The sequence below is a fragment of the Cytobacillus sp. ABV4_503 genome, assembly GCF_056158445.1.
In genome coordinates, this window is record NZ_JBSWTH010000001.1 from 2,127,393 (window position 1) to 2,184,506 (window position 57,114).

A 57,114-nucleotide genomic window follows, 5' to 3' on the forward strand; every position below is an offset into this window, starting at 1 on the left:
ATTTTTGCGGATATTGAGCCAAATTATCCTGTTGATTCTTCCTTTATTGAGGGCTGGTTTCAAGCAATGGAGGAGTCACCCTATCATCCCGGCATATACGGGATTTTTGATAAGGAACAGGCCCTGACTAAATCTTTCAGTCAAGCTCGGAGCTGAAAATTCTTCCCTTCTTGAAAACACATTCATATGGACTGCTGCGCCAAATATTGGAATCACTGCGCAGGAACAGGCACCTGGATATAAACCTGAAGCTCCTGCAAACTCCTTGATTGCAGGCTGGCAGTATGGAATTGATGCGGAGGCGTGCAATATAGATACAAATTTATTCAACAAGGACATTCTGGATGTTCTGTGGTAAATATAAAAAAATAAAGAGCCCACAATGGCTCTTTTATAATTTGAAGCTGTTTTTAGGCATTCCGGTATTCCAGAACTGGCTCATGACAAACGGAGTGCCAATAAACACAGGAACTACATAATAGCTGAGACGATAAAACATGAGAATCAACAGCCCCAATTCGGTGGGAACACCCTGTGATTCCAGTCCGATCAAAAATACAAAATCAAAGGAACCAATGCCTCCAGGGATCATACTCGCTATGCCAGCGCATGCTGAAATGATGACAATGGGAAACAGCACAAAAAATGAAATCGATACTTCCAGGGCCCGGGCAATTCCCCAGATGCATATAATAATAAATAGCCACTCCGATAAAGAAACAGCCAGCAATTCTCCTGCAAATCCTTTTTTGATGTGTTTCATATTCCAAAAAGACGCCTTAAAAATGTAAACGCCAAGCAGCAGAGGTGTATATGCCGCAACGGCCCAAACGGCAATCTTTATAAGTTTAACATCATCGTATAAATGTAAATCTGTAAAAAGGACCATCCATGACAATATGGACAAGCCCGTGAGGTAAAAAAGCGACAGCTTGGCAATAATTTTGATATACGGAGTATTGCCAGTCAAGTAATCCTTATAAAAATAGGACCTGAGTGTTGCTCCGGCCACACCTCCAAATCCGATAAAGTTAGAGAATGCGTTGGCAGATAAAGAATAAAATAATAGCTTTTTTTTAGGCACTTTAATCCTGAAAAGCCTTTGGAGTATTTCATCATAAAAATACATTGGAAAAAGTGCAGCCAGTCCCAATAAAAGGATAAAAAATAGTCTGCGGAAGGTTAGCCGGTCAACATAAAGCTCAAGGAGAGCCCAATTAAAATCATTGAATATCCCTTTTGCTTCCATCATGACAAACAGCAAAATGAATAAGGGTACGAGGAGTTTGGCAAGCGTTATAATTGTTTTTTGTTTTAACAAAGACAAAATACCCCACCATTCATGTAGTGAACTAGAGATAATGATTATTTAATCTCCCTGATAGAGTGTAGCATACTAAAGCGGACAATATATACCTTCTCCTATTATATTCCTGCATAGATACAATAGAATGGGACAAACGATAACTTTTTTGCAATTGGTTCATATCTGCAATTGTTTTCAATGCAGCATTCAATTATACTTAAATCTGTGAATAGAGGTGAAATAATATCTTTGAAATATTAACTGAATCGTCTTTTATTTCATCAGAATATACTCTTTATTTAACATATATTATTGGTTTAGCAGCAAAGCTGTTAATCATTTGGAAAATAGAGCCGACTTTATACAATACCAGATATATTGAGAACGAAAAAAGACAATTTGAAAGCCTTCCGGGTTTTTACATGGTTCGGGGCTTTATTTGCGATTCAATTCAGTCCTGGATAGCAAAACTTATTCTAAAAAAAGGCCAAGAAAGTGATGAGCCTGAAGGTCTCTCCCCTATTTAAAGAAAAAAATAGCGGGAGGTTTGACCTGTATGAGAAAAATTAAACTGTTATTAGCCATTACCATGATTACTGTACTGCCAATATTCTTATCTGCCTGTCAGGCTCAAGGCGGACAAGGAACAGGTTTTTTCCATCATTATTTTGTCGATTCCTTTGCTTTGGCAATACATGGAACAGCCGTTTTCTTTCATGGTAATTTCGGCCTGGCCATTATCTTCATTACCATAATGATTAGGCTGATATTAATGCCCTTAATGCTGAAACAATATAAAAATCAAAGCGAAATGAAAGAAAAAATGGATAAGTTAAAACCTGAACTTGAAAAAATTCAGCAAAAGCTGAAAACAGCGAAAAAACCACAGGAGCAGCAAAAGCTGCAGCAGGAAATGTTCGGTTTGTATCAATCTCACGGAGTAAATCCTTTGAATGCAGCGGGATGTCTGCCAATCTTTATTCAAATGCCCATTCTGATGGGGTTCTATTATGCCATAAGAGGGAATCAGGAAATAGCTGCACATTCATTTCTCTGGTTCGATCTTGGTCATTCTGATATTTGGATCACAATCATTGCAGGAATTGTGTACTATCTTCAGTACCGGTTCACTCTAACGAATATGACTGCGCAAACGCCAAAGCAAATGAAATTGATTGGTCTTTTGTCTCCTGTAATGATTATGCTTGTTTCTTTAAATGCACCTGCCGCTTTGCCGCTATATTGGACTGCGGGCGGATTATTTTTAGTTTTTCAATCATGGCTTGGCAGAAGATTGTATACGAAAAATAAACCTGATACTATGCAGTTCATGTCAGAATCATAATTACATGGGGAGCGCGCTTAATGCCTGCTCCTTTTTTGTTTATTTTATAAAAGAAATCTGAATAACCTCACCTTTTATTGGAAAGATAAGAGGGAAAAACGGAAGGAGGAAAGTTTATGATTAAACGCAAATTAATGATGGCGGGGGCTCTGTCAGCTGCATTACTTGCTGGCTGCGGCATGAATGACGCGGATATGAATGAAACAGCTCAAAGAAACAGAGACTTGACAGAGCCTACAAAAGTGAACGACAGCAATTATGGCGAAAATGGACGCACCACTGAACCCGGGATTGATCTTACCCGCACGGGAACAAACAATGAGAATCGAAATGAATCCCCGCGAATGAAGGTTGCTGATAAAGCTGCCGATAAAATTACCTCTATTCCAGAGGTTGAGTCTGCGAATGTAATTGTGACAGACAATAATGCATATGTTGCCGCACGCTTGAATGATGGAAATGGAGAATTGACTAAGGATGTCGAGAAAAAGATTTCCGATCAGGTTAAAGCAGTCGATCAGGACATTGATAATGTATATGTTTCTGTTAACCCCGACTTTTATGATCGAATGACTGGATATACTGAGGATATTCAAGCCGGTCAGCCAATTGAAGGATTTTTTGATGAATTTACAGAAACAGTCAGGAGAATTTTTCCTACACAAAGGTAAAGGAATATTAAAAACGGCCCATTTTAACAGGCCGTTTTCTTCTTTGGATTAAGCATCCTGGAAATAATCTTTATAAAATCCGCTTACTTTTCCGGAATTGTCTGTAATGAAATAGAATTCTTCAGTTTCATTTTTTACATCATAGGTATTCCCTGCTGTCAAAGCCCGGTTTACAATGTATTTTGCTGCATCTGTATGCACGCATTTTACTTTTTTCAATGTTTCTCGTTCATGCCATTTTAAATGAATCATAATTGCCACTCCTTCATAATCTGCATTACTTACTATGATTAGTTTTTATTATAAAGAATACGAACTGTTGTCTGCAACTGGATTCTCATTAACTGCTGGCATTAATTTCATAAATTTCCGGAATCGGCTGATTTTATCCGCCTCAAATGTATACACTTCTCCGGTTAGCGTGTTTTTCATTGTTATATAATTAATTTCACAGATTTGGTCTATTCGTACAAACTCTAAATGATCATAATGTTCGTTATCATATTCCACTTCATAAAAGCCATTATCTGCTAAAATTTTCATTTTGATGACCTTCTTTCTAAGATGATGGCAAAGGTAATATACCACCCGCTTAGCCTGTTTCAAACCACCAAATAAAAATTTTGCGCTATTTTAGCAAATTTCAATAGATGAAAACGGGTCAGCACAGAGAAAAATCAATATGGGCTAGTACTAAGCATCCAATCTAATTTGAACACCCAGTTTTTCCAGCTGCTGTTCAAGCTTTCTGTAATAATCGTCACTTACTCTGCCTCTTGCTCCCCGGAGAATTTCAAGCGCGTAATGGTCAGGCGGGGGCAGCTCCCCCTTTTTATTGTAGACATGAAAAGTCAGGACATCTCCAAAAAACTTATCTCCAACTTTGACATTCACAAAGGCAGGACGATACCATTGTCCATAAAAACCTTCTCTATGAAACAGGTATTCTACTGCTTCATAAGGAAGTTCATATAGAACTCCTTCCGTGACGCCGCCATTTTCGATAATGTCTGCCCTTCCTCCATCCTCCCTGGAAAATAGGTATTGCATCGAGTAACCTGCCAGCGTTCCCCCGCCGACTATGGTTTTGAAGTGGTGATCTATTTTTGCCACGCAAAACCGCTCATCATCCATGCAGGAACCGTAAGCAAAATAAAACGTCTTTTCGGGCTTTTCCTTCATTAAGCGATAAAGCTTCCAATCTCCATGTAGAATGGGTTCGGCTAAAAGATCATCCCGGCAGGAGACATATACTAGTGCATTTACTTCTCCGGTATCAGTATGTACAGTCTGTTCCACACGGTCATATAAATTATCTTTTCTGCCCGGGATATAATCCTCAAGTTCATCCAGGTCAGTGAAATGATCTAAATGCACTTCATAAAGCTCTCCATACACTTTTTGGTCAAGTGATGATTTCATAGAGGGATAGCCAAGTCCTGTATCAAATAACTCCCCATATACCCATGCCTGCTCGGCAATGCAGGTACTGCCTTTTAAAACGAAGTGATTCGACTCATGTTTTCTTAAGGTTCCATAAACAAACAGCTTTTGTGTTGTCATTAGTGCTTGCTCCCCCTTATTCTTCTCTTTTGTTTATTATACTACCATTTTCTGAAGATTCTTTTCAAAAAAATAAGACGGAGAGTAATCTCCGTCCTAGCTGCATTGGCATACTGTGAACTTCTTTACTAAAGGAAGCTTGCAGAAAAATTTTTCCTTCGTATTTTCCTGGAACGGATTAATTTGGTTAAGTTCAGCAAATTCCTTCCGCTTAGCATTATTCAAAACTTCAATGACATAAATTTCCTCGTACATCTTCTATCTCTCCCTTCAATTTATCTTTAATCTCATTTTAAATACTTTACGCAGTAAAAACATTGGCAATGGGATTGAGATTTATTAAGACTTATGAATGAAGGAATGAGGAGTTCTTTAGGAAAGCGGAAGGCGCCCGCCTATTGGCTTATACCCGAGAGCCGAAGGCGCCTGGAGCTGGACAGTTATCTAGCTTCAGAATCTATACATCTTATTACATAAAAAAACCTGCTGGAATAGTCCCAACAGGTTAAATGTACTTTATTTCAACGTATTTGCTTTTTCAATGACTTCTTTAGCCTTTTCACGCAGTCTGAATTTCTGGATTTTACCAGAAGCTGTCATTGGATACTCCTTTGTAAATTCTATATAGCGAGGGATTTTATGGCGTGAAATTTTCCCTTTGCAGTATTCGCGAAGTTCGTCTGGTGTTAATTCAGAGCCTTCTTTTACGATTATCCAGGCGACCACTTCCTCCCCATAGACGGCATCTGGAACTCCAACCACCTGAACGTCCAGAATCGCTGGATGCGTATAAAGAAATTCTTCAATTTCGCGGGGATATATATTCTCTCCCCCGCGAATGATCATATCCTTTAGTCTTCCAGTGATTTTGCAGTACCCGTTCTCATCCATAACAGCGAGATCACCTGTATGCAGCCAGCCATCTTCATCAATGGCTTCTTTTGTAGCATCAGGATTTTTATAATATCCCTTCATGACATGATAGCCTCTTGTACACAATTCCCCTTGTTCTCCAAATGGTACTTCGTTATTGGTGCCTGGTTCCACAATTTTCACTTCCACATTCGGCAGTGCTCTTCCGACTGATTCCACTCTGAGTTCAATCGGATCATCCGTTCGAGTCTGCGTTATGACGGGAGAGGACTCTGTTTGACCATAGGCAATGGTTATTTCGCTCACGCCCATCCTTTCAATAACGCCTTTCATGACTTCAATAGGACAATTGGAGCCAGCCATTATGCCAGTACGGAGAGCCGATAGATCATACTTTGAGAAGTCAGGATCATTCAGCTCTGCAATAAACATTGTCGGCACCCCATGCAGGCCTGTACATTTTTCATCCTGGACCGTCTGCAGAACAGCTTTAGGACTGAACTCCTGCACAGGCACAATGGTTGCGCCGACGGATATGCATGCCATCGTCCCCAGCACGCACCCGAAGCAATGGAAAAACGGAACAGGAATACATAAACGGTCATCTTTTGTTAAACGCATGCAATTAGCAATATTATAGCCATTGTTAACAATGTTGTTATGGGTTAGCATAACCCCTTTTGGAAACCCTGTCGTCCCTGATGTATATTGCATATTGATGGCATCATCCGGGTCCAGGCTCTCCATACGCTCATTGAGTTCTGCGTCTGTAACTGATTCGCCCATCCTGATAATATCTTCCCAGCTGTAAGTCCCGGGAAAGCGTTTTTCTCCCATCACGATAACATTTTTTAAAAAAGGAAGTCTTTTGCTTTTCAGCTGTCCCGGCTCAGAATTCTTTAGTTCCGGAACAATACTGTATAGCATTTCTATGTAGGAGGTTTCTCTGAACTTTTCCATTAGAACAATAGTTGTACTGTCAGATTGCTTTAATAGGTATTCAAGCTCGGCAGCTTGATAGTTTGTATTAACTGTTACAAGGACAGCACCCATTTTGCCTGTTGAGAACTGGCAGGTAAGCCATTCTGGCGTATTGGTTGACCATGCGGCAATATGCTCTCCTTTTTCAAGACCCAGCTTCATAAACCCTTTGGCAGCAAGCCTGCAGTATCCATTAAACTCCTTATAACTCATTCGGAGCCCGCGATCTGCGTAAACTACAGCTTCATGATTCGGGTGAAGACCGGCTTTCTCCTCCAGGAGCTTCCCTACTGTTAGATTCAATAATTCCGTCATCCAGAAATCCTCCTTGGTATATGATGATCTAATTAATGTGTGAAGAGTTCTCTAAGATGCTGATATAAAAACGCTTTCATTTTATGTTATCATATATTGCTGAATATTCAATATTTTCATATATTAATAACTTATAAATTTTTCCGGCTGCAATTTCATATCTCTTAATTTATCAAATTTGTATTCTTTAATAATAAAAAGCCGCCCCTTGTTATAAGAGCAGCTTCCTTATGTTGAAACTAAAATAGTTCCGTCCCATTTAAAAATAAACAGTTTCAAATAGATTTATTTCTTTTTCAAGACCAGGAGAGAACTGGGCAGCAAATGGCTTCTCCCCCCTTTTTTTCAGGACTTCAATAGCCTTTCCTTCATCCTGCAATGGCTGGCAAAAGGTGATATTAGCTGATCCAATTTCAATGGATGCTCTCTTCTCTTTTCCATCGTTGCTAATGTAAACATCACCCATGGAATTTAGCATAATAGCCTTCCAGGACTCCGCAGACTTTTCACAGTCATGGGAGGCAATAAATACTGCTTCGATTTTTTTATTTTCAAGGTTTTCATCAATAAAGCCAAGATGTCTCAGTTCTTCAAATCTTCTATCGTCTTCCACGCCCCAGTCAATAAAGAAAGGATATTTATAATCGGGGTTTTCTTTAAAGAACAGCATCTTCCATGAAAGCATGCTGCCATCCTGCCTCTTTCTGCTTCCTTTAAAAATCGGAAGGGTCTCAAAGCCCTTTTTCTTTAATTCAATCCTTAGGTCTTCAATATTACTGGTTCGGAAGCAAAGCTGCCCGAGGCCATCCCCTAAAGGGAGTTCATCTGTCAGCTGGTTAATGAGCGGATTTTCAGCATCAGCGGCAATATGATTTTTTTCAATTGATAGAAATTCAATGTATGACTGTCCGATATATAAAAGGCTGTTATATGTCCCCCAGTTTTCATGGCTTCCTCCCAATACTGCTTTATATCCCTCGTTCCTCCACCTCGCCGCTGCTTCAGATGGATCAGCTTTAATAAAGTGGACGAGATGGTCCAGTGCCAGATTCATTATCGGCTTCCTCCTTTATACAATCTATTTATATAAATCTTACCTTCGGTTTGTATTCCAGTCCACTATAAGCTGCTGAAATGGGCCTGCAGAAAATGTCATCATAATGAAATAAATCTTTTCTTTATAAAGGGTTCACAAAAACTTAAAAAACCTTTACAATAATTAAAAATAGAATATTCAATCCATTTAACCAGGAGGTATGCATAATGAAAATTATGAGTAATGAACAGCTGGTCTTCTCGTATCGTGATGCATTGAAGTCGGGGTCTGAAAAGGAATGGATTAGGATATTAAAAACGGAGATTCAAAAACGGGGATTGAAGCCGTTTAAAGAGTAAGTTTCAACTTAATATTAATTTGCCAAATACTTAGTGGGTATGTAGAGCGGGAGCTATTCCCGCTTTTTTTAATATTTTCGCAAGGATTTTGGCAGTTTATTTGCTTTTTTAATATTTTCATATTCTTGTTCACTTAGAACTCCTAGTTTCTTTAACACTGTACTATATTGGAGTATCTTCATCTGCCTTCTTCTCAAGCTGATCACCTGCTTTTTTATTATAATATTCATAACACGTACAATGTTTCCTTAATGCAAATAATTTTCCATAATAAAAAATAAAACCAGAGCGAATATCCGCTCTGGTTTGTCATTTTATTATGCTTCAAAAAGAAGGCTTTCAGGATCTTCGATCAGTTCCTTGACGCGTTTCAGGAATGTGACAGCCTCTTTGCCGTCAACAATTCGGTGGTCATAAGAAAGTGCGATATACATCATAGGACGGTTTTCCATTCTTTCAGCATCAATTGCAACCGGGCGCAATTGAATGGAATGCATTCCAAGAATACCAACCTGTGGTCCGTTAAGGATTGGCGTAGACATCATGGATCCAAATACTCCGCCATTTGTGATAGTGAAGCTTCCACCCTGCAGGTCTGATAAGGCAAGTTTGTTGTCTCTGGCCTTCACCGCAAGGTCCATAATATCCTTTTCGATTTCAGCAAAGTTTTTGCGGTCTGCATCACGTACAACCGGAACTACAAGACCTTCTGGTGCTGACACGGCAATACCAATGTCATAGAATTTTTTTAGGACAATTTCATTGCCTTGAATTTCAGCATTTAAATAAGGATTTTTCTTAAGGGCTGCAACTACCGCTTTTGTGAAAAATGACATGAAACCAAGCTTAACATCATTTTCTTCGAAGAATTTATCTTTGCGCTTCTTGCGAAGGTTCATCACATTTGTCATGTCGACTTCATTGAATGTAGTCAGCATCGCTGCAGTTTGCTGAACTTCTACAAGGCGGTTTGCAATTGTCTGGCGGCGGCGGGACATTTTGATTCGTTCCACTTCTTTTCCGCCGGCCTGCTGTTCTGCAGGTTTTGAAGCTGCTGCCGGTTTTTGCGGCTGTGCTTGCTGTTTTGCTTGATTTGGATTGAAGGACTCAACATCCTGGGTTCTGATTCTGCCCAGTGGATCAGCTGTCGGCACCTGGCTTAGGTCAATCCCTTTTTCTCTTGCCAGCTTGCGTGCTGCCGGAGAAGCGATCGGACGCTGTCCGCCAGCTTTTTCTTCAGCCGCTGGCTGTTCGTGCTGAACCTCTGCTTTTGGCAGTTCAGCTTTAGGAGCCTCAGGCTTTTCTTCCGCTTTTTCTGGAGCAGGTGCAGCTTCTCCGCTTTCATTAACGATAGCAATGGTTTCACCTACATTAACCGTGTCGCCTTCCTGGGCTTTAATTTCCTGTAAAACACCGCTATGTTCAGAGATTATTTCAACGTTTACCTTATCAGTTTCAAGTTCTACAACATAGTCACCCTTATTTACAGTGTCACCAGGCTGTTTTAGCCACTGTGCCACCGTACCTTCTGTAATGGATTCTGCCAATTCCGGAACTATGATTTCTGCCACCTTAATTTCCTCCTTATTGCTTGCGTGTTAAAGTGAAACTTCAATCAGTGGGGGAATTTTCCCACTGATTGTTAGTCGCGTTCTAGTGTCGCTAATATCTCCGCTAACGCTTCGATCTATCGACACTACGAACCCGATTGGTTCAACTAAGCCCCTGCCTGCGCATCGGCAAGTTTCACTGTATCTCACCAAACGGGCCTATACGGGGAGTTTGACTCCTGCTAAATCTATTTCAATCCATCTATCTAGTCTTAATGCGGGAGTTTTACTGCCCGTTAGACTGCGATAGGGTTTCATCTATTATGCGTGCTTGTTCTTTCTTATGAACAGTCGGGTCACCTTCAGCAGGGCTTGAACGTCGTCTTCTTCCGATATATGTGACGTCTATATCACTTCCGGCAATTTCCTTCAGTCTTGGTTCAACGAAATTCCATGCACCCATATTTTTTGGTTCTTCCTGAATCCAGACGATTTCTTCCACATTCGGATAGCGGGTTAATATTTCTTTAATTTGATCCATTGGGAACGGATAGATTTCTTCCACACGTAAAATGTGGAACCAATCCTGATCCTGGTAGTTTTTCAGGTTTTCTGATAAATCGATTGTGATTTTACCTGTTCCAAGAATGATGCGTTTCACTTTTTCGTGATTTTGACCAAGGCCAGGCTGTTCCATAACAGACTTGAATTCTCCTTCGCTCAATTCCAGTCCATTTGAAGCGACATTCGGATTGCGCAGAAGACTCTTAGGAGACATGATCACTAACGGGCGAACTTCCTCTTTTCCGAGAATGGCAGCCTGTCTTCTTAAGATATGGAAGTACTGTGCTGAAGAAGAAAGATTGGCAACTGTCCAGTTGTTTTCTGCTGCAAGAGTCAGGAATCTTTCCAGGCGTGCACTTGAATGTTCAGGTCCCTGTCCTTCATAGCCATGTGGAAGAAGCATGACAAGACCTGATTTTTGGCCCCATTTCGCACGGCCAGCAGCAATAAACTGGTCAAACATTACCTGTGCCGCATTAGCAAAATCGCCATATTGAGCTTCCCATAGAACAAGCGTCTCCGGAGCGAATACATTATAGCCATATTCGAAGCCTACTACAGCAGCTTCAGATAATGGGCTATTATGGACAGCGAAAGATGCCTTGGCAGTTGAAAGCTTGTGTAAAGGTGAATACGCTTTTCCAGTTGTATGATCGTGCAAAACAACGTTTCTTTGGGCAAATGTACCTCTCTCAGAATCCTGGCCAGTCAGTCTGACAGGGGTACCATCAGATAGAATGGTTGCAAAAGCCAGTGTTTCGGCAAGTCCCCAATCAATCTTGCCGTCGCCTTCAAGCGCTTCCAATCTGCGCTGCAGAATTTTGCCGAGTTTATCAAACACTTTGAAATCCTCTGGCCATTTTAATAATTCTTCGTTAATTTGCTTTAATTTATCGACAGACACAGCTGTTTTAATTTTTGGCAGACCCTTTTCGACTGTTTCAGGCGGATTGGTTAACTCTGCCTCCTTTTTTTCTTTTGGAACTTTTTCATAGGCAGCCTTCATTTTTTCCAGTACATCATGATGAATGCCTTCTGCTTCTTCTTTGGAAATGATCTTATCATTTAAAAGCTTATCAGCATACAGCGCTTTCACGGTTGGACGCTTGCGAATAATGTTATACATAAGAGGATTAGTCGTCATAGGCTCGTCCATCTCGTTATGTCCAAAACGGCGGTATCCGATTAAGTCAATAAGGATATCTTTTTGGAATTTAGCACGATATTCACAAGCAATTCTTGCCGCTGCGACTACTGCTTCAGGTTCATCTGCATTAACATGAAGAATTGGCATTTCATACCCTTTGGCAAGGTCACTTGCATATCTGGTAGAACGTGAATCATGTGATTCTGTTGTGAAACCAATTGTGTTATTGGCAATGATATGGATTGAACCGCCCGTATTATAGCCAGTCAGCTGCCCAAGGTTAAGTGTTTCTGCAACAATTCCCTGTCCTGGGAAGGCTGCGTCTCCATGAATGATAATGGCTAAAGCAGCTTTTGGATCTACTTCAGGATAACCTGCTTTTGTTCTATTATCCTGTGAAGCTCTGGTGTAGCCCTCAACCAGTGAACCAACAAATTCAAGGTGGCTCGGATTATTTGCTAATGTCAGTCTGGCTATGGTCGTATTCTCATCTTTGATCTGTTTATCAAGACCAAGGTGATATTTAACATCGCCTGTCCATCCGTAATTGATTCCGATAGATCCTTCGGAAGGAACCAGTTCTTTATTTGGCGCATGCTGGAATTCCGCGAAGATCATTTCATATGGCTTTCCAAGCACATGTGCAAGAACATTTAACCTTCCGCGGTGGGCCATGCCGATATTAATCGTTTTGGCTCCATCAGAAACGGATTCGGAAACAATTTCATCCAGTAATGGAACCATTGTATCCAGACCCTCAATTGAGAATCTTTTCTGACCAACGAATGTTTTATGAAGGAACTTTTCAAATTCCTCAACTTCAGTCAGTCTTCTTAAAACTTTCAGTTTTTCCGCCTTCTGCATTGACAGTTTGTGGCTGTTGGCCCCTATTTTACGGCGAAGCCAGTCTTTTTCGTTTTCATCAAATATATGCTGGAATTCAAACGCAATTGGTCCCATATAAGCACTTTTCAGGAATTCAATTGCTTCAAGTCCGTTGCGTAATGGATAGGTGGCGTCTTTAGTAATGACACCGGCAGGAATCTCTTTTAAATCATTTTCAGTTAAGCCATATTTACTCAGTTCGAATAATGCACTTTCAGATTTATTGTTACCAAGCGGATAAATATCTGCAGCCAGGTGGCCATATGTGCGGATATTATCAGCAAGGCGAATTGCAGCAAGTGTTTTTTCAAGCTGTCCGGCATTCATTGGCTGATTTGCTGATGAAGCCATTTGCGGAGTTCCTTCACTCGCTAAAGGGGAACCGTTTCTTTCAAAGTAGTCTTTCATTTCAGGATCAATAGATGATGGATCCTCTAAGTATCTTTCATATAGTTCAATAACGTAGCCAAGGTTGGGGCCATGAAATCCTTGTTCAAAAGGTCCCTCACCATTCGATGGCTTTTTCATGGAAAATTACCTCCATAACTGTTTTAAGTAAATAATTCAAATACATTTTTCTCCCCTGAAAATACATTACCCATCTATAAGATGCATTAACGTTTTATTTTTACGAATAATAATATTTTTCAGAGGATAAAACGTTTCCACAGTTATTCTAACACGGAAAATCTAGTTGTACAAAGATAAAAACATGAATATAGTGGAAAACTATTAAAAAAATTTTTTTCGTAATTACTTATTCTAATAAAATGTTTTGTTAAATGTTAAACAATTATAAATAAGAAATAACTGGGTGGTTTTAAAAAGAGGCAAAAATAAAAAGCCGAAGTGCTGTTCGGCTTTAAAAAGTCTCAACTAAGTTAATATAAATTTGTTTCGCTGCATTCGCATTTTTTCTGTTTTCTTTTAGGGAAGATTCAATTGCTTCTCTCGTTTCCACAGGAAAATCAAAATGGCCGCAAGTTGTACATTTTTCGAACATGGAACCAGAAACATTTACTTCAATGCCATCCATGGTCTGGAATACTGCTGGTCCTTCGGATTCCGCAAACCGGTGGCGGCAGTGGCTATGTTCTCGCATATTAGCTTCCCTCCAAGAATTATATCATTTGCCTTCATTATAAAACAAATATTCTGAACTTTAAAGCCATTCACTTCTAACATTTTATGCCATGGTTTTTTTAAAAGAATAATTTGAGTGTTTTTAAGACACATTAAAGTTATTCAAATTCAGGAGGTTTTTCCATGAATATTGGCAGAGCAAAAGAGATTGCTGAGTCTGCTGAAATGTATAGTGTTACTTTCAATGGCAATCCGGTCATCATTCAGCATGTAGATGAGCAGACTAAGACAGCACGTATTTACACAAAGGCAGATTCTGAAAAAGAAATTGATGTGCCGGTTAACGATTTGATTGAAGAATAAATACCCTTAAAAACTTTCCAGAATATGATGGAAAGTTTTTTTGTTCAAATTCTTCTTCATTCCCCCTTAAAAACGGATGCTTAGGGCAAACAGACTCAAAACAACTGAGCGGAAATTTTTTATAACATAAAATATTCAAAAAAGTGTTGACGATTAGCGGTTTAGTGTAGTAAAGTTTAGAGAAAATTTAATATTTGATTTCTTATCCAGAGAGGTCGAGGGTAAGGCCCGACGACGCCTCAGCAACCAGCAATCATATATTTGATTGAAAAGGTGCTAATTCCTGCAAGTTTCTTAAAAACTTGAAAGATAAGAAGAATGGCTGATCACATTAAAAAGTCTTCTTCTTATAGAAGGCTTTTTTTATTTTTACTAAGGAGTGGTTACAAGCATGTATAAAATTGACACCAGATTAGCGCAAATCGGCAACAGAAGCGAGTCAGCAACAGGTGCAGTCAATCCGCCTGTATATTTTTCCACGGCATATCGCCATGAAGGCATTGGGCAGTCAACTGGCTTTGACTATAGCAGAACAGGCAATCCCACCCGCCAGCTGCTTGAAAAGGCAATTGCCGATCTGGAAGAAGGCGATCAAGGCTATGCCTGCAGTTCTGGAATGGCCGCAATTCTTACCATACTATCTCTTTTTAAATCCGGAGATGAATGGATTGTATCCAAGGATTTATATGGGGGTACATATCGTCTGCTAGAACAGGGCTTCAAGAAGTGGGGACTTCAGTGCAAATATGTAAATACCAGCAATCCGGAAGATGTGGAAATTTTAATCACAGAAAAGACCAAGGCAATATTTCTGGAAACTCCAACTAATCCGCTGATGGAACAGACTGACATTCAATCGATTGCAGACATTGCCCAGAAGCATAATATCCTCCTTATCGTCGATAACACGTTTTATACCCCTCTCCTTCAGCAGCCGTTAAAGCTTGGAGCTGATATTGTTATCCATAGTGCAACAAAGTATCTTGGCGGGCATAATGATGTCCTTGCCGGCTTAGTTGTCGCAAAAGGCAAAGAGTTATGCGAAGCCCTTGCTATGAATCACAATGCCGCAGGTGCTGTCCTCAGCCCGTTTGATTCATGGCTGCTCATCAGAGGCATGAAGACACTCTCCCTCCGCATGGAACGGCATGGAGAAAATGCGAAGGAATTAGCAGAATTTTTATCGGGCCACGATGCAGTAACGGATGTCCTTTATCCAGGCAAGGGAGGCATGATATCTTTCCGAATTAAGGATGAATCCTGGGTGAATCCATTTCTGCAGAGCCTCTCCCTTATCTCCTTTGCAGAAAGCCTTGGCGGAGTCGAGAGTTTCATAACGTATCCAGCAACCCAGACACATGCGGACATTCCTGAAGAAATCCGCATTGAAACCGGTGTCTGTAATAGGCTTCTGCGTTTCTCGGTTGGAATCGAAAATGCAGAAGATTTGAAGGCGGATCTTGAACATGCTTTTGCAAAGGTTGTTAAGGAGGCAGTACGATGAGTTCGAATTACACATTCCAAACGAAATTACTTCACAATAATCAAAAATTCGACCCGGAAACAGGAGCTGTCAGTGTACCAATCCAGCATGCCTCCACTTTTCATCAAAAAGATATTGATGTGTTCGGAAAATATGATTACAGCCGCAGCCTGAATCCAACAAGGGAAGCACTTGAAGAAGTCATCGCGGAGCTTGAAGAAGGTATTAAAGGGTTTGCCTTTTCTTCTGGTATGGCTGCCATTTCTACAGCATTCCTGCTCTTATCACAGGGAGATCATGTAGTCATTACAGAAGACGTATATGGCGGAACCTATCGCATGACAACAGAAGTCCTGTCCCGTTTTGGCATAGAGCACACATTTGTTGATATGACAAATCTTGAGGAAGTAAAAGAAGCAATCCGTCCAAACACGAAGGTTTTTTATGTAGAGACTCCTTCCAATCCGCTGCTGAAAGTGACAGATATACAGGCCATCAGTTCACTTGCAAGACAGCATGGAGCCCTGACATTTGTGGATAATACATTCCTGACCCCTGCCCTTCAAAAACCGCTCTCTTTAGGTGCAGATATAGTGCTTCATAGCGCAACCAAATTTTTATCCGGACACAGCGACGTCGTTGCTGGCCTGGCGGTTGTGAAGGATCCTGAATTAGGTGCAAAACTTGCTTTTCTTCAGAATTCCTTTGGAGCTGTTCTGGGTGTTCAGGATGCCTGGCTTGTGCTGAGAGGTATTAAAACGCTGCAGGTAAGGCTTGATCAGTCTGTGAAGTCAGCTAAAAAAATTGCTGGTTTCCTTAATGATCACCCTGCAGTTAAAAAGGTGCATTATCCAGGGTTTGCAGATCATCCCGGATATGAAATCCAGAAAAATCAGGCAGTAAACGCAGGTGCCGTCCTATCTTTTGAGCTTGAAGATGAGCTATCGATGAGAACATTTGTTGAGAATGCCAAAATACCCGTTTTTGCAGTAAGTCTGGGAGCTGTTGAATCCATCCTCTCCTACCCTGCAAAAATGTCACATGCAGCCATGCCTGCATCCGAACGGGAGCAGCGTGGAATAACGGACAGTCTTCTTCGTCTATCTGTTGGCCTGGAGAGTGCAGATGATATTATAGAAGATTTCAAGGCAGCTTTATCTGCTGCCGTACAAACAAAGCATTCGATTTTACAGCGGGGGTGATACTTTGAGTTTCCTTAATAAATTAAAGAATGAAATCATCATAGCAGATGGCGCGATGGGAACTCTTCTGTACTCCTATGGTACCGACAGCTGTTTTGAGGAATTAAATCTCTCACAATCTGAACAGATCCAGCACATCCATGAAGCGTACATTGGCGCAGGTGCTGAATTGATCCAAACAAATACGTATGCGGCGAATTATCTGAAGCTGCAGCGATATGGACTGGAGGACTCCGTTAAGGAGATTAACAGTTCTGCAGCAAGGATTGCAAAAAAAGCTGCCAAGGGAAAGGCATATGTCACTGGTACAATCGGCGGGATCAGAGGATTCAAGCCCAACATGATTACCCTTGAAGAAATAAAAAGAAGCTTCAGAGAGCAGCTTTATTGCCTGCTGCTAGAGGATGTAGATGGTATTTTACTGGAAACCTATTACGACCTTGAAGAACTTGAGACAGTTCTTGCCATTGCCAGAAAAGAAACTGATTTGCCGATTATCGCACAGGTATCTCTTCAGGAAGCGGGTGTTCTTCAGAACCAGACTTCTATCGCTGATGCTTTAACAAAGCTTGAGGGCATTGGTGCAGATGTTGTGGGAATCAATTGCAGGCTTGGTCCGCATCATATGCTCAAAACTCTCGAAAGTGTACCTTTGCCAAAGCATGCCTATCTTTCTGCCTATCCAAATGCCAGTATTCCAGCCTATACGGACGGCAAATTTCATTATGAAGGAGATGCAGAATATTTCCGCCAGTCAGCAATTGAATTCCGAAATCAGGGTGTCCGCCTGCTTGGAGGCTGCTGTGGAACAACACCTGACCATATCAAGGCGTTTTCTGATGTTTTAAAAGGACTCCCGCCAATCGAGGAAAAAGAGGCAAAGGCAATTAATAAAATCATTGTTTCTGAAAAGCCATCATCATCAAGAGAGCTCCCCCCTCTCCAGGATATTGTCAGGGAAAGGCCTTCTGTCATTGTTGAGTTGGATCCCCCGAGGAAGCTTGATACTTCACGCTTTTTCGAAGGTGCAGAAGCATTGAAGGAAGCCGGAATAGATTCTATTACACTTGCAGATAACTCCCTTGCTTCCCCCCGGGTTTGCAACTCTGCGCTTGGCTATCTCGTCAAGCAGCAGACAGGATTGCGCCCGCTTGTTCATGTGACCTGCAGGGATAGAAATATAATTGGACTGCAATCCCATTTAATGGGGCTGCATGCACTTGGATTAAATGATATTCTTGCTGTTACGGGTGATCCTGCACGTGTCGGTGATTTTCCAGGAGCATCTTCCGTATATGATGTCTCATCATTTGAATTGATCAGTATGATCAAGCAGTTGAATGAGGGGTTATCTTTTTCAGGGAAAGATCTTGGCCAGAAAGCTGCTTTTTCAGTTGCAGGCGCTTTTAACCCCAATGTCCGCTCATTGGAAAAAGCTGTTGGACGGCTTGAAAAGAAAATTGAACATGGTGCGGATTATTTCATCTCGCAGCCAGTTTTTTCTGAAGAGAAGCTGCTGGAAGTTCATGAGGCTGTGAAAGATTTAAAAGCACCTGTTTATATAGGCCTAATGCCCCTTACCGGCAGCCGGAATGCCGAGTTTCTTCATAATGAAGTACCGGGAATCAAAATTTCCGACAGTATTAGAAACCGAATGGCTTCATTGAAAGATGATCCTGCGCAGGCTGGAGCTGAAGGCATTGCCATTGCGAAGTCACTGATCGATGCCGCGGCAGAGCTGTTTAATGGCATTTACCTTATCACTCCATTTATGCGCTATGAAATGACGGTCGAACTATCAAACTATGCCCGTGAGACAACCGAACGGCTTTCAAGGAGGAAACAACATGCATAAACCATCACTGCAGGAGCAGCTGAAAAAGAAGATCCTGATCATGGATGGAGCAATGGGCACCATGCTGCAGAGAGCCAATCTTACCGCGGATGACTTTGGCGGCGAAGAATATGAAGGCTGCAACGAGTATTTAAATATAACAGCTCCTTCTGTGATTGAACATATTCACCTTGAATATTTAAAAGCCGGCGCAGATATTATTGAAACCAATACCTTTGGCGCAACCAGCATTGTTCTGGCAGATTACGATCTGGAAGAAAAAGCTTATGAACTAAATAAACTTGCTGTTGAAATTGCCAGGGAAGCTGCAGACAGCATTTCAACCCCTGAATGGCCGAGATATGTGGCTGGTGCCATGGGACCTACTACGAAGACGCTGAGTGTAACCGGCGGGTCTACTTTTGAAGAAATGATAACAGCTTATGAAGAACAAGCCAGAGGGTTAATTGACGGCGGAGCCGATCTTCTCCTCCTTGAAACCAGCCAGGACATGCTGAATGTGAAGGCTGGTTTTATCGGCATTGAAAATGCATCAAAAACGACGGGAATAAAACTTCCGCTCATCGTTTCGGGAACGATTGAACCGATGGGCACAACTCTTGCAGGCCAATCGATTGAAGCATTTTATATTTCTCTGGAACATATGAAACCTCTGGCAGTTGGTCTTAACTGTGCGACAGGCCCTGAATTCATGCAGGACCATATCCGTTCCTTATCAGGATTGGCATCCACTGCTGTCAGCTGCTATCCCAATGCAGGACTGCCTGATGAAGAAGGACAGTACCATGAAACTCCCGAATCACTGGCGAGCAAGCTTGAGGGCTTTGCCAAGGAAGGCTGGCTGAATATTGTTGGCGGCTGCTGCGGAACCACACCTGAACATATCCAGGCAATTGCTGAGTCGGTTGAAAATTATAAACCAAGGAATTATGAGGGGAATTCACTGCACAAAGTTTCTGGAATTGAACCTCTGATTTATGACGATCCGACATTAAGGCCCATAATGGTCGGCGAGCGCACAAATGTAATTGGCTCACGCAAGTTTAAAAGACTGATTGCTGAAGGTAAATTTGAGGAAGCTGCTGAGATTGGCCGAGCACAGGTAAAAGGCGGAGCCCATGTAATTGATATATGCCTTGCAGACCCTGACCGTGATGAAATGCAGGATGTTGAAAACTTTATCAGGGAATTAGTGAAAAAAATTAAGGTCCCGCTGGTCATTGATTCAACAGACGAACTGGTTATCGAGAAGGCCCTTACCTATTCTCAGGGGAAAGCCATCATTAATTCCATTAATCTGGAGGATGGTGAAGAAAGATTCGAAGCTATAGCTCCTCTCATCCATCGATATGGTGCAGCTGTGGTAGTAGGTACGATAGATGAAGTCGGAATGGGCGTTACGGCTGAACGAAAACTTGAAATTGCAAAGCGTTCGTATGATTTGCTTGTAAACAAGTATCAAATTCCGCCTGAGGATCTTATTTTTGACCCTCTCGTCTTCCCTGTCGGCACAGGGGATGAGCAATACATCGGGTCTGCAAAGGCAACTGTAGATGGGATAAGACTTATTAAAGAAGCTTTCCCGGAGGTACAAACCATACTGGGAATCAGTAATGTTTCATTCGGCCTTCCTCCTGTCGGCAGGGAGATATTAAATTCAGTATTTCTGTATCACTGCACTCAGGCAGGCCTCGATTATGCGATAGTGAATACGGAGAAACTCGAAAGATTTGCTTCTATTTCAAAAGAAGAGGTCTTAATGGCTGAAAAGCTTCTTTTTGAAACTACTGATGAATCACTTGCCATTTTCACAGATTTTTACCGGGATAAAAAGAAAGAAAGCAAAAGTGTTCTTCCGGATATGACACTTGAGGAACGCCTCGCTTATTATATTCTGGAGGGAACAAAAGAAGGGCTCCTGCCTGATCTTGATCTGGCCCTGCAAGCATACCCTGCTCCCCTTGATATCATTAATGGGCCTTTAATGAATGGAATGAAGGAAGTAGGAAGATTGTTCAATGATAACCAGCTGATTGTTGCAGAAGTCCTTCAAAGTGCAGAGGTAATGAAAGCATCTGTTGCTCATCTTGAACCTTATATGGAAAAAGACGCTGCACAATCTTCTTCCAAGGGGAAAATCATCCTCGCAACCGTTAAAGGCGATGTCCATGATATTGGGAAAAATCTTGTAGATATTATTTTAAGCAATAATGGATATGAAGTAATAGACCTGGGAATCAAGGTCTCCCCTGCTGAACTGATTGAAAAAATCAGGCGTGAGAATCCGGATATGGTCGGCCTGTCAGGTCTGCTTGTTAAATCCGCACAGCAGATGGTCATTACGGCCCATGATATGAAGCAGGCAGGAATCGATATTCCGATATTAGTAGGCGGAGCTGCACTGTCGAGAAAGTTCACAGATACTAAAATCTCCAAGGAATATGATGGACTTGTACTGTATGCCAAGGATGCGATGAATGGACTCTCTATAGCCAATCAGCTTCAGGAGCCCGAAGAAGCGGAGAAACTGCGGATCCAGCAGGCAGAAAAACAGGCAGCCGTGCTGAATGCAGTCCCTTTTGACCGCGGATCGGTTGCGGTTGCAGTAAAGCCTAAACCAACAGTCAGCACAAAAGTGCCAGTTTTTGTTCCAAAAGATTTAAAGAGGCATCTGCTGAAAACATATTCCCTCTCGCATATAGAGCCGTATATAAATAAGCAAATGCTCATTGGCCATCACCTTGGCTTAAAAGGAAACCTGCAAAAGCTTCTTGCGGAAAAAGATGAAAAAGCGATTAAGATTAACGCAATGGTTGATGAACTGATTGCTGAAGCAAAAGAGAAAAACTGGATTGAGCCTAAAGCAGTTTATCAATTCTTCCCTGCCCAAGCAGATGGCGATAAGGTGTATATCTATGATGAAGATGAACAAACGGTCATTGAAACGTTTGAGTTCCCGCGCCAGGAAACAGAGCCATTCCTGTGTCTGGCAGACTTCCTTAAATCAAAAGAAAGCGGTCAAATGGATTATGTTTCCTTCTTTACTGTTACAGCCGGGAAAGGAATACGCAGTATAGCAGACCGTTTAAAAGGGGAAGGCAGATTCCTGGAAAGCCACGCTCTGCAGTCGCTCGCTTTGGAGACAGCTGAAGGGCTTGCCGAGCTGATCCATCGTCAAATACGGGATCGCTGGGGATTCCCTGATCCAGTTGAAATGACTATGAAAGACCGTTTTGCAGCGAAATACCAGGGACAGCGCTTTTCTTATGGATATCCTGCATGCCCAGAGCTTGAGGATCAGAAAAAGCTATTTAAACTAATAAAGCCTGAAGATATCGGAGTTAAGCTTACGGAAGAATGCATGATGGAGCCGGAAGCTTCTGTATCTGCAATGGTTTTTGCCCATCCGGAAGCAAGATATTTTAATGTATTAAGATAGTAAATAACCCGGCAAATAAAAAAATTGCCGGGTATTTGCCTATCCCTTTTTAAAACCTTTACAATGGTTACATAGCAAGGAGGGAAATTTATATGAATGTTCTCTGGGATTTAGATGGCACCATTCTGGATACATGGCCTACTCTGGTCCAGTCTTTTATTCGCATATCTGGCAAAGAGCTGGATCCTCAAGAAGTTCTTACGCCTCTTAAAAACGGGACAGCCTATCAGAAATTTAATGTTTCACCGGAAAAAATTGCTGATTTTCGTCAAATGGAAGCAACTTTTAAGCATGATAAGAAGCCATTATTCCCATATGTAAGGAATATTTTAGAACAAAATAATGTAAATGTGATGGTAACCCATCGGAACCGGCAATCCACAGAGGAGCTGCTTGAATATTGGAAACTTAATTCCTATTTTGCAGAAGTCATCTGCCCTGAATTTGATGGGTTCAGCTTAAAACCACATCCGGAATCCTATGAATATCTTCATCGGCGATATCATATTGATTTGGCGATTGGCGACCAGGATACAGATTTAATGCCTGCCAGACAGATTGGCATCAGCACCTGTGCGTTTCGCAATCCTAACCCCTATGCAGACTTCGCGATTGATTGCTATTCAAAATTTGAATTTGAGAAATAAGGAACCAGGGCTTCACTATGATGAAGTCCTGGTTTGATACCGAGCAGTTTAATTAGCTGATCTTCGCGTATTAATCCTGATTACTCTCTCAGTTTTTGAATCAAACTCAATATCAATATATAAACCGAATTCTTTGCCGCTATCCTCTATCCATAGCTTGAACTTTTCAATGTCTGTCGTTTGTCTCTTTTCTCTGCCGATATGCAAGTAGTCCAGAATTTTAGCTTTAGGGTATTTCTCTTTTGCTGTTTCCATAGCCAGTCTGCCCCATTTTGCATAGGCTGGTTCTGGTCTTTCTGCAAACGCTTCTCCAGTGAATGTCCGAATGGGAATATACTCCGATAAGAACATCAAAACCATAAAGCTGATAATTAATTTCTTCATCTTTTACCTCTTTCCCAAAAGATCCTAATCAGTATTCCCGCTATTCATGGTTTCTTCCTTCATCCGTTCTTCCTCTTCCTCTACACAGATATAAGCAATTTGTTCTTCCATTAGATGATGGAGAATATCTTTATCATCTGTACAGGAAATGTCTTTTCTTTTTTCCATTATCCTCTCTCCCCTCCTCATTCATTCGGGATTTATTAAAATAATTTCTAAATCTAACTACTAACGCCGACAATATTTTTTTATCCACAAATGCCAAATGAAAAACATACATGAATATTGATTTCATCAAGAACAGCATAAATAGCTTCAGCTGTGAAAAACGGAGAAGCTTCCATATCCCGATCTTTTTGAACCACGTATAAAAAGGATAGGCGAAAAAGGCGTCAACAACTGTATTCAAAAGGAAATACAGCAAGGGCCTGCCATAGGTTAATTTTAATATCCATATAGATCCCGCAAAAAACGGCCCTAAAATCATTGGCAATTCACCACTGAGTTTTGGAAGAAGCCTTTCCTTAATAGTCCACCATTTGTTTTTTTCAGCAATAAATCCTTCTAATAAAACATAAAGGCACATAAAAATGGCTGCCGGATAAAAACGTTTAAAGTCCCTTTTGCCTATGAATGGAACAGTCAGCCAGGAAAGGAGAATTATAAGCACCAAATATAGCTTCTTTTTCATCTTACCCCACCTTTTTTTTAAGGTTTTGTATTTAAAGGAAAATTATTCATTCCTTCCGCATGAACGGCAGATATTTTTAAATTTGCTTTAAATTTGAGGTTTGAACATTTAAATATGTGTAATAGATTAACAACCAAAGAAGGAGCTGATCAGCATGTTAACAATGTATAAATGCAAAAATTTTAATAAAACTGGGAAAATTCTGCTCCCCAGCAAGTGGCGCTGCCAATTTGGGCTTTTGCCGGGAAAACTGGCTGATCTTCGCTTCGACCAGGATCAAATTATTATTGAGAAGGCCGATTATAAATCAACCCATAATAAAAGACTTATATCTGAAAATGGCTCTATCCATATTCCAAAAGAACTTCAGCTTCTTCTTGACATTACGGAGGAAGAAGAATATTGCCTTTTTATTGATGAGGAAGATAAGAGTTTTGTCCTTAAGATGATTTCAGAACACTAAAAAAGCTGCAGCTATTTCCTAAGCAGCAGCTTTTTAGCAGATATATTTACCTGTCAGCTTTGAAAGTGCCTTGCAAAACTTTTCCCAGCCCTTAGGGAATGCCTGTATTCCCTGACTCTCAAAAATATTTGCCTTTGTAATCAGCTTTATGGACCATGTCACACTATCCAATATTATTCCAGGGTTTTGGTATTCCTTCTGCCACTTCCAAATTTTCAGCCGATATAATTCCTTCTTAAACTCCTCAATGCTGCCTGAAGCTGCAGGCAGTTCATTTCTAGGTGAGAACGAACTTAAATGCCATTCAAAATATACAAAACGTCCGTTGATAAAGTCCACTTCAATTTTGTACCATGGCCCGGGATAACCGCCAAGGCTGACACTTAAAACGATGGGATCTTTATCAGGATCAATCGTGACAATATTATTTTTTATATGGAAAATTTCTCTTTTTCTGCTGATAACAGATTTTACATGTGATAATTCAAGCGGTTTCCGGTTGGTATTCTGAAAGTTACTTTGTCTATTTATTTCGTCAAGCAAGGAAGGGATTGATATAGCTCCCTTTTTCTCCAGGATATCCAAAATATTCTCGTAAATACTCATTGTTTCTTCCTCCATCAACACAAGGTGGGTTTATGTACCAAAGAATGTTTTCTTCCCTAATATCCTTTTTTCCCCCTGTGCAAACATTAATTAGTTATCAAGGTACATGAGTGAATAAATTCCGCCTGCTTATTGCACGCTATGGATTGGGAGGTGCAGCCATGGATCCAATAAAACCAGGAAGTAAAAAGCTGCCGGATTTCGAAGAACTGGATGATCGGATGATTGCGGGGCATACTTCGGGGCCAACACTTGTAATAAAGACAAATCTTGATCCGGAAAATTCGACTGAAGATAATCCTTACTTTAAGAATAAAGGCGAAACGGATACAGAAGAATTTCGGGATTATTTTGAGGAATAAAAGGAAACCGGCAGGCTTTTTGCCTGCCGGTTTCCTGCATTATTTAGAAATCGAAGTTGTCAGGGTCAGGACCTACTCGTCTATTTTCATTTAAGCCGCTGATTTTGTCCATATCTTCTGAAGTAAGCTCAAAGTCAAATACATCAGCATTTTCAATGATGCGATGTTCTTTTACTGACTTGGGTATTGTTACAATTTCGTTCTGAAGATCCCATCTTAAGATCACTTGTGCAACCGATTTGCTGTACTTTTGGGCAATTTCCTTCAATGCTTCGTTTTCAAGAAGCTCTCCTTGTGCAAGTGGTGACCATGCTTCTATTTGAATATCCTGTTTCCTGGAGAACTCCCTAAGCTCAGTCTGGTTCAGCAAAGGATGAAGCTCTACCTGGTTAACCATAGGGTTTATTTCAGCATCCTGCATCAGATCTTCAAGGTGATGAATCTGGAAGTTGCTCACGCCAATTGCCTTTACTCTTTTTTCTTTATAAAGAGTTTCAAGGGCTTTCCATGTTTCTTTATATTTCCCTTTCACAGGCCAATGGATCAGGTAAAGGTCGATATAATCGAGACCCAGCTTTTTAAGACTGGTTTCAAATGCCTTGATTGTAGAATCATAGCCCTGGTCAGAATTCCAGACTTTTGTGGTAATGAATAGTTCTTCACGAGGTACGCCTGCTTCCTTGATTGCCTGGCCTACACCTTCTTCATTCTGATAGACAGCTGCCGTATCAATGCTTTTATATCCTGCTTTAATGGCTGATTTAACTGACTGGACAACTTCGTCTCCGTCCTTAACCTTGAAAACACCCAGTCCCAGCCACGGCATTTTGACACCGTTATGTAATGTTGCAGCAGATTGTAAATTTTCCATTCTTTCACCTCTTTTTAGGAATTAGGGTACTGGATAATTTTCTCACATTATTTTCAGTTAACAAAATCTTTTGCTTAAAAAGAAAAACATTGCCCCATATTAGGCAATGTATGATCAGATACTTTTATCCCCCGAAGAAAAAATCCAGAACGTTTCCTGCAGTGGAAGAGTTTTTATTATAGAATTCTGAGTATCCGCAGTTTTTACAGTAAACTACCAGAAAGCGGTTATGCTGAATATCAAACATTTTGGAAAGTCCTGTACCAGTCATGGCAACTTCTTTTTGGCCGGCATCACTGCTGCCGCATTTAATACAGCCCTTTTTCTCCATATTCTCACCCTTTCGATTTCTTTCCTTACTTTACGTTCACAGCTGAAAAAAGTTTCGCCAATAATCGTACTGTGATTTTAATCACACTTAAGCTAAAATAACTTCTATATAATGACAAATATAATTAATGTAATTAAAGCAGGTGAAGAATTGTGCATGACTTTAAAACACTTTTTGAAGAAATTGGCGGAGCTGAGACCATTGAAAAGCTTGTGGAGGCGTTTTATCCGCGTGTGTATGCTGATCCCGTATTAAGTCCCCTTTTTGTAGGAGACATAGAGGACATTAAGCGAAAACAGAGGATGTTTCTTACACAATTTCTTGGAGGCTCTCCCCTCTACAGCCAGGAGTTTGGACCGCCGGCCATGAAACAAAGGCATCTGCCATTCGAGATTACACCTTTAAGAGCACAAAGATGGCTTGCCTGCATGAAAGAGGCCTTCAAGGAAACGGGGCTCGATCAAATTCCAGCATCGGTTCTATTCTTTGATCGATTAATGCAGGTGGCGGCCATTATGGTCAATAGCCCGGAACGAGAATAGACCTTCCGATTCGGAAGGTCTATTCTCTGTTAAATGAGTAAGTATATAGTTTTAAACATCCAGTCCAAGCGATTTTCCAGTTATAGCGATTCAAAATATTCTTTTACATGTTCTACCGACTGGAACATCTTAACTTCTGTCACCTCTTTTTCATCATAAGCTACTCCGAGAAATCCATCTGCAAGCTGAAGGATATCAGCAGATGAGGTGTTTTCATCTTCGACGATAACAGTGTCTTCCATTTCAAGCTGCCCTTTTTCCGCCCATGATTGAACTTCGGCCGAGTAAGTATCAATATTCATGCCCTCATCAATACGATCATCCAATTCAGCTACTGACAGCGGCTTTTCTTCACCTTCTGTATTCGTAGCATCATTATATTCCTGGCTATTAGTTGAATCATTCGCTGCTTCTTCCTTATTTTCTTCCTCTGTACTGCATGCTGTCATCAGTATGCAGGCGGTAAATGCAAGAATCCATTTACGCATATGTGTTCATCTCCTTTTATAATTCTTCTATGCTAGTAACCTATTACCCCAAATTTTGGTTTGCATTCATATTAAAAAAATAAAGCACCTATAAAAAGGTGCTCTAGCTATTTATTCCTGAGCTCTTCTCTATCAAGTGATTGAGGCGGATTTTCAAGCCAGCCGTTGTCAATCATAATCTTTGCTCCATCATCTGCAAAATCACCGACTTTGATCATCATTTTAGCATACTGAATAGCCAGGTCTTTTCTGATGCTTGCACCGATAGCTATACCAAAGTCCATTACGCCGACCGCCGTTATGCTGGCGATTAGAAACATCATTAATCTATCCGAAAAAGGTGAAATGGTTGAGTCTGTAATGGAACCATCCCATGTGCTTGGATAGGCTACATCGTCATTTTTTAAGACATTGAGAAAATATTCGACATGCTCCAGGCTCATTTCATAGCCTTTTTTAAAATAATCGCTTATATCTTTTTGTTTAGCTACCTGGCTGAAAGCCAAAAGCATGGTTTTGGCAATATTGGATAACTCGATATTTGTACCCAGATGGGCAATTTCGATGGCCAGCAGCTGCCTCCTTTTGCCTACAATCCCGCCCAGAAAACGATGGTCTGATACATACTTAACTTTCTTGGGATATTCTATGTATGGTGATCGAATGAAAATTCCCTTTTCTTGCATAGCCTCAGCTGCCATATCAAAAAGTTTTTCTGTTTGTTCATAGTATTTTTTAAACATACTGCGAACGTCTTTTCTTGCAGAAACTGATTTAGCAAGTGAATAGGCACTCAATCCGGTTCTTCCCAAATGATGCATGAATCTTAAATAGGTTACGTCCGAAAATAATTTAGGAGTGTCATTGTGCAGGTCTTTTTCATTAAATCCATCAGGTATTGGAAATTCTTCTTTTTTAAAGAGCGAGGCAATGTCGTCTATGTGATCCTTGGCGATGGAAAGCGCGTATTTCAATACTGGCAGGACATCTGGATCTTTATTTGTTTTTATATAGTGCCTTATGCAGCAGACTGCTGCAGTATCTGCTACATAGGTATTCCAGAGCAATGCCATTTCAGACGAAATTAATTTAGGAATACTGCTGCCGTTCATATTCTCACCAGCCGTTAGTAAAATTATATTTATATACTATCAGCTTTATATTTGCCTTCATTCAGCATTTTCATTCAAAGATATGGAAATTAATTTCCATCATACTGTTTTACAGGCACATTAAGAAAAAGAACCAGCCAGAAAAGAGGCCGGTTCCTATAAATTAATTTAACTCGAGCTCTCCTGCTTTTTTGAATCCATCAATATGGTAGGCATCAACTTTTTTAGGAGAAATGCTATAAATGTGATCACCGATATAAATAAGCCTTTCTATTGTCTCTTCCCATTCTTCATAGATTGCATTTTCTGTCTGATGGGTAATTTTACTTTGAAGCTCGATTCCACTTTGGGCAGTAATTTTGTATACTAACGCACCCTGGAAGTCGAATGTGGATTCAAACTGGCTTCCTTCTTTATTCTGGTAAATCGAAATGGGAAATCCATATAGATTCTTCTTTTTATGAATGAGCAGAGCTTTGTGATCGTAATTTAATGGTGAATATGTTCCGCGTCCTCCTATTATTTCGGTATCTTTTTCCACGGGCTTATTTGTATTGCTTACATCGAATAATGATATTTTAACACCGTCCGTAGTAATAACAGGCTGGCTGCCTGTACCTTTGCCTCCTGTTATCTTCGTATCATACCCGAAGCCTATCAGATGGTTTTCATCCAATGGGTGCAGGTAATTGCTAAAGCCGGGAATTTTTAATTCACCCAGTACAGAAGGTTTTTTCGGATCTGATCCATCAATGACAAAGAGCGGGTCAGTTTCCTTAAAAGTAACCATATAAATTCGGTCATTCATAAACCTTGCAGAATAAATCCGTTCCCCTCTAGCCAGGTCTTCAAGCTGTCCAATCTGTTTTAAATTCTTATCCAGTATATAAAGGCTGTTGGATGAAGGGGTTCTTTCGTCCCAGGCTTCACCCCTGGTTGTTACCACTCTGAAGTTTTCATTATACTCATCCATTGAAAATTGATTTAAAACGGTGCCTTCTATTTCAGCTGATGCCTGGAACTCTACTTTTCCATCTTTTATATTGAACTTATAGATGCTCGTATCCGGCTGGGGCATCTGTCTGTCTGCAATGATTTCATTGCTGTAGCTGACGGCTGATAAATATAGATTATTATGGGACATATAGAATTCGTTTCCGCTGCCTAAGTAGCTTGTGATAGATAGTGGCTCTCTGCTTGATCTTACATTCAATACAGCTATATTAATATAGTTTGCGTTTTGGGAACCAGGAAAATATTTTATCTCATTATAATCAACGATCTGCTGCTCACTGCTCTTGGCAGTATCAAAATAACGAGGACGCAGATCTGCATTTTTATTTCTTTCCAGAATCCAATATTCAGGATAATAACTTGTAATAAAATATACCTTTCCATCCATTAGCCTGGAAGCAAGCAAACTTCCTTCGATGTCTGCCTCTCTAATTTGTACCGGTTTTTGTTTATTTTCGATATTGAATACAATCGTTTTTGTGGAATGAAATGCAGGTGCAATCTTTTTTTCTGAAGCCGCTTTTCCAATATGATCAGGAGCATCTATATAGCTGTGGCCCACAACTATTAATTGATTCCCTTCTATAAATAACTGATAGGGAGAGAAGGCTTGATTAAATGTTAATACAGAATCCATCTTCATTTTATCAGCAGGCATGGCCTTAATAATCTGGACTTTATTATCAGTGATTTTGTAAATATGCGTGCCATCCGTTTTTACCACATCAGCTTCATCTATACCCGCTACTTGAATATTTGTCCCGGAATAGTCTGCACCTGCAGAATCTGATGAGCTCTTTTCACTGCTGTTCTCCTCACTCACTGCCATATCCCTTCCAGCAAGGACAGTCCTGTCTTCATTGGACATTTTTGAAAAGTAATTGTTCAATTTTTTTCTTGAGCCGATTGCCGGCAGAGTATTTATAACTTTGAAAGCAGTTTTTACTGATTGATTCAAATTTTGCCCGCCCTTTGTTTTGATATCCTTTGTCAGGACCAAGGTATAATGTGGAGAATTTAAATTATAACCTTTAGAAGGGGGCTGAATTTCAATGGATTTATTAGTATTTTCCAGAGAGATTTTAACCTGCTCTTTTTCCCCCTTCTCATTTAAAATATAAACCGAGCGGCTGTTAACACTATCTGGATTAAGTTTTTTTGAAAACGTAATTTCCCATACTTTATTATTTAGAACTATAACTTCTTCATTATTTTCTGCCAGATTACCGACAATTTTTAATCTGTTAAGGAATGAAAAAGACGCCAAAAAAATAATAATCATTGTGACTCCGCCTAGAAAAAGCCATTTTTTCTTCATGAAAGACACCCCTTTTTAAGTAAGTTGACGGGTTAAATCTTCCAATAGTTACAAATTATTATTTATTAAATTTCTGAAATTAATGAATTTTCCTGGCGGTAAAGGTAAAATGTAATTTATTACAGTGCAGGAAGAAGGTTTTCTCAATTGCTGGGAGAGACAAACAAAAGGTACGGTTTTTTAATGCTGATTTTAGCGAACATGATTTGGGGCGGTAATTTTGTTATTGGGAGAATTGGTGTCGATTATTTTCCTCCAATCCTCTTTTCCCTATTAAGATGGATTATTGCATTCTTGCTTTTAACCCCTTTTATGGTCAAGCAGCTAAAAAAAGATTGGAACATTATTTGGCAACATAAGCGGATCATTTTGCTTTTGGCAATGACTGGTGTTGCCGGTTACAATACAATCATTTATTTTGCCCTGCAATACACCACTTCCATTAATGCATCAGTGGTAAACAGCACAACACCACTTTTTATCGCCATTCTGGCCATATTTATTTTAAGAGAAAAGCTTCTAGCCCACCAGGGAGCTGGAATTCTCCTGTCAGTCTTGGGAATTTTATTCATTATTTCAAAGGGATCGATTGAAGTGTTTCTTACATGGAAAATAAATGCGGGAGATTTATACGTTTTGGCTGCAGTCATTATGTGGGCATTGTATTCGGTCATTGGCAAAAAATATTCAGGCGTATTGCCTGTACTATCTTCTTTTTATGCATCATCATTTCTCGGCATATTACTATTGGCGCCATTAAGCTTGATTGAATATTCTGTAATGGAAGAAGAGCCTGTCTTATCCTTAACTTCCGCAGGAATCTTGCTGTATGTTGGTTTCCTGGCTTCAATTATGGCTTTTCTATCCTGGAATTTTGGAGTTTCCTTAATAGGAGCTGCCAAAGCAGGTGTTTTTCTGAATCTTCTTCCTGTTTTCGCTATCATATTCTCATTGTGTTTTACGGAGGAAAAATTGTATTTGTATCAGATAATCGGCGGAGGAATTGTCGCATTGGGCGTTGTATTATCTTCTAAAAAATCTCTTCGACTTAAGAATCACTTTCAAGAAAATAAGTCTTCAGCATAAAAACTCCCCTCAGTTCCTGACTGCGGGGAGTTTCCATATATATTACCAATCCTGGGTTCGTTCTAATAAATGATCAATTTCTACATGTCTGATCATATAGCCAAGATCTTCTTCGGCAATTTCCGATGTGGATTCCAATAGCTGATCAATATCCATTTGCACCAATCTCATAACCAGACCTCCTGATTTAATAAATGAATCTATATTCTCTTTCCTGCTATACTATTCGCTATGCACTAGACTGGTATGGGGGCAGATGAGAAATTTTATCAGTATTTATTACCCGACTTTTTTTGGACCTAAACATAAATTCAAAAAACAAGATTGAATGGCTGTTCATTATTCGTCACGTCTACTCCGGAAAATAGATAGTATATAATGTTTTAAAAAATCGCAACAGGGAATAGTGTCATAAATACATTGCTGTTTGAAGGTGGCTATTATGAAAACTAACTTTAGTGATTTTGCGAAGCTATTGGAATCTGCCCTTGATAAAGGGCAAACAGATAACGAAGTGACCATTCATGAATTGCTTGATGAAATAAAAAATCAGCTTGAACCTTTAATTAATAAAAAGGAAATCGGCTAATGTGCCGATTTCCTTTTTATTTTGCTATAAACATTTGTGTCCAATAGGAGCCATTTTCCGTATATCCAACACCAATATGTGTGAAAGTGCTGTTTAATATATTTTTCCGATGCCCTTCACTTTCCATCCATGCTTGAACAACTTGTTCAGGAGTCTGCTGTCCCATGGCAATATTTTCGCCAGCGCTGCTGTAATTGACCCCAAAATCCCTCATCATGTCAAATGGCGACCCAAAAGTTGGGCTTGTATGAGAAAAGTAATTTTTCTGCTGCATATCATTTGATTTCGCTTGTGCCACATTACTTAGCGGATTATCTGATTTTAATGCATTTAGGCCATTTTTCTGACGTTCTGCATTTGTTAATTCAATTACTTTCGATTCAAAGTTGTTAATTTCATCATTTTGAGCTGCAGGTGCCTGTCCTCTATCGCTATCTTCTTGAGGCACTGCTGATTTCGGCTGCTGTTGTCCGCCTTCCTGCTGATCTGGCTGCGCAAATTGGCGGCTTTCAGGCTGCTGGGGTGTCATACCCTGTTCTTGCTGCTGGTCTTCTCCGAATTGGAATAAGGGCATTCCGCCATCATCTGTTAATTGGCTGTGTGGAAATTCCTGACTTGGTGTTGCTGTACTATAAGAATTCGGGTCAATAGTTAGATAGCCATTATTTACACGCTGCAATTCCAGAGGAGCTGCTCCCCGTCTTTCTCTATCCACATTCACATTATTTGCATTGCTTATTTCCTGGAGATCTTCATCTGTCAATGCCCCGGAGTGCATTCCCTGCTCTGTGTTATTATTACATGCCGTGAGCATGAGAATCAGGAAGAGACCTGGCAGAACATTTTTCTTTAAGTTCATTTTTCAATTCTCCTTTAGAAAGTGTTTTATAACGTTCTTATCATATGGAGACATTCATAAAGTATGGGTGGAAAAATAGAGAAGTCATCGAGAGAGAACGTAAACATTGTTTGGCCATATCTTATTGATAAAGATAAATAAGGAGGAATATCTTTGAGGCAATATATAATTACAGGCATAAATGGAGCACATTATTATGGATATCCTCAGATGCAGTATGGGCCCTGGTGGCAGCCAATTCATCAAGGCTATCCTTATCACAGCATTTGGCATCAAAGTCATTTTCATTCACAGCATTACAATGCTGTTCCGATGCAAAGAATAATTTGAAACAGAAAAACGCATGTTTAAGGGAAACATGCGTTTTTACATTTTATTATGAAATTTGAACAGAAACTCTCTGTATGGCATTAATTGCATCTTCAAGCTGGTTTTTAGTAACATCATAGTGAGTAACAAAACGCACATAAGAGGGTCCAAAAGTTCCTGAAAGCACGCCTTCAGCTTTTAACCTTTCAACAAACTCCGATGAATTCATTTTAAGTTTTTTTACATCAGCCACAATGATATTTGTATCCACTTGATTTACGATTTCTATCCCTTTGATTTGCCCAAGCTGCTGAGCAAGAAGTTGAGCATTTTCATGATCCTCGGCTAAACGCTCTCTCATATTCGTTAATGCAACAATTCCCGGGGCTGCTATGATCCCAGCCTGGCGGAGTCCCCCGCCTAATCTTTTGCGCCATTTTCTTGCTGCAGCAATAAACTCCCTGCTGCCTGCAAGAATGGAACCAACTGGAGCTCCGAGCCCCTTTGAGAGACATACTTGCACTGTGTCGCAGTGTTCAGCCAAGTCAGAAGCCGGCAGATTTAAGGCTGCGGCTGCATTAAACAGTCTTGCCCCATCAATATGTAAGGGAATATTATTCCTTTTTGCAATGCTGTATATTTCTTTCATATTATCAATAGGTATTACGGCACCGCCAGCTCTATTGTGAGTATTTTCCAGACAAATCAATCCAGTTTCCGGATAATGCTGATCTTCTCCCCTAATGGCATACTCCACTTCTGATGGATTCATTGCACCTCGTGTCCCATTTAGCGTCCTTGTCTGGACTCCGGCAAAAGCTGAAGAAGCACCGCTTTCATAATAAAAAATATGGCTTTCTGCTTCAAGAATGATTTCATTGCCCGGTCGGCAGTGTGTTAAGATGGCAATCTGGTTTCCCTGAGTGCCGCTCGTTACAAACAGAGCTGCCTCCTTACCAAGCACCTCAGCAGCGGTCTCTTCCAACTTATTGATTGATGGATCCTCTCCGTATACGTCATCCCCAACTGCTGCTTCATAAGCAGCTTTCCTCATTTCTTCAGTTGGCTTTGTAACTGTATCACTTCTTAAATCAATCATACCCTCACCCTGTCCTTCTCTATTTTTAGTCCATGTTACTGTACTATTCAGTATTTTTCAACAAAGAGAGTAATTAGGGTGTCGCAATAAAGTTCAAAATTTGTTCAAAAGTTGTTTTGATGGCCAAAACCCTGCAATAATGCTATTTGTGCAAAATTATCAGCCACTCTAACACCTTACATTTATTTCCTTCTCACTTTTGTCACAACTTTTCATATTTGCTTATGTTAATATCATTTACACAGTGATAACTAAGTTAAATAAAGGTTTTAAGGATGTTTATGTTTATCAGCTATATATTTTTTTGGCATCTTTGTGAAAACCCGCACATTATTTGTGAATTATTTAACAATAGTTTTTGTCAAAAAGGAGATGAAACATCAGATGAAGAAAATGCTGCTCTCTTTAACAGCTCTATTGCCCTTAATGGTTCTCAGCGGCTGTAATATGGTTGTATTTGAACCTCAGGGCCCCGTTGCAAGAAGCATAACCGAATTAATTAACTGGTCCCTGATCTGGATGCTTCTTGTCGTTGCAGTTGTATTTGGATTATTCGGCTACATTGTCTGGAAATACAGGGAACGACCTGAAAATAAAGATTATGAACCCCCGGAGGAGCATGGCAGTACACTCCTTGAAATTATCTGGACCGGGATTCCGATATTAATTGTCATTGCCCTGACAATCCCGACAGTAAAAACTCTTTATGCTCTGGAAGAAACACCAAAGGGCTATGAAGAAAAAGAACCTATTACAATACATGTAACATCTGCAGACTGGAAATGGATCTTCAGCTATCCTGAAGAAGGCATTGAGACAGTGAACTATGTAAATATACCGGAAGATACGCCAGTTCTCTTTAAGATGACATCTGCAAGCACCATGCAATCTTTCTGGGTGCCAGCTCTTGGCGGACAAAAGTATACCATGCCAAAAATGGAAACAGAATTGTATCTTGTTGCAGACAACCCTGGATCTTATGAAGGCCAGAACACGAACTTTAACGGCCGTGGATATGCGGATATGAAATTTGAAGTGCTTGCACAAACCCAGGAAGATTTTGACCAATGGGTTGACGACGTTAAGGATACAGCTCCCAAGCTAACGGAAGATGAGTATGAAGGGCTGCTGAAGCCTACTCATTTAGGAAGACTGACATATTCCAATACTCATTTAGAATGGGTCAATCATGCTGATCCAAATTCGAAGGCTTATACAAATCCTGAGCTCTACAGAGGGCATGGATATCAAGGTAAAACCTTCGAAGAAGATGACAATTATAAAAATGAGAATCCAAACGTAATCGAAGGTCATGGCGAAGAAGAAAGCCATGATAGTCAAGAAAACCATGGAGGTGACCATCATGGGCATTAAATGGGATGAGTTTTTTATTACTGGGGACCCCCTTATACTAGGTTCACAGATTGCTATATTGTTAACGATGATTGGTGCAGTCGCTGGCATCACTTACTTAAAAAAGTGGAAATACCTTTGGACAGAATGGCTGACTACAGTTGATCATAAAAAAATCGGTATCATGTATATCATCTCCGCAGTATTGATGTTTTTCCGCGGCGGAATGGACGGCTTGCTGATGAAAGCTCAGACAGCGAGACCTGAAATGGAGTTTTTGAATTCCCAGCACTATAATGAAATCTTTACAACACACGGCGTTATTATGATTCTTTTCATGGCTATGCCGTTCTTAATTGGTTTAATGAACGTTGTCATTCCGCTGCAGATCGGTGCGCGTGACGTTGCTTTTCCACAGCTGAATGCTCTAAGCTTCTGGCTGTTTTTCAGCGGAGCTATGCTATTTAATATTTCCTTCGTCATCGGAGGATCGCCTGATGCAGGCTGGACATCTTACTTCCCTCTTGCAGGCAAGGAATTCAGCCCGGGAATCGGCAACAACTTTTACGCAGTCGCACTGCAAATTGCTGGTATCGGTACTCTAATGACAGGTATAAACTTTATCGTCACGATTTTGAAAATGAGAACAAAAGGCATGACACTGATGAAAATGCCGATGTTCACATGGACTACCTTTGTAACATCCATTCTGATTGTGGCTGCTTTCCCAATTTTCACAGTTGCATTGGCGTTGATGACATTCGACCGTCTGTATGGAACACACTTCTTTACAGTGTCAGGCGGAGGAATGGATATGCTTTGGGCTAACCTGTTTTGGCTATGGGGACATCCTGAGGTTTACATTGTTGCCCTTCCTGCTTTCGGGATTTTCTCAGAAGTTATTGCAACATTCTCAAGAAAATCTTTGTTTGGATATAAATCAATGGTATTTTCCATCCTTGGAATTGCCCTTTTAAGTATGGTTGTATGGGTTCACCATTTCTACACAATGGGATCAGGCCCTGCAGTTAACTCTTTCTTCTCCATCACGACGATGGCGATAGCCATACCGACCGGAGTTAAGATGTTCAACTGGCTGTTTACGATGCGTAAAGGCCGCATAAAAATTACTTCCGCCATGCTTTGGGCACTGGCATTCGTCCCATGCTTTGTTATAGGCGGGGTTACAGGTGTAATGCTTGCAATGGGTGCAGCGGATTATCAGTATCACAATACATTATTCCTTGTTGCCCACTTCCACTATGTATTAATTCCAGGTGTAGTATTTGCCGTATTTGCAGGTCTGTACTACTGGTGGCCAAAAATGTTCGGTTTCATGCTGAATGAAAAAATCGGAAAATGGCATTTCTGGCTCTTTGTTATTGGTTTTAACGTAACATTCATGCCTATGTTCTTCCTTGGATTAAACGGAGCTGTGAGACGTGCATACACATACTCTGCGGAATCAGGATTTGCACCACTCTTCATGCTATCGGCAATTGGTTCGATCATTCTGGCAGCAGGGTTCGCGGTATTCTGCTACAACATTTACTGGAGCATCCGCTATGCTGACAGAAACATCTCAAGCGACCCATGGGATGCAAGAACATTGGAATGGTCTACTGCTTCACCAGTTCAATTCTATAACTTTGCAAAGCTGCCGGAGGTTAAATCCCTTGATCCTTTCTGGCACATGAAGAAAAAGAATGAAGGCTTAACGTTATATGACAGTGAAATTGAAGAGATTCATATGCCAAGCAATTCCTGGCTTCCGATTTATATGGGTGTCATCTTCGGCATCGCAGGCTTCCTCCTTGTATTTGAATGGCACATTGCTGCAGCTGTAGCTGCCATCGGCATTTTTGCTGGTTTGATCATCCGTTCATTCGATTACAATGAAGGCTTCCATGTTAAAAAAGATGAAATTCACAGAATTGAAAATGCCTGGAGAAAAACAGAAGGAGAGGTGCATGATCATGTCAGCTAAAGTGGATACTTCCTTGCCCCTTGAATATCAAACTGAACAGGATCGGATGAATATTCTTGGCTTCTGGGTTTTCCTTGGCGCTGAAATCGTTCTATTTGCCACTCTGTTTGGAGTATATGGTGTATTATATGAACGCTTTGCAGGAGGTCCAACACATAAAGACATTTTTGTGATCAAGGATGTCATGATTCAGACAGTCCTCCTTTTGACAAGCAGCTTTACAATGGGGATCGCCATTTTTGAAATGCGCCGGCATAACCTGAAAGGGCTAATTACCTGGCTGGTGATTACCCTTGCTCTTGGCGCAGGATTCCTATTCATGGAGATTAATGAATTTATCCATTATGCCCATGAAGGCGCAACGATGCAGACAAGTGCGTTCCTTTCCAGCTTATTTGTCTTGCTGGGTACACACGGAGCCCACGTTACATTGGGTATTGGCTGGGCAACTATGGTCATTATCCAGCTTTTAAAAAGAGGCCTTACCCCTACTACAGCAAGAAAAACATTTATTATCGGCCTTTACTGGCACTTCCTTGATGTAGTCTGGATCTTTATTTTCACATTCGTGTATTTGAAAGGACTGGTGGCTTAAATGGAACATCATCAATCAAAAAGCTTCCCGATAAGCCATGTCATTGGATTTGTTGTTTCCCTTGTGCTGACATTTGCAGCAGCAGGTATTGCCTTAAAAACGAACCTCTCTTTTAAAGTTATCATGTGGATCATCGGCTCACTGGCTGTCATTCAGGCAGGCATGCAGCTTTTCATGTTCATGCACTTAAGAGAAGGCGAAGACGGCAAAACGAACTTGGTAAATATGATTTATGCCGTATTTATGGTTATCGTTATTGTAGTGGGTTCAATTTGGGTTCTGACTTCTGGGCACGCTGCTCATTAATTAAAGATAAGCAGAAGCGCCATGTCCAACCGATGAACCAAATAATACAAAAAACCGGTCTCCCTATTGGAGGCCGGTTTTATTTGTATTGTCTGATTCCCTTGCTTCCCTTTGTCATTTCTTCCATTACATTGATAAAAAATCCAAATCCAAAAATTAGCATGGATGATACCATAATGCTTAAGCCGATTGATAAAACATACTCACCCGTGATACCGCTTACAAAAAAGCTGGAAATAAAGACAATTAATCCTAAAAGTATACCTGCTGCTGTAACATTCCTAAAAAAGTGAAGAACCTTTTGCTGTTTTAATGTCATGTTTTTCATCCCCTTTTATTTAATATTCTAACTATGTTCACAAATTTGTCAAACTTTTTGTCACAAATTTGTCAAATTTAATTTGGCAAGAAAAAAAGCCTTGCAAGATGCAAAGCGATTTTCTACTGATATAGTTTTTTAATGTTCTCCAAATCTTTCTTTAAACTGCATATTTCCTGCCTGGTCAGCATTAACGGCATTTGATCGTACAGTGTAATAATTTGTCCTCCCTCATCTTCCTCATGGATGGCTAAATAGTTATACAAATTTTCACATTGATTTTTGTTGAGAATCGACTGGGTAGTGAAACTTTTAACCTTTTGGATCTCAAAGGCACTGGTTTCTGCATCAAAGACACCTGTTATGATGTTACCCTGCAATGTGTTTGACAAACAATCACTCCCCTTTTTGAGTAATATACCCATTTTTCATAAGGAGTTTCCTAAGATATGAAAAAAACCTCTTTGAAATATATTCAAAGAGGCAGATTATAATCAGGAAGCATGTTTTTGCGATTGAATAATTTCATCTGATTTTCTCATGATTAATCCAGGTGCCGAAGAAATAATTAATGCTGCTAAAATGGAACAAAGAATAGCAGCACCAAGCATTGTTGCGCCATTTGCCATGAAGGAGAATAATACAGGCGACATCCCTTCTGGCGCATAGCTTCCAAAGAAAAATACACCTGCTATGAAATGCCAGAAATACCTGGCAAGGCTTCCGGCAAACACAGCTAAAACTATCCAGCCCAATGCTTTGTTCTTGTTTCCCCTGTGCAGCTGATTTTGAATTGGCCGGAAAAACAAACCGGCAAAACCAATACAGGCAAATGCGACAAAGTACTCAATAAATGCCTGAAGCGGAGTGGCGATCCAGGCATCTCCCATGGAAATCTGCAAAATTCCCCATAAGAGGCCTGCGATGAAGCTTACCTTAAAACCCCACCTGAAAGCCAAAATAAAGATCGGAATCATCGCGGCGGAAATGGAAATAGACGGTGACAGCTTGATTGATGGCAGAAAATCCAGAATGATGGCAAATGCTGCAAAAAATGAAGCTTCAATCATCGCAGTTAAGCTTAATTTTTTCATAAAAAAATCCCCCTTTAATCGTTGACGATACCCCAAGGGAGAACAAGCAGGCAGAAAATCTCCTTCCGCCTTTTATTCCACATTCCTGCGCTAGCATTATCTAACAGGTTCAAAGGGTCAGAACAGCGAACTATTCACTCTCAGCAAAATGCTCCCCTTGTGGCACGTTATTGAATTATCCGATTTTAGTATATATGAAATGAAACATTGTGAAAAGGATTCTTTGAAAAAACTTTTTTAATTTATATGCCAGGTTTTCACCCTGCTTGTCACATTTTTTTCACATATTTATGCCATCTGATAGCTGTTGTAGCACACTTTCTTATAAACTATACTATTTTTCCATAATTTACAACGTTTAAAAAAAGTAAAACCCTGTTATTAACAATACTATTTCCTTATAATGTAGGTATGTTCAATGAGGAGGGAAATAGTTGAAATCACGTCTAAAGAAGCCTTCGACGATTGTTTCTATTGCATTGGTGATCACGGTGATTTTGGCGGCGGTTATTTGGACCGTACAAGCAGGAAATAAGGATGTGACAGTTCCGTTTTCTTCTGTGGAAAAAATTATTGCCTCCCAGGATGGAAAGACTGTTGCAGTACAGGAATACAAAAATGGGAAACTGCTGATCACAGCCCCTGATGGCGAGTACATCTCCCATGTGCCTCCCAACAGTGAGATGGTTGATAAATTAGTAGAAACCTATAATATACAATATACGTTCGCAACCACAGGACCTTATACCCCTTGGATTCTGGGCGGTGTAGTCCTTTTGTTTATAGCCATTGGCATTTACCTGTTTAAGTCAGGAAAAGGCGGAATGGGTGCTACAAATACCATGAAACAAAGTGTATCTAAGCCAAAGGCCCTTCCTTCCATTTCACTGGAAGATGTTGGCGGAATTCAGGAAGAAATGAAAGAGGAAATCATGCAGACTCTTTCTATATTAAAAGAACCTGAGCGCTCTCTGAAAATGGGGATTAAGCCGCCGAAGGGAATTCTATTATACGGGCCTCCTGGAACAGGAAAAACATTGCTGGCTCAGGCAATCGCTAAAGAACTTGGAGCCACTTTTTTCTCAACCAGCGGTTCCGGTTTTAATGAGTTGTTCGTTGGTGTGGGAGCTTCCCGAGTAAGAAACCTTTTCCAAAATGCAAGAAAGCATTCTCCTGCCGTCGTCTTCATTGACGAAGTAGATGCATTGGCAGGCAGAAGAAAGCAGCATGGCGGAGAAGAAAGCGAAAAGACGTTAACTGAGCTGCTAGTCCAGCTGGACGGCGGCCATTCCAATGATGGAATACTATTTATTGCAGCGACAAACAGGAAGGATATGCTTGATGAAGCATTCCTCCGTCCGGGACGGATTGACTTCTCCTTCAATGTCCCTCTTCCTGATACAAAGGGCCGAAGAGAGATTATCAATATTCACACAAAAAATAGATTACTGGCTGAGGATGTCATGACAACACTTGGTGATTTAGCAGAAAGCACCTCTGGTTTCTCAGGTGCAGATCTTCATTCCCTTTTTGAAACGGCAAGCCGCAGAGCTGTCCGTAACGGCCAGGAAATTATCTCAAAAGAAGATTTGGATTATGCGCTTGACCGGACCATTCTGGGAACAACCACCCGGGCATTGCAGGATCACGGTACAAAGCAGCGGGTTGCCATACACGAAGCTGGCCATGCATTAGTGGCTGCTTTAACAAAACCCGGATCCGTCCGCAAAGCAACCATCATTCCGCGCGGCGAAGCACTTGGGTATGTAGCACCAATACAAAAAGAACTTCACTTATCGACAACAAGTGAATTGCTTGATCAGGTTGCCATGATTCTCGCAGGCGGTGTATCAGAACGAATGATTCTTGGCGAGCACAGCATTGGAGTAAGCGGTGATGTTAAACAAGCCAAGCACATCATTGAGCAAATGGTTGATACCGGTTTACTTGATAACGGCTTTGAGCTTACCTTTAACAAAGGTCAAAAAGAAGCAAAAATGCAGGATCTTTTCCAGAAAGCACTGGAAAGATGCGAATTGATCATTGCAAATCATCACCCTCAATTTGAAACACTGGTAGAGGCCCTTCTTGAAAAAGAAACTCTGGAAGGCAGTGAAGTCCAGAAGATTGTTGGAGAATTGAAGTCTGAAATGGTAATAGCATGATGAGAAACCGGCCCCCCTGCAGGCCGGTTTTTATATTGGAAATGCAGTTCATTAGTAAATATTCAAAAATTAATCCATAATAATGTTATGTAAACAAATGGTTATCTCCTATAGTTCAGAATAAATAAATGTTCCCATATAAAGGATTCTTCCTCTCTTTTGTTTAATTACTAATATACCTGCATGTTGGAGGGATGGTTCTTTTGTATGATTTTACAGCTGACTTGATTTTTCACTTTCTAATTATGATAATGATTCCTTTTATCCATAAAATCTCTTCACATCGGGGGGATGGCTGGAAGACTTCTGCCCCGCTTTTATCTGTTCTTTTTTTAGCGCTTTTCCTGACTATGACTTTTCCGGTGGAAATTGCAAGCGGTCAGTTTTTTGACTTGAAATTTATTCCTGTTTTTGTCGCCTATTTTTACATTAAGCCTCTTGCAGGCTTCCTGGTTATTTTAGTATTGATTACTTTTAAGGGCTTTTTTTCACCAGGAGATATTTCGATTGCGCTCGTAAATTACGCAATTATGTCTGTGCTCTTTTTCTATGCTTCAAAATTCTATAAAAAATGTACATTTAAACAAAAACTCAGTATAGCTGTTTTATTTTATCTTCCCATTACGGTAACCAGGTATGTTATTTTCCTCCAAAAGGATATTAAAGAAGACGCTGTATACTTGCTATTGTTTTCAGCAGTTTCTATTGTGACTCTTTCTATGATCATCTATTTAATTGAAATGAATCTGCTTCAGGAAATGATGATGCAAAAACTGAGAGATGCGGAAAAAATCAATGCGATCAGTCAGCTGGCTGCGTCCGTCGCCCATGAAATTAGAAACCCAATGACTACTGTAAGAGGTTTTCTGCAAATGCTTAAAAATGAAAAAAACCTGACTGCAGATCAAAAGTCCTTTATTAAAGTTTCTTTGGAGGAACTGGACAGAACCAATCATATTATTAGTGATTTCCTCTCACTTGCACGCCCGGAAACTCCTGTTGTCAGTCAAGTTTCTCTTTCCGGAGTATTATTGGAAGTGGCTGATTTTATGCGGCCATATGGACTGATGACAAAGGTTGAAATAAGGACAAGTATTTTTGAAGGCATTTTTATCATTGGTAACCCAAATGAAATTAAGCAATTATTTATAAACTTAATGAAAAATAGTATAGAAGCAATGCCTGATGGCGGAATTCTAGAGGTTTCAGCATTCAAAAGAAATACTACAGCCGATATACTAATTAAAGATGAAGGTGTCGGAATGTCAAAAGAAAAACTCCAAATGCTCGGTCAGCCCTATTACTCAACAAAAACGAAAGGAACCGGCTTAGGATTAATGATATCTTTTGACATCATCAATCGTTTGAAAGGAAAATATGCAATAGAAAGTACACAAAATATAGGAACCTGCTTTACTATTTCGCTGCCTCTATATTACTCGTCCGAAGTGATCCGGCAGACTTCATTCCAGAACAGGTCTGAAAGTCAGCGTATAAATGAGAGTTAACTCAAAATGACTGAATGGGAATCCTGCCGAAAATTAATGCTCGACAGCACAGGTTGGTGATGAATCAAAACATTAACTTAAAAATAAACCACAGAAAAAAGCCTCCAAAAAACTGAAGGCTTTTTTCATTTATCCCCTGCCGGATGCACGGCCTCTTATAAAGTTTACAACAATGATGATCACTGCTATTACAAGCAGTATATGAATGATGCCTCCCGCTATTTTAAATATTAATCCGAGTATCCATAATACAAGCAGAATACCTGCTATAGTCCAAAGCATGCAATTCACTCCTTCCTGTTGATTTATTATTTACATACCCCTTACAATCGGGACTAATTCATGAGTAATTGAAAAACACAAAAAAACATTGCCCCACTTTTTACAGTTCTGACAATGTTATATTTTGCAAAGAATGGATACTTCTATTCAGAAAGTATTTCATGTTCAAGCACTTTTGCAGCAAGATTATACAAAACCTTCCTGTATTCAAGGAAGTTTTGCTGCATCCTTTTTGCATCACTGCATATACTATATTCACGGTCGCCCACCTCTTCTAACATCGCTTCGTTGCGGGACTAACCAGACCGGAATGTGGGCGGCCACCTTTTAGGATTTAAACCGTATTTCACCATTACACCGTTTTATTACACACCATGAACAAAGCTGCAAACCACACCAGGCTTGCAGCTTTTATTAATAGGATGGAACAGTGTGAATCACTCTGTGGAAAGATTGCATCTATCTCCAGCGCCTAGCCCCTAGGGTCATAAGCCAAATCACTCCAGAAATTAGGACAAGGAACGCTTCGTCAACGGATACATCGCCCGACTAAAGCTTGCTTCGGAAGGTTTCCTGCGTGATTCGTCATATGCCTGTCGGACTTGCACAGGATGTGCTGGCTTCAACGTTCGCCACAGGACGTGGCGGTTTTTAGTGGAAGTTCATCTGATCAGGAGCTTAAGCTTTAGTTCAAGGTCCTTCGTCAATAAGTTCATAGCCTGGAATCAGTTCTGACAGCGGCACTATTTCTGCTTTCTTTTTATAAACAGGTATATACTCTTTAAGCACATTTACCATCTTTGTTCCTGTGATGCCAACATGGCCGATTGCGATGATGCGTTCATTTTTCACCAGTTTTTCAGCGAGTCTGTCTGCCTGTTTTGTGATATGGGCAGTAGTATAGATATCATCAAAGAAAATATTGTTTTCAACATATGGTACACCCAATTCATTCGCCAGTTTCCCGACTACACTTTTGCCGGTTGTTTTGCTGTCGAGATAAAATAATCCGTGTTCTTTGCATACTTCCAGGACAATTCTCATGACCCGCTCATTTTCAGTGGCTCTTGAACCCATATGGTGATTCATCCCGACCGCATGAGGCACCTCTTTAATGGCACTCTCCACCCTGCGGCGGATTTCTTCATCGGTTAAATCTGTTGTGATGGCCCCCGGCCCAAGCCAGCTCCTCTTTCCTCTTTTCGGCTCCATCGGCATATGAACGATCACTTCATGCCCATTTTTGCTTGCCAGTTGTGCATCTTCTTTTGTCGTTGGCATGAAAGGCATGATGGCAACCGTTAAGGTCACCGGAAGCTCCATCATTTCTGCTGTTCCCTTCATGTTGTTTCCAAGATCATCAATGACAATCGCCAATTCAGGTTTTACTGGGGCAGCAGTTGTGTGAGTTCCTATACTTGCGAATGAAAAAATCAATAAATATATGCCGAAGAATATTTTCATTTTCCATCCTCCTTTTGGCTAGTATTCCCTGAATCATTTAATCAGTTCCAATGCAAAAACTGCCAGGAATTAATCCTGGCAGTACATTACTTTGAATGCATTTTAAACTCAAGGAAAAGCTCATTATAATAAGCAAGCATCCTTTTTCCCAGATTCTCATATACCTCCAGCCGGGCTGTCATTTCTTCATCCGGATAGAATCGTTCATCTGAGATTGTTTCTTCGTCCATATATTTCAGTGCTTCTTTATTCGGCGTTGAATATCCAACGTATTCTGTATTTTGTGCCGCATTTTCCGGGTCAAGGATAAAATTCATGAACTGGTGGGCCGCTTCCGGATTTTTGGCAGTCTTAGGGATGACCATATTATCAAACCAAAGATTGGAGCCTTCATTCGGAAGCACATATTCCAGATTATCCTTCTCCCACATAAGCTCCTGTGCCGTACCTGACCATACCACGCCAATGCCGGCTTCATCATTTTCCATCAGCATTCTGATTTCGTCACCCACAATAGCTTTAATGTTAGGTGTAAGACGATCGAGCTTTTCTTTAGCTTCGATCAAATGGTCTGTATTTTTGTCATTCAGGGAATAATGAAGACTGTTGAGACCCATGCCCATTACTTCCCTTGCCCCGTCTATCAGCAGGATCTGATTCTTAAATTCAGGGTCCCATAAATCATTCCAGCTTGTGATTTTTTTATCTCCTAAAATATCCGTGTTATAAAGAATTCCAACTGTGCCCCAGAAATAGGGAATCGAATATTTGTTCCCCGAATCAAAAGGCAGGTCCATAAAACGCTGATCTATATATTTCAGATTCGGAATTTTCGAATGGTCGACCGGCAATAAAAGGTCTTCCTCTTTCATTTTTTCAATAGCATATTCAGATGGAACAGCAATATCATAAGCTGTGCCGCCCTGTTCAATTTTCGTCATCATCGCTTCATTGGAATCGAATGTCTCATAGATGACTTTTATGCCTGTTTCCTGTTCGAACTTTTCCACCAGCTCTGCATCTATATAGTCGCCCCAGTTAAAAATGGTCAAAGTATTGCCGCTTGTGTAGCCCTGGGAGGAATTCAGCCTTAAAACGATGTACAACAAGGCAAATGAAACAATTAAAACGGCAGCGAGCGCCTGAACAAGCTTCTTCATTGCCTTACCCCCATTCCATTCGGCTTCTCATTTCGTTTCGTAATAAAGTAATAGCCAGTAACGAGAATGATTGTAAATAGGAAAAGCAAAGCAGATAAAGCATTGATATTTAAAGAAACTCCCCGTCTTGCCAGTGAATAAATCTCAACAGACAAAGTGGTAAAGCCGTTGCCTGTAACAAAGAAAGTTACGGCAAAATCATCGAGGGAATACGTCAGGGCCATAAAAAAGCCAGCGAAAATTCCAGGAGTAATATAAGGGAGAATGACCTTAGTGAGCACATCAAACCTGCTTGCCCCAAGATCCATGGCTGCATAAATCATGGATGAGCTCATTTCCTCTATTTTAGGCAAAACCATCAGCACGACAATTGGAACACTAAATGCTATGTGTGCAAGCAAAACAGATACAAATCCAAGCTTAAGCCCGATCATTGTAAACAGAATCAAAAACGAGGCTCCAATAATGACATCCGGACTGACAATCAGCACATTATTCAGTGAAAGAAGCGTGTTTTTCACTCTGCGTTTTCTGGCATAGGCAATGGCAAGTGCTCCAGCTACTCCAATAATCGTCGAAATAGCTGCAGATAAAAGGGCAATAATAACGGTATTAAGGACAATGATGAGCAATCGGCTATCAGCAAACAGCTCCCGATACCAATCCAAGGTGAAGCCTTCGAATTGATACATGGTCCCTCCGCTGTTGAATGAATAAAATATCAAGTAAAAAATCGGGGCGTACAGGATGATAAAAATAAAAGCCAAATAAAACGCCGGCCATTTCCTGTTCTTTTTCATTATAAGATCCCCCGCTTTCTTCGGCCTGTCAGCAACATAATGATTACCATTGCGATAATCAGGAATACAGCAATGGTCGAGCCCATTCCCCAGTCCTGTGTCACAAGGAAATGCTGTTCAATGGCTGTTCCAAGAGTGATGACACGGTTTCCTGCAATCAGCCTTGTCAGCATGAATAAAGACAGTGCAGGGATAAAGACGATCTGGCATCCCGCTTTTACCCCATCAAGTGTCAATGGAAAAATGACACGTTTAAATGTTACCCAGGAAGACCCGCCTAAATCATTGGAAGCATCAAGAAGGGTTGGATTCAGTTCATCCAAAGAATTAAATATCGGCAAAATCATAAAAGGAAGGAAGATATATACCGACACAAAGATAAAGCTGAAATCAGTGAACAGAATTTGCCTGCCCCCTATTCCCATCGCATCCAAAAAAGCATTCGCTGCCCCATATGTACCAAAGATGCCCAGAAAAGCATAAGCTTTCAAAAGCAAATTAATCCACGATGGCAGGATAATGAATAAGAGCCACAGCTGCTTATGTTTAGTCTTAGTAAGCAAATAGGCCGTCGGATAAGCGATCAGCAATGAAAATAATGTAATTAAAAAGGCATACCAAAAGGAGCTTAGGGTCATTTTTAAATAAACGGGTGTAAAGAACTTTCTATAATTCTCCAAAGTGAATTGCCCTTCAATATCAAAAAAAGAATAATACAGAACTAGAAGCAATGGAGCTACAACAAAGAGAGCAATCCACAGGACATAAGGAATTAAATAAAAGTTGCGGGAATTAGTTCTCATGGCTTCCCTCTTCATAAGCTTCAAGACGCTTATCAAATTCCTCTTCTGTTTCCCCATGTCTCATGACGTGTATTGCTTCGGGGTCGAAATGAAGGCCAATTTGATCCCCGACTGTCGCCTTTTTGGTTGAATGGACCAGCCACTCATTGTCATCGCTGTCATAGCAGCTGATCTCATAGTGGACTCCCCTAAAGAGCTGTGAGTCAACTTTCACTTTCAGTTTCCCATCTTCCGGTGCGGTAATAGCCAGATCTTCAGGCCGGATGACGATCTCAACATCTTCATTTGGCTCAAAGCCGCCATCAACACACTCAAATAATTTGCCGGCAAACTTTACCTGATAATCCTGGATCATCGTTCCGGCAACAATATTGGATTCCCCAATAAAATCTGCTACAAAACGATTAATCGGCTCGTCATATATATCAGTAGGAGTTCCGCTTTGCTCGATGCTTCCGCTGTTAAGCACGAAAATTTCATCTGACATGGCCAAAGCTTCTTCCTGGTCATGTGTGACAAAAATAAACGTAATGCCCAGATTTCTCTGCAGTTCCCTCAGTTCATATTGCATTTCGGTCCGCAGCTTTAAATCAAGTGCAGACAAAGGTTCATCCAGGAGAATAACCTCTGGTTCATTGACAATCGCACGCGCGATGGCAACACGCTGTCGCTGTCCCCCTGACATTTCTTTAATTTCACGATTTTCGTAGCCTTCAAGGTTCACAAATTTTAACGCTTCTTTAACTTTCTTCTCAATATCCGCTTTCTTCATTTTTTTGATTTTTAAGCCGAATGCAATATTTTCATACACATTCAGATGCGGAAATAGAGCGTAATCCTGAAAAACAGTATTTACTTGCCTTTTGTTGGCTGGAACATTATTTATTATTCTTCCATTAAAATAAATGTCCCCCTCAGAAGGTTCAGTAAAGCCGGCAATCAATCGCAATATGGTCGTTTTCCCGCAGCCCGATGGCCCTAAAAGGGTATAGAACTTCCCGCGTTCAATTTCAAAGCTGACATCCTTTAAAACTGGCGGGTCATTATCATATCTTTTAGTAACGGAATTAAACCGAATAATAGTGTTATCTGTCATCTAACTCTCCCTATCTATCGAAATTTACAGCACTTATGTAATGTTAAGTTCAAACGTATAATATCATATATTTCCCGGAATCTGACATAAATTGTTGTATATACTTAACATAAATAAACCCCGCATCCTTTGATGCGGGGTTTATTTATGTTATACTCCGCGCTTATTGCCCCATACATAGGTATGCAGCTGCGGAAGTACTTTCACATCCTTCAAATCACTGTCATGTATCGTTTTTTCAATTAGCCAATCATATTTGTCAAGCAATCTCTGCAGCAAATTTCGATCATCAGCTGTAACGGTATCATCATTTCCCACCTGCAGATAAAACGGAACACCGGGATAGCGCTTATGAACGTTTTTTGCATACTCATAATCCTTATCATCAAAAACAACAATCTTCAGTGAGAACTGCTGGCCAGCCTTTCTTTTGGTCTGAAGATTATTCACAATATAATCGAGAACATCAAAGTCTGTATCCATGCCTGAGCTTGGCGGTTTTGGGGAAAGGGTCAGTTCATCAATTTCATAAAACCAATCCTGCCATCGGCTTCCCTGAGTTTCCAGGCAAATCTTAATTTTCTCCGCTTTCAGCAAAGAAATGAATTCACTCAAATTTTTTAAAAGAGCAGGATTACCTCCGGATATTGTCACAAAGGAAAATCCATCGCCGCCAAGCTCTTTGAGCTCCTTCCAGATTTCATCCGGCTCCATCTGGCGGATGCTGTCTTTTGCACTTCCATCCCAGGTAAAGGAGGAATCACACCAGCTGCACGAATAATCACATCCTGCTGTACGGACGAACATCGTTTTCTGGCCGATCACCATCCCTTCACCCTGAATGGTCGGCCCAAATATCTCGAGAACAGGAACTTTACTCAACCTCCATCCACTCCCTTCTTGCTTCCGCATAGCTTGTAGGAGTTTCAAAAAGGCGCACAAATTCGACTCTTGCACCGCTATATTGCTCTTTTCTGTTTTGGAGGCTTTCTGCCATTTTTTCATAAATCCAGACAACCATATTCTCTGCGGTCGTATTCATTGGCGGCAGTGTTTCATTCAGATACTTGTGGTCAAGGAATATTTCAATTTCGTTTTTCCAGATTTCTTTAATGTCTCCGAAATCAATCATTAACCCTCTGTTATCCACGAATCCGCTTAGGCCAAAAATCACCTTGTATGTGTGCCCATGCAGGTTTTTGCATTTGCCTTCATAGCAATGCAGATGATGGGCTGAATCAAAAGTGAATTCCTTGCTGACCATTACACGCTTATGATGGTATTTCAGCTGATCGGGTTTAATATCCTCATTAATTTTCTGCAGTTTTTCAACAATCCTGAAACCGTACATGGCTTAAAGCTCCTCCTTTTCTTTGAGGTATTCTTCAAGGCCATTTTTCCTTAAATGGCATGCAGGACACTCACCGCAGCCATCAGCCGGAATTCCGTTATAGCATGTCAGGGTTTTCTCACGCACATATTCAAGGGCATTTAATTCATCTGCCAGCTTCCATGTCTCAGCTTTGTTAAGCCACATTAAAGGTGTATGGATTACAAACTGGGCATCCATTGATAGATTAAGTGTGACATTCAATGATTTTATAAACATATCTCTGCAGTCAGGATAGCCGCTGAAATCTGTTTCACACACCCCGGTTATAATATGCTTTGCATTAGTCTGACTGGCCAGGACACCTGCAAATGACAGAAATAAAAGGTTTCTCCCAGGCACAAATGTGGATGGCAGCCCGCCTTCCGCTCCGTCCTTTACTTCAATTTCATCCCGGGTCAGTGCATTTGGTGCCAGCTGATTCAATAGGGACATATCCAGAATATGGTGCCTGATCCCCAGCTCTTTTGCTATTTGCTGTGCACATTCTATCTCCAGCTTATGACGCTGATTATAATTAAAAGTGACTGCTTCCACTTCTGCAAAACGTTCCTTTGCCCAGAATAAGCAAGTTGTACTATCCTGGCCGCCGCTGAACACAACGATCGCTTTATCATTTTTCATATTAATATTCTCCTTTAAAATAGAAAAACAGGACCACTAAGAAAGCAGACCTGTTTTCCTTAGTTTTTTAAAGAGGGTAGCTAGAACCTCTACCGTGTACACGGATTTTGCTATTGAACTATCAGTTAATATTATCATCTTTATTGGCATTTTAGAAGGTTTTAATATATACAGCAAAAAAGTTTAACTATTCCAAAAAAAAGTGCAGCTATTGCTTGCACTTTTTTGCGTTTTAATTTTCGGAATCGGCTTCCAGGAGGTCCCAGGCTGTAATCATGCCTTTTGGTTTTTCAGTCGGCTTTCCATTCTCGGTAACAATGATCCCTTCAAGCTTTTCATTTTTATTTCTGGATTCCTCAAATGTATCCTCTAATTCAAAGATAGATGTATCCTTGCCGGCAAAAGAGATTTTATGTTTTGATTTCTTGTTGAAAAGCTCTTTTATTTTCACCTTTTTCAACTGGATTGTTTCTTCAGTAAAGTGCTCAGCCATCCATTTCACGATATCCGCAGAAGTTAATAGCCATGAGTATTCGTCATTTCTCGAGTAAATCGGGAATTGGGAGTGTGAAAATTTGTTGATGATGGCCAGTACATCAGTTAGCTTGCCATCTTCATAGAAATAAAATACCGGGGTTGCAGCTATGGAGAGGGCGGTTTTAGGCTTTTCAAAATAGCCGGCAATTCTTTCAATCTTCTCTACCGTCTTGAAATGAGGCTCCGCAATATAGTAATCAAGGTCTATTTTTTCATGAACAATAGCATTTCGCAGCTTTGCAAACTGGTGCAAATCTTCTTCGTATAATCGAATCAGCGAATGATTTTTCTGTATTTCTATAAGTTTATAAAATTTATCTGTTCTGGCGTTTTTAGCAGATTGTTTTAAGGCCTTGTGAATACGGTTAAAGGCAGCCTCAAACCTTTCTGATAAGTTTTTTTCTATAGCTTCTTCCAATATGATCTCTCCCTAAATGGTAATGTACCTCCTCTATTCCCAAAATGATGGACCAAATAAACTTTGAAGATATTGGTTCGCCTGCTAAAAGAATAATTTGCACAAATAGAATTTTCAGTCTATTATAGAATATTATATTCTTTAGCTGGGGACATTGCATAAATATATAACTTTACTAATAAATTTTTTCGTTCTAGCGTTAAAAAACATGACTTTACCTTTTTTTAGGAAAGAATATTGAATGTATTTCTTCTGAACGAAAATGAATATTTATTATTACCGAATAATATTTTATTCCTCAGGTCAACAAATATACTATGAAAGCTGGTGAAATCATGAGATACACTTTACACCCCTTGGGGGATGACGCTGTTCTTATTGAGCTTGGGACAGAAATCAGCCTGGAAACACATCAGAAAGTTCAGTCGCTGACTGCCTTTCTCGAAAAACATCCTCCCGAATGGATGATTGAATACATACCTGCTTACACAACTGTAACCATTTTTTATAATCCAATTGAGGCCTTTCAGCTTTCAAACGGACAGCTCCCGTTTGATTTCGTGTGTTCACTGATAAAACCGCTTATTGAAGAGCTGAAGGAAAATGATTTGCCGGAACCTCAAATCGTTGAGATCCCGGTTTGCTATGGCGGGAAATTTGGGCCGGATCTTGATTTTGTTGCGGCACATAATGGGATTACCCCTGAAGAAGTAATTGAAATTCACTCTTCAGGCAGTTATCTGGTCTATATGATTGGATTCGCACCAGGGTTCCCTTTTATTGGCGGAATGTCAGAACAAATTGCGGCACCAAGACGCGATACACCGCGTTTAAAGATTCCCGAGAGAACGGTAGGGATTGCCGGGATGCAGACAGGAATTTACCCCATTGAGACGCCAGGAGGCTGGCAGCTGATTGGGCGTACTCCTGTTAAATTGTTTCGGCCGACCGAACACTCCCCTACCCTCCTGAAAGCAGGCGACCATATCAAATTCAAGCCAATCAGTCTGGAAGAATACCATCATTGGGAGGAGACGGAGCAATGATTAACGTTTTAAAGCCTGGACTCCTTTCAAGCATCCAGGATCTTGGGAGAACCGGCTATCAAAAGTATGGCGTGATTTCCAGCGGGTCTATGGATCCTTTTTCACACCGGATGGCCAATCTGCTGGCTGGAAACGATGAAAATGATCCTGTTTTAGAAATAACGATGATGGGTCCAGTACTAACATTTGAAGAAGATATACTCATTTCGATTTGCGGCGGGGACCTTTCCCCTTCCATCAATGGCCAGCCTGTTCGAACATGGAGATCCCTTTTTGTGAAAAAAGGCAGTGAACTAAAATTCGGCAGGTGCCGTAAAGGGTGCCGGGCCTATCTGGCTGCTGCGGGCGGATTCGCCGTTCCTGAAGTAATGAACAGCAAATCCACTTACCTGAGAGCAGGCATTGGCGGCTATAAAGGCAGAGCATTAAAGTCAGGAGACCTGCTGGAAACCGGCAAACCCTCTCTCCAGTCATTGAAAATAACGGAGTATTTGTCAAAACAGATTCTTAATAGGCCTTTTGTTGAAAACGACTGGGGTATTGCATCAGAACTAATACCGGACACAGCGGCAGAAATCAGAATAACAAGGGGCCGCCAATTTGATTTATTTTCTGAGGAAAGCCAGGTTCAGCTTTTTAAACACGCCTTTGAAGTGACCTCACAATCGGACAGGATGGGATACAGACTAAATGGCCCTTCCCTTTCGCTATCAGAACATGCTGAGCAAATATCTGAAGCCGTAAACTTTGGTTCCATTCAAGTTCCTCCGGATGGAAATCCGATTGTATTGCTGGCTGACCGGCAAACAACGGGGGGGTACCCAAAAATTGGACAGGTTGCTGCTGTCGATCTCCCTCTTCTGGCGCAGGCCAAACCCGGAGATTCCTTAAGTTTTGCAGAAATATCAAATGAAGAGGCTCAGCAGTTATTAATTAATAGAGAAATAAAATTAAAGGAATTAAAGCAAGGCATATTTTTAAAAACCAGAGGAGGAAATTAAGATGCACATTGTAGACATTAATTGTGATATGGGAGAAAGCTTTGGCTCTTACAAGATGGGGCGCGATGAGGAAATTCTTGATTATATTACTTCTGCAAATATTGCATGCGGCTTTCATGCCGGCGACCCTGCGACCATGCGAAAAACAGTTAAGATGGCACTAAAGAAGAATGTTGGCCTGGGTGTCCATCCGGGGCTCCAGGATCTGCATGGATTCGGCCGGAGGGATATAAATATAACCCCTCAGGAAGCTTATGACTTAGTGGTTTATCAAATTGGCGCTTTGAACGCTTTTGTTACATCAGAAGGCGGAAAGCTTCAGCACGTAAAACCGCACGGTGCATTGTTCAACATGGCCTCAAAAAGCGCACCGTTATCTGAAGCAATCGCAGAAGCGGTCTATAAAGTGGATCCTGAACTGATTCTTTTCGGGCTCTCAGGAAGTGAATTAGTAAAAGCCGGAAGGAAAATTGGACTCCGCTCTGCAAATGAAGTGTTCTCAGACCGTACATACCAGGAAGATGGATCCCTCACTTCAAGAAGGGAAAACAATGCACTTATTACAGATCATAGCGCAGCTGTAAATCAGGTAATCCGCATGGTCAAGGAAGGAAAAGTTCATTCTGTCCAGGGCACTGATGTTTCCATTGAGGCCAATACAATATGCATCCATGGTGACGGGGAAAGCGCACTTGAATTTGCTCAATACATTCCGAAGGCATTGAATGAAGCGGGAATTCAGGTAGCAAAAATCAGCGAGTTTTTGAAATAAAATAGGTATTAATGGAGATAATGTAAAATTGGTGCTGCTGCTTATATGCTCCTGAATGACCGTATAAATCAAGCTATTTATTGCAGAGATTCGAATGTTCTCATCGGCTTGAAATAGTCCAAATGAATTTTGATAAGATAGTGTGAAGGCATTCACTGGCGACTGTCGGGAATAGTTCTTTTGAAGCTGAATAATTCAAGCGCCAATGGCACTTATCACCCGGAATAGTTCCGTTGAAGCCGAATAAGTAAGCGCCAATGGCACTTATCACCCGGAATGGTTCCGCTGAAGTCGAATAAGCAAGCGCCAATGGCACTTATCGCCCGGAATAGTTCCGTTGAAGCCGAATAAGCAAGCGCCAATGGCATTTATCAGGGGGTATAGTTCCTCTGGAGCTGAATAAGCAATTTCGAATGAAGCTCAATCAGACTAATAGTGTTGGTGCAAAGTAAAAAAGCACGACAGATAACCACAAATAGAATTATTGGGGGAAAATGAATGAAAAAGCAATCAAATGCCAGTCTACTGCTTGGTGCCGCATTCCTTATGGCCACTTCTGCCATTGGACCAGGCTTTCTGACACAAACAACAGTATTTACAGAAACCCTGCTTGCGAGTTTTGGGTTTGTCATTTTAATTTCTATTATTATTGATATTGGAGCACAGATGAATATCTGGCGAATCATTGCCGTTTCTGAAAAGCGCGCACAGGATATTGCCAATGATGTTCTTCCGGGTCTTGGTCATTTCCTTGCTGCCCTGATTGTCATGGGCGGTCTTGCTTTTAATATTGGGAATATTGCCGGTGCCGGGTTAGGTACAAATGTTATTTTCGGCATATCCCCTGAAATGGGCGCCCTTTTAAGCGGAATTTTGGCAATCGGCATCTTCCTTGTAAAAGAAGCGGGCAGATTAATGGACCGTTTCACACAGATTTTAGGGTTTGTCATGATTGGATTAACTCTTTACGTAATGTTTACGGCACAGCCACCTGTTGGTGAAGCTGTTGTCAAAACGTTTGTGCCGGATAAAATTGATATCCTGGCCATTATTACGCTTGTAGGCGGAACGGTTGGCGGTTATATTACCTTCGCTGGCGGGCATCGCTTAATTGATGCTGGAGTCAAAGGAAAAGAAGCTCTTCCGGAAGTCACGAAGAGCTCTGTCAGTGCAATCGGGATCGCATCCATTATGCGTATCTTCCTGTTCCTTGCAGCACTAGGTGTGGTTTCACAGGGCCTAGCACTCGATCCATCCAACCCTCCTGCTTCTGTCTTTCAGCTGGCAGCAGGCAATATTGGATATAAGATGTTTGGAGTAGTCATGTGGGCAGCTGCCATTACTTCTGTTGTCGGTGCAGCCTATACTTCGGTATCATTCATTCGGACATTGAGCCCAGCTGTCGAGAAACATCATAAATGGGTCATTGTCGGTTTTATCGCCATTTCTACATTTGTTTTTGTTTTGATCGGAAAACCGGTAAAAATATTGGTTTTAGTTGGTTCCTTAAACGGTCTTATTCTCCCAATTGCATTAGGTGTAATGCTGATTGCTGCTTATAAAACCAAAATTGTCGGCGATTATAAACATCCTCTTTGGATGA

Annotated in this window: 61 protein-coding genes and 3 riboswitches (2 of these 64 running past the window's edge); of the genes, 26 read left to right on the forward strand and 35 right to left on the reverse strand. The window is 40.7% G+C overall.

What is annotated here, in order from left to right:
• Nucleotides 1–156 carry the 3' portion of a glycoside hydrolase domain-containing protein gene (locus ACXAD1_RS10670; protein WP_474910015.1) on the forward strand. 705 nt of this gene lie to the left of the window's left edge, so 156 of the gene's 861 nt are visible here — the last part of the coding sequence; its start codon lies off the left edge, out of view; its stop codon occupies nt 154–156.
• Between the two features lie 235 nt (nt 157–391).
• On the opposite strand, the gene ACXAD1_RS10675 is transcribed toward ACXAD1_RS10670, so the two are convergent.
• On the reverse strand, nt 392–1,321 hold the full coding sequence (locus ACXAD1_RS10675) for a lysylphosphatidylglycerol synthase domain-containing protein (RefSeq protein WP_474910016.1): 930 nt from the start codon (nt 1,319–1,321) through the stop codon (nt 392–394).
• A gap of 541 nt (nt 1,322–1,862) precedes the next feature.
• Here ACXAD1_RS10675 and yidC point away from each other — a divergent pair.
• Complete coding sequence (yidC, locus tag ACXAD1_RS10680) at nt 1,863–2,651, forward strand: membrane protein insertase YidC (protein WP_474910017.1); 789 nt, start codon at nt 1,863–1,865, stop codon at nt 2,649–2,651.
• Nucleotides 2,652–2,767: 116 nt separating this feature from the next.
• Nucleotides 2,768–3,322 carry a YhcN/YlaJ family sporulation lipoprotein gene (locus ACXAD1_RS10685; RefSeq protein ID WP_474910018.1) on the forward strand — a complete coding sequence of 185 codons (555 nt, stop codon included), beginning with the start codon at nt 2,768–2,770 and terminating at the stop codon, nt 3,320–3,322.
• Between the two features lie 48 nt (nt 3,323–3,370).
• On the opposite strand, the gene ACXAD1_RS10690 is transcribed toward ACXAD1_RS10685, so the two are convergent.
• The 6 genes from ACXAD1_RS10690 to ACXAD1_RS10715 all read right to left on the reverse strand — a co-directional run bounded on the left by ACXAD1_RS10690 (nt 3,371) and on the right by ACXAD1_RS10715 (nt 8,108).
• On the reverse strand, nt 3,371–3,574 hold the full coding sequence (locus ACXAD1_RS10690) for a DUF6501 family protein (protein WP_258760113.1): 204 nt from the start codon (nt 3,572–3,574) through the stop codon (nt 3,371–3,373).
• A 48-nt stretch (nt 3,575–3,622) separates the two neighbouring features.
• Nucleotides 3,623–3,865, reverse strand: coding sequence for a hypothetical protein (locus tag ACXAD1_RS10695; protein ID WP_206839752.1), 243 nt, complete (start codon nt 3,863–3,865; stop codon nt 3,623–3,625).
• A gap of 150 nt (nt 3,866–4,015) precedes the next feature.
• Complete coding sequence (locus ACXAD1_RS10700; protein WP_206839751.1) at nt 4,016–4,885, reverse strand: gamma-glutamylcyclotransferase family protein; 870 nt, start codon at nt 4,883–4,885, stop codon at nt 4,016–4,018.
• Between the two features lie 96 nt (nt 4,886–4,981).
• Nucleotides 4,982–5,140: a hypothetical protein gene (locus ACXAD1_RS10705; protein ID WP_206839749.1), complete on the reverse strand. Its 159-nt coding sequence runs from the start codon at nt 5,138–5,140 to the stop codon at nt 4,982–4,984.
• A gap of 261 nt (nt 5,141–5,401) precedes the next feature.
• Nucleotides 5,402–7,054, reverse strand: coding sequence for an AMP-binding protein (locus ACXAD1_RS10710; protein WP_474910019.1), 1,653 nt, complete (start codon nt 7,052–7,054; stop codon nt 5,402–5,404).
• Between the two features lie 259 nt (nt 7,055–7,313).
• The gene (locus tag ACXAD1_RS10715) at nt 7,314–8,108 is read right to left on the reverse strand and encodes a VOC family protein (protein WP_474910020.1); all 795 of its coding nucleotides are present in this window, start codon (nt 8,106–8,108) and stop codon (nt 7,314–7,316) included.
• Between the two features lie 209 nt (nt 8,109–8,317).
• Between ACXAD1_RS10715 and sda the strand changes: the two genes are divergently transcribed.
• Nucleotides 8,318–8,449, forward strand: coding sequence for a sporulation histidine kinase inhibitor Sda (gene sda, locus ACXAD1_RS10720; protein ID WP_206839746.1), 132 nt, complete (start codon nt 8,318–8,320; stop codon nt 8,447–8,449).
• Between the two features lie 317 nt (nt 8,450–8,766).
• Here the strand turns inward: sda and odhB are convergent, their stop codons facing one another.
• The 3 genes from odhB to ACXAD1_RS10735 form a co-directional block, all read right to left on the reverse strand.
• Nucleotides 8,767–10,020, reverse strand: coding sequence for a 2-oxoglutarate dehydrogenase complex dihydrolipoyllysine-residue succinyltransferase (odhB, locus tag ACXAD1_RS10725; RefSeq protein WP_206839745.1), 1,254 nt, complete (start codon nt 10,018–10,020; stop codon nt 8,767–8,769).
• A gap of 265 nt (nt 10,021–10,285) precedes the next feature.
• Nucleotides 10,286–13,123 (reverse strand): 2-oxoglutarate dehydrogenase E1 component, encoded by a 2,838-nt coding sequence (sucA, locus tag ACXAD1_RS10730; RefSeq protein WP_206839744.1) that lies wholly within the window; start codon nt 13,121–13,123, stop codon nt 10,286–10,288.
• Nucleotides 13,124–13,457: 334 nt separating this feature from the next.
• Nucleotides 13,458–13,697 (reverse strand): hypothetical protein, encoded by a 240-nt coding sequence (locus ACXAD1_RS10735; RefSeq protein ID WP_206839743.1) that lies wholly within the window; start codon nt 13,695–13,697, stop codon nt 13,458–13,460.
• Between the two features lie 164 nt (nt 13,698–13,861).
• Here ACXAD1_RS10735 and ACXAD1_RS10740 point away from each other — a divergent pair, with 164 nt between their 5' ends.
• From ACXAD1_RS10740 to ACXAD1_RS10765, 6 genes are all read left to right on the forward strand, one after another.
• Nucleotides 13,862–14,041 carry an H-type small acid-soluble spore protein gene (locus tag ACXAD1_RS10740; protein ID WP_206839742.1) on the forward strand — a complete coding sequence of 60 codons (180 nt, stop codon included), beginning with the start codon at nt 13,862–13,864 and terminating at the stop codon, nt 14,039–14,041.
• Nucleotides 14,042–14,240: 199 nt separating this feature from the next.
• Nucleotides 14,241–14,357, forward strand: a riboswitch (SAM riboswitch).
• A gap of 75 nt (nt 14,358–14,432) precedes the next feature.
• A complete protein-coding gene (locus ACXAD1_RS10745) occupies nt 14,433–15,545 on the forward strand; it encodes a methionine biosynthesis PLP-dependent protein (RefSeq protein ID WP_206839739.1) in 1,113 nt (370 codons plus the stop codon).
• Complete coding sequence (gene metC, locus ACXAD1_RS10750) at nt 15,542–16,726, forward strand: cystathionine beta-lyase (RefSeq protein ID WP_206839738.1); 1,185 nt, start codon at nt 15,542–15,544, stop codon at nt 16,724–16,726. Before ACXAD1_RS10745 ends, metC begins: the two co-directional genes overlap by 4 nt.
• 4 nt (nt 16,727–16,730) lie before the next feature.
• The gene (locus ACXAD1_RS10755; RefSeq protein WP_206839737.1) at nt 16,731–18,581 is read left to right on the forward strand and encodes a bifunctional homocysteine S-methyltransferase/methylenetetrahydrofolate reductase; all 1,851 of its coding nucleotides are present in this window, start codon (nt 16,731–16,733) and stop codon (nt 18,579–18,581) included.
• Nucleotides 18,574–22,020, forward strand: coding sequence for a methionine synthase (gene metH / locus ACXAD1_RS10760; protein WP_206839736.1), 3,447 nt, complete (start codon nt 18,574–18,576; stop codon nt 22,018–22,020). The genes ACXAD1_RS10755 and metH overlap by 8 nt, the downstream gene beginning before the upstream one ends.
• A gap of 92 nt (nt 22,021–22,112) precedes the next feature.
• The gene (locus tag ACXAD1_RS10765; RefSeq protein ID WP_206839735.1) at nt 22,113–22,667 is read left to right on the forward strand and encodes an HAD hydrolase-like protein; all 555 of its coding nucleotides are present in this window, start codon (nt 22,113–22,115) and stop codon (nt 22,665–22,667) included.
• 48 nt (nt 22,668–22,715) lie between these two features.
• Here ACXAD1_RS10765 and ACXAD1_RS10770 read toward each other — a convergent pair whose 3' ends face one another.
• From ACXAD1_RS10770 to ACXAD1_RS10780, 3 genes are read right to left on the reverse strand one after another with little or no spacing between them, the layout of a single operon-like run.
• Nucleotides 22,716–23,051, reverse strand: a complete 336-nt coding sequence (locus ACXAD1_RS10770; RefSeq protein WP_206839734.1) for a DUF3889 domain-containing protein — start codon at nt 23,049–23,051, stop codon at nt 22,716–22,718.
• 24 nt (nt 23,052–23,075) lie between these two features.
• On the reverse strand, nt 23,076–23,219 hold the full coding sequence (locus tag ACXAD1_RS10775) for a hypothetical protein (RefSeq protein WP_206839733.1): 144 nt from the start codon (nt 23,217–23,219) through the stop codon (nt 23,076–23,078).
• Entirely contained in the window at nt 23,185–23,742 is a 558-nt protein-coding gene (locus tag ACXAD1_RS10780; protein ID WP_206839732.1) for a hypothetical protein, read from the reverse strand. Before ACXAD1_RS10780 ends, ACXAD1_RS10775 begins: the two co-directional genes overlap by 35 nt.
• Before the next feature lie 154 nt (nt 23,743–23,896).
• Between ACXAD1_RS10780 and ACXAD1_RS10785 the strand changes: the two genes are divergently transcribed.
• Complete coding sequence (locus tag ACXAD1_RS10785; RefSeq protein WP_206839731.1) at nt 23,897–24,205, forward strand: hypothetical protein; 309 nt, start codon at nt 23,897–23,899, stop codon at nt 24,203–24,205.
• 33 nt (nt 24,206–24,238) lie between these two features.
• On the opposite strand, the gene ACXAD1_RS10790 is transcribed toward ACXAD1_RS10785, so the two are convergent.
• Entirely contained in the window at nt 24,239–24,811 is a 573-nt protein-coding gene (locus tag ACXAD1_RS10790) for a hypothetical protein (protein ID WP_206839730.1), read from the reverse strand.
• Nucleotides 24,812–24,972: 161 nt separating this feature from the next.
• On the opposite strand from ACXAD1_RS10790, the gene ACXAD1_RS10795 reads away from it, so the two are divergent.
• Nucleotides 24,973–25,173 carry a hypothetical protein gene (locus tag ACXAD1_RS10795; RefSeq protein ID WP_206839727.1) on the forward strand — a complete coding sequence of 67 codons (201 nt, stop codon included), beginning with the start codon at nt 24,973–24,975 and terminating at the stop codon, nt 25,171–25,173.
• Between the two features lie 43 nt (nt 25,174–25,216).
• Here the strand turns inward: ACXAD1_RS10795 and ACXAD1_RS10800 are convergent, their stop codons facing one another.
• Together ACXAD1_RS10800 and ACXAD1_RS10805 are read right to left on the reverse strand one after the other, a co-directional pair.
• Entirely contained in the window at nt 25,217–26,044 is an 828-nt protein-coding gene (locus ACXAD1_RS10800) for an aldo/keto reductase (protein WP_206839725.1), read from the reverse strand.
• A gap of 124 nt (nt 26,045–26,168) precedes the next feature.
• Nucleotides 26,169–26,375 (reverse strand): zinc ribbon domain-containing protein, encoded by a 207-nt coding sequence (locus ACXAD1_RS10805; RefSeq protein WP_206839723.1) that lies wholly within the window; start codon nt 26,373–26,375, stop codon nt 26,169–26,171.
• A gap of 152 nt (nt 26,376–26,527) precedes the next feature.
• On the opposite strand from ACXAD1_RS10805, the gene ACXAD1_RS10810 reads away from it, so the two are divergent.
• The gene (locus ACXAD1_RS10810; RefSeq protein ID WP_474910021.1) at nt 26,528–26,917 is read left to right on the forward strand and encodes a globin domain-containing protein; all 390 of its coding nucleotides are present in this window, start codon (nt 26,528–26,530) and stop codon (nt 26,915–26,917) included.
• 80 nt (nt 26,918–26,997) lie between these two features.
• On the opposite strand, the gene ACXAD1_RS10815 is transcribed toward ACXAD1_RS10810, so the two are convergent.
• The 3 genes from ACXAD1_RS10815 to ACXAD1_RS10825 form a co-directional block, all read right to left on the reverse strand.
• Nucleotides 26,998–27,405, reverse strand: a complete 408-nt coding sequence (locus ACXAD1_RS10815; RefSeq protein ID WP_474910022.1) for a hypothetical protein — start codon at nt 27,403–27,405, stop codon at nt 26,998–27,000.
• A gap of 107 nt (nt 27,406–27,512) precedes the next feature.
• The gene (locus ACXAD1_RS10820; protein ID WP_206839720.1) at nt 27,513–28,517 is read right to left on the reverse strand and encodes a DUF3231 family protein; all 1,005 of its coding nucleotides are present in this window, start codon (nt 28,515–28,517) and stop codon (nt 27,513–27,515) included.
• Between the two features lie 163 nt (nt 28,518–28,680).
• Nucleotides 28,681–30,849 carry a beta-propeller domain-containing protein gene (locus tag ACXAD1_RS10825; protein WP_474910023.1) on the reverse strand — a complete coding sequence of 723 codons (2,169 nt, stop codon included), beginning with the start codon at nt 30,847–30,849 and terminating at the stop codon, nt 28,681–28,683.
• Between the two features lie 147 nt (nt 30,850–30,996).
• On the opposite strand from ACXAD1_RS10825, the gene ACXAD1_RS10830 reads away from it, so the two are divergent.
• Nucleotides 30,997–31,935, forward strand: a complete 939-nt coding sequence (locus ACXAD1_RS10830; RefSeq protein ID WP_474910024.1) for a DMT family transporter — start codon at nt 30,997–30,999, stop codon at nt 31,933–31,935.
• 42 nt (nt 31,936–31,977) lie between these two features.
• Here the strand turns inward: ACXAD1_RS10830 and ACXAD1_RS10835 are convergent, their stop codons facing one another.
• A complete protein-coding gene (locus ACXAD1_RS10835) occupies nt 31,978–32,106 on the reverse strand; it encodes a hypothetical protein (protein ID WP_258549796.1) in 129 nt (42 codons plus the stop codon).
• A gap of 271 nt (nt 32,107–32,377) precedes the next feature.
• Here ACXAD1_RS10835 and ACXAD1_RS10840 point away from each other — a divergent pair, with 271 nt between their 5' ends.
• Nucleotides 32,378–32,524 (forward strand): YwzD family small protein, encoded by a 147-nt coding sequence (locus tag ACXAD1_RS10840; protein WP_206839717.1) that lies wholly within the window; start codon nt 32,378–32,380, stop codon nt 32,522–32,524.
• Between the two features lie 16 nt (nt 32,525–32,540).
• Here the strand turns inward: ACXAD1_RS10840 and ACXAD1_RS10845 are convergent, their stop codons facing one another.
• Entirely contained in the window at nt 32,541–33,383 is an 843-nt protein-coding gene (locus ACXAD1_RS10845) for a CAP domain-containing protein (protein WP_474910025.1), read from the reverse strand.
• A 153-nt stretch (nt 33,384–33,536) separates the two neighbouring features.
• On the opposite strand from ACXAD1_RS10845, the gene ACXAD1_RS10850 reads away from it, so the two are divergent.
• Complete coding sequence (locus ACXAD1_RS10850; RefSeq protein WP_206839716.1) at nt 33,537–33,713, forward strand: hypothetical protein; 177 nt, start codon at nt 33,537–33,539, stop codon at nt 33,711–33,713.
• A 46-nt stretch (nt 33,714–33,759) separates the two neighbouring features.
• Here the strand turns inward: ACXAD1_RS10850 and ltaE are convergent, their stop codons facing one another.
• A complete protein-coding gene (ltaE, locus tag ACXAD1_RS10855) occupies nt 33,760–34,791 on the reverse strand; it encodes a low-specificity L-threonine aldolase (RefSeq protein ID WP_206839715.1) in 1,032 nt (343 codons plus the stop codon).
• Between the two features lie 384 nt (nt 34,792–35,175).
• On the opposite strand from ltaE, the gene qoxA reads away from it, so the two are divergent.
• From qoxA to qoxD, 4 genes are read left to right on the forward strand one after another with little or no spacing between them, the layout of a single operon-like run.
• Nucleotides 35,176–36,165 carry a cytochrome aa3 quinol oxidase subunit II gene (gene qoxA, locus ACXAD1_RS10860; RefSeq protein WP_206839714.1) on the forward strand — a complete coding sequence of 330 codons (990 nt, stop codon included), beginning with the start codon at nt 35,176–35,178 and terminating at the stop codon, nt 36,163–36,165.
• Entirely contained in the window at nt 36,155–38,131 is a 1,977-nt protein-coding gene (qoxB, locus tag ACXAD1_RS10865; RefSeq protein WP_206839713.1) for a cytochrome aa3 quinol oxidase subunit I, read from the forward strand. The genes qoxA and qoxB overlap by 11 nt, the downstream gene beginning before the upstream one ends.
• Complete coding sequence (gene qoxC / locus ACXAD1_RS10870; RefSeq protein ID WP_009334518.1) at nt 38,121–38,726, forward strand: cytochrome aa3 quinol oxidase subunit III; 606 nt, start codon at nt 38,121–38,123, stop codon at nt 38,724–38,726. Before qoxB ends, qoxC begins: the two co-directional genes overlap by 11 nt.
• Nucleotides 38,727–39,032 (forward strand): cytochrome aa3 quinol oxidase subunit IV, encoded by a 306-nt coding sequence (qoxD, locus tag ACXAD1_RS10875; protein ID WP_019379818.1) that lies wholly within the window; start codon nt 38,727–38,729, stop codon nt 39,030–39,032.
• Nucleotides 39,033–39,111: 79 nt separating this feature from the next.
• Here the strand turns inward: qoxD and ACXAD1_RS10880 are convergent, their stop codons facing one another.
• The 3 genes from ACXAD1_RS10880 to thiT form a co-directional block, all read right to left on the reverse strand.
• Nucleotides 39,112–39,351, reverse strand: a complete 240-nt coding sequence (locus ACXAD1_RS10880) for a hypothetical protein (protein ID WP_206839711.1) — start codon at nt 39,349–39,351, stop codon at nt 39,112–39,114.
• Between the two features lie 122 nt (nt 39,352–39,473).
• Nucleotides 39,474–39,743, reverse strand: a complete 270-nt coding sequence (locus tag ACXAD1_RS10885; RefSeq protein WP_474910026.1) for a hypothetical protein — start codon at nt 39,741–39,743, stop codon at nt 39,474–39,476.
• A gap of 102 nt (nt 39,744–39,845) precedes the next feature.
• Nucleotides 39,846–40,445, reverse strand: coding sequence for an energy-coupled thiamine transporter ThiT (gene thiT / locus ACXAD1_RS10890; protein WP_474910027.1), 600 nt, complete (start codon nt 40,443–40,445; stop codon nt 39,846–39,848).
• Nucleotides 40,446–40,510: 65 nt separating this feature from the next.
• A riboswitch (TPP riboswitch) is annotated at nt 40,511–40,613 on the reverse strand.
• A 266-nt stretch (nt 40,614–40,879) separates the two neighbouring features.
• Here thiT and ACXAD1_RS10895 point away from each other — a divergent pair.
• Entirely contained in the window at nt 40,880–42,610 is a 1,731-nt protein-coding gene (locus ACXAD1_RS10895) for an AAA family ATPase (RefSeq protein WP_370222665.1), read from the forward strand.
• A gap of 194 nt (nt 42,611–42,804) precedes the next feature.
• On the forward strand, nt 42,805–44,118 hold the full coding sequence (locus ACXAD1_RS10900) for an ATP-binding protein (RefSeq protein ID WP_474910028.1): 1,314 nt from the start codon (nt 42,805–42,807) through the stop codon (nt 44,116–44,118).
• 129 nt (nt 44,119–44,247) lie between these two features.
• Here ACXAD1_RS10900 and ACXAD1_RS10905 read toward each other — a convergent pair whose 3' ends face one another.
• From ACXAD1_RS10905 to ACXAD1_RS10950, 10 genes are all read right to left on the reverse strand, one after another.
• Complete coding sequence (locus ACXAD1_RS10905) at nt 44,248–44,400, reverse strand: lmo0937 family membrane protein (RefSeq protein ID WP_474910029.1); 153 nt, start codon at nt 44,398–44,400, stop codon at nt 44,248–44,250.
• Between the two features lie 690 nt (nt 44,401–45,090).
• On the reverse strand, nt 45,091–45,864 hold the full coding sequence (locus ACXAD1_RS10910) for a divergent polysaccharide deacetylase family protein (RefSeq protein ID WP_474910030.1): 774 nt from the start codon (nt 45,862–45,864) through the stop codon (nt 45,091–45,093).
• A gap of 86 nt (nt 45,865–45,950) precedes the next feature.
• Nucleotides 45,951–47,024, reverse strand: a complete 1,074-nt coding sequence (locus ACXAD1_RS10915) for an ABC transporter substrate-binding protein (protein ID WP_206839700.1) — start codon at nt 47,022–47,024, stop codon at nt 45,951–45,953.
• Nucleotides 47,021–47,824: an ABC transporter permease gene (locus ACXAD1_RS10920; protein ID WP_206839699.1), complete on the reverse strand. Its 804-nt coding sequence runs from the start codon at nt 47,822–47,824 to the stop codon at nt 47,021–47,023. The genes ACXAD1_RS10915 and ACXAD1_RS10920 overlap by 4 nt, the downstream gene beginning before the upstream one ends.
• On the reverse strand, nt 47,824–48,627 hold the full coding sequence (locus ACXAD1_RS10925) for an ABC transporter permease (protein WP_206839698.1): 804 nt from the start codon (nt 48,625–48,627) through the stop codon (nt 47,824–47,826). The genes ACXAD1_RS10920 and ACXAD1_RS10925 overlap by 1 nt, the downstream gene beginning before the upstream one ends.
• The gene (locus ACXAD1_RS10930) at nt 48,617–49,723 is read right to left on the reverse strand and encodes an ABC transporter ATP-binding protein (RefSeq protein WP_206839697.1); all 1,107 of its coding nucleotides are present in this window, start codon (nt 49,721–49,723) and stop codon (nt 48,617–48,619) included. Before ACXAD1_RS10930 ends, ACXAD1_RS10925 begins: the two co-directional genes overlap by 11 nt.
• Nucleotides 49,724–49,873: 150 nt before the next feature.
• Entirely contained in the window at nt 49,874–50,605 is a 732-nt protein-coding gene (gene queE, locus ACXAD1_RS10935; RefSeq protein ID WP_206839696.1) for a 7-carboxy-7-deazaguanine synthase QueE, read from the reverse strand.
• On the reverse strand, nt 50,598–51,074 hold the full coding sequence (queD, locus tag ACXAD1_RS10940; protein ID WP_206839694.1) for a 6-carboxytetrahydropterin synthase QueD: 477 nt from the start codon (nt 51,072–51,074) through the stop codon (nt 50,598–50,600). Before queD ends, queE begins: the two co-directional genes overlap by 8 nt.
• A 3-nt stretch (nt 51,075–51,077) precedes the next feature.
• Nucleotides 51,078–51,758, reverse strand: coding sequence for a 7-cyano-7-deazaguanine synthase QueC (queC, locus tag ACXAD1_RS10945; protein WP_312886191.1), 681 nt, complete (start codon nt 51,756–51,758; stop codon nt 51,078–51,080).
• Nucleotides 51,759–51,790: 32 nt separating this feature from the next.
• A riboswitch (PreQ1 riboswitch) is annotated at nt 51,791–51,833 on the reverse strand.
• 136 nt (nt 51,834–51,969) lie between these two features.
• On the reverse strand, nt 51,970–52,692 hold the full coding sequence (locus ACXAD1_RS10950) for a CBS domain-containing protein (protein WP_370222654.1): 723 nt from the start codon (nt 52,690–52,692) through the stop codon (nt 51,970–51,972).
• Between the two features lie 335 nt (nt 52,693–53,027).
• Between ACXAD1_RS10950 and pxpB the strand changes: the two genes are divergently transcribed.
• The 4 genes from pxpB to ACXAD1_RS10970 form a co-directional block, all read left to right on the forward strand.
• Nucleotides 53,028–53,738: a 5-oxoprolinase subunit PxpB gene (gene pxpB, locus ACXAD1_RS10955; protein ID WP_474910031.1), complete on the forward strand. Its 711-nt coding sequence runs from the start codon at nt 53,028–53,030 to the stop codon at nt 53,736–53,738.
• Nucleotides 53,735–54,739, forward strand: a complete 1,005-nt coding sequence (locus tag ACXAD1_RS10960) for a 5-oxoprolinase subunit C family protein (RefSeq protein WP_370222651.1) — start codon at nt 53,735–53,737, stop codon at nt 54,737–54,739. Before pxpB ends, ACXAD1_RS10960 begins: the two co-directional genes overlap by 4 nt.
• Before the next feature lies 1 nt (nt 54,740).
• Nucleotides 54,741–55,511 carry a LamB/YcsF family protein gene (locus tag ACXAD1_RS10965; protein ID WP_206839687.1) on the forward strand — a complete coding sequence of 257 codons (771 nt, stop codon included), beginning with the start codon at nt 54,741–54,743 and terminating at the stop codon, nt 55,509–55,511.
• A 498-nt stretch (nt 55,512–56,009) separates the two neighbouring features.
• Nucleotides 56,010–57,114: the 5' portion of an NRAMP family divalent metal transporter gene (locus ACXAD1_RS10970; protein ID WP_206839686.1), read on the forward strand. The gene runs 86 nt beyond the window's last position; the window shows 1,105 of its 1,191 coding nt (coding positions 1–1,105); its start codon is at nt 56,010–56,012; the stop codon falls past the right edge of the window.

Bases quoted from the DNA above. Each gene is read 5' to 3' on its own strand.
- ACXAD1_RS10820 (WP_206839720.1), bottom strand. From the start codon at position 28,517: ATGAACGGCAGCAGTATTCCTAAATTAATTTCGTCTGAAATGGCATTG.
- sucA (WP_206839744.1), bottom strand. From the start codon at position 13,123: ATGAAAAAGCCATCGAATGGTGAGGGACCTTTTGAACAAGGATTTCAT.
- ACXAD1_RS10765 (WP_206839735.1), top strand. From the start codon at position 22,113: ATGAATGTTCTCTGGGATTTAGATGGCACCATTCTGGATACATGGCCT.
- ACXAD1_RS10960 (WP_370222651.1), top strand. From the start codon at position 53,735: ATGATTAACGTTTTAAAGCCTGGACTCCTTTCAAGCATCCAGGATCTT.
- ACXAD1_RS10795 (WP_206839727.1), top strand. From the start codon at position 24,973: ATGGATCCAATAAAACCAGGAAGTAAAAAGCTGCCGGATTTCGAAGAA.
- ACXAD1_RS10770 (WP_206839734.1), bottom strand. From the start codon at position 23,051: ATGAAGAAATTAATTATCAGCTTTATGGTTTTGATGTTCTTATCGGAG.
- ACXAD1_RS10920 (WP_206839699.1), bottom strand. From the start codon at position 47,824: ATGAAAAAGAACAGGAAATGGCCGGCGTTTTATTTGGCTTTTATTTTT.
- metC (WP_206839738.1), top strand. From the start codon at position 15,542: ATGAGTTCGAATTACACATTCCAAACGAAATTACTTCACAATAATCAA.
- queD (WP_206839694.1), bottom strand. From the start codon at position 51,074: ATGTACGGTTTCAGGATTGTTGAAAAACTGCAGAAAATTAATGAGGAT.
- qoxA (WP_206839714.1), top strand. From the start codon at position 35,176: ATGAAGAAAATGCTGCTCTCTTTAACAGCTCTATTGCCCTTAATGGTT.
- qoxB (WP_206839713.1), top strand. From the start codon at position 36,155: ATGGGCATTAAATGGGATGAGTTTTTTATTACTGGGGACCCCCTTATA.
- ACXAD1_RS10965 (WP_206839687.1), top strand. From the start codon at position 54,741: ATGCACATTGTAGACATTAATTGTGATATGGGAGAAAGCTTTGGCTCT.
- thiT (WP_474910027.1), bottom strand. From the start codon at position 40,445: ATGAAAAAATTAAGCTTAACTGCGATGATTGAAGCTTCATTTTTTGCA.
- sda (WP_206839746.1), top strand. From the start codon at position 8,318: ATGAAAATTATGAGTAATGAACAGCTGGTCTTCTCGTATCGTGATGCA.
- yidC (WP_474910017.1), top strand. From the start codon at position 1,863: ATGAGAAAAATTAAACTGTTATTAGCCATTACCATGATTACTGTACTG.
- ACXAD1_RS10775 (WP_206839733.1), bottom strand. From the start codon at position 23,219: ATGGAAAAAAGAAAAGACATTTCCTGTACAGATGATAAAGATATTCTC.
- ACXAD1_RS10740 (WP_206839742.1), top strand. From the start codon at position 13,862: ATGAATATTGGCAGAGCAAAAGAGATTGCTGAGTCTGCTGAAATGTAT.
- ACXAD1_RS10735 (WP_206839743.1), bottom strand. From the start codon at position 13,697: ATGCGAGAACATAGCCACTGCCGCCACCGGTTTGCGGAATCCGAAGGA.
- ACXAD1_RS10845 (WP_474910025.1), bottom strand. From the start codon at position 33,383: ATGAACTTAAAGAAAAATGTTCTGCCAGGTCTCTTCCTGATTCTCATG.
- ACXAD1_RS10835 (WP_258549796.1), bottom strand. From the start codon at position 32,106: ATGAGATTGGTGCAAATGGATATTGATCAGCTATTGGAATCCACATCG.
- ltaE (WP_206839715.1), bottom strand. From the start codon at position 34,791: ATGATTGATTTAAGAAGTGATACAGTTACAAAGCCAACTGAAGAAATG.
- ACXAD1_RS10690 (WP_258760113.1), bottom strand. From the start codon at position 3,574: ATGATTCATTTAAAATGGCATGAACGAGAAACATTGAAAAAAGTAAAA.
- ACXAD1_RS10915 (WP_206839700.1), bottom strand. From the start codon at position 47,024: ATGAAGAAGCTTGTTCAGGCGCTCGCTGCCGTTTTAATTGTTTCATTT.
- ACXAD1_RS10905 (WP_474910029.1), bottom strand. From the start codon at position 44,400: ATGCTTTGGACTATAGCAGGTATTCTGCTTGTATTATGGATACTCGGA.
- ACXAD1_RS10705 (WP_206839749.1), bottom strand. From the start codon at position 5,140: ATGTACGAGGAAATTTATGTCATTGAAGTTTTGAATAATGCTAAGCGG.
- ACXAD1_RS10700 (WP_206839751.1), bottom strand. From the start codon at position 4,885: ATGACAACACAAAAGCTGTTTGTTTATGGAACCTTAAGAAAACATGAG.
- pxpB (WP_474910031.1), top strand. From the start codon at position 53,028: ATGAGATACACTTTACACCCCTTGGGGGATGACGCTGTTCTTATTGAG.
- ACXAD1_RS10880 (WP_206839711.1), bottom strand. From the start codon at position 39,351: ATGACATTAAAACAGCAAAAGGTTCTTCACTTTTTTAGGAATGTTACA.
- ACXAD1_RS10685 (WP_474910018.1), top strand. From the start codon at position 2,768: ATGATTAAACGCAAATTAATGATGGCGGGGGCTCTGTCAGCTGCATTA.
- ACXAD1_RS10815 (WP_474910022.1), bottom strand. From the start codon at position 27,405: ATGCGTAAATGGATTCTTGCATTTACCGCCTGCATACTGATGACAGCA.
- ACXAD1_RS10900 (WP_474910028.1), top strand. From the start codon at position 42,805: ATGGTTCTTTTGTATGATTTTACAGCTGACTTGATTTTTCACTTTCTA.
- ACXAD1_RS10695 (WP_206839752.1), bottom strand. From the start codon at position 3,865: ATGAAAATTTTAGCAGATAATGGCTTTTATGAAGTGGAATATGATAAC.
- ACXAD1_RS10805 (WP_206839723.1), bottom strand. From the start codon at position 26,375: ATGGAGAAAAAGGGCTGTATTAAATGCGGCAGCAGTGATGCCGGCCAA.
- ACXAD1_RS10910 (WP_474910030.1), bottom strand. From the start codon at position 45,864: ATGAAAATATTCTTCGGCATATATTTATTGATTTTTTCATTCGCAAGT.
- ACXAD1_RS10790 (WP_206839730.1), bottom strand. From the start codon at position 24,811: ATGAGTATTTACGAGAATATTTTGGATATCCTGGAGAAAAAGGGAGCT.
- ACXAD1_RS10925 (WP_206839698.1), bottom strand. From the start codon at position 48,627: ATGAGAACTAATTCCCGCAACTTTTATTTAATTCCTTATGTCCTGTGG.
- qoxD (WP_019379818.1), top strand. From the start codon at position 38,727: ATGGAACATCATCAATCAAAAAGCTTCCCGATAAGCCATGTCATTGGA.
- ACXAD1_RS10715 (WP_474910020.1), bottom strand. From the start codon at position 8,108: ATGAATCTGGCACTGGACCATCTCGTCCACTTTATTAAAGCTGATCCA.
- ACXAD1_RS10785 (WP_206839731.1), top strand. From the start codon at position 23,897: ATGTTAACAATGTATAAATGCAAAAATTTTAATAAAACTGGGAAAATT.
- ACXAD1_RS10745 (WP_206839739.1), top strand. From the start codon at position 14,433: ATGTATAAAATTGACACCAGATTAGCGCAAATCGGCAACAGAAGCGAG.
- ACXAD1_RS10825 (WP_474910023.1), bottom strand. From the start codon at position 30,849: ATGAAGAAAAAATGGCTTTTTCTAGGCGGAGTCACAATGATTATTATT.
- ACXAD1_RS10710 (WP_474910019.1), bottom strand. From the start codon at position 7,054: ATGACGGAATTATTGAATCTAACAGTAGGGAAGCTCCTGGAGGAGAAA.
- ACXAD1_RS10930 (WP_206839697.1), bottom strand. From the start codon at position 49,723: ATGACAGATAACACTATTATTCGGTTTAATTCCGTTACTAAAAGATAT.
- ACXAD1_RS10780 (WP_206839732.1), bottom strand. From the start codon at position 23,742: ATGAAAAAGAAGCTATATTTGGTGCTTATAATTCTCCTTTCCTGGCTG.
- metH (WP_206839736.1), top strand. From the start codon at position 18,574: ATGCATAAACCATCACTGCAGGAGCAGCTGAAAAAGAAGATCCTGATC.
- qoxC (WP_009334518.1), top strand. From the start codon at position 38,121: ATGTCAGCTAAAGTGGATACTTCCTTGCCCCTTGAATATCAAACTGAA.
- ACXAD1_RS10840 (WP_206839717.1), top strand. From the start codon at position 32,378: ATGAAAACTAACTTTAGTGATTTTGCGAAGCTATTGGAATCTGCCCTT.
- ACXAD1_RS10800 (WP_206839725.1), bottom strand. From the start codon at position 26,044: ATGGAAAATTTACAATCTGCTGCAACATTACATAACGGTGTCAAAATG.